Source organism: Tamaricihabitans halophyticus (genome assembly GCF_004340875.1).
In the GTDB taxonomy this organism is placed as follows: Bacteria; Actinomycetota; Actinomycetes; order Mycobacteriales; family Pseudonocardiaceae; genus Tamaricihabitans; species Tamaricihabitans halophyticus.
In genome coordinates, this window is the sequence record NZ_SLXQ01000009.1 from 1 (window position 1) to 56,843 (window position 56,843).

Sequence of the window (56,843 nt, forward strand, 5' to 3'; positions counted from 1 at the left end):
CGGCATCTGGCACAACTGGGCCACGGGCGTCACCAGCAAACGATCACTGACCGCCTACGACCACTAACACCGACCTCACGGAATTAACCATCTAGTGTCCTGAGTCGGGGGTTCGTTAGCGGATTTCGGTGATCCAGGTGGATGCATCGCAAGGCGGAGGTGGGGGTGCCCCCGCCGTGAGGTGGGGGAGAGGTCATAGCAGCGCTATGGCCGACGACGCTCCCCTACTGTGGCCGCCAAGCGTGCCACAGCGGGGGCCCAACGCAGCGAGGCGCCGCCTGGGCCCGAAAGATGCCACTCATACTTCTGGCTCAGGACACTAGCCGCGCAGCTGGTCGTTGATCTCCTGCTGGTAGTTGCTCACCCGGGTGTACACGCCGGGGCTGCCCGGCCGCGCGCAACCCTCGCCCCAGGAGACGATGCCGATCAGCCGGTCGCCGGCGATCAGCGGACCACCGGAGTCACCCTGGCAGGCGTCGATACCACCCTCCGGGTAGCCGGCGCACACCATCGATTCGGCGTCGAAATCGCGGTAGGAGGCCGCGCAGTCCTCGTCGCTGAGCACCGGAACGGTCGCGCTGCGCAGGTAGCGCGATTCCTCGCCGCCTTCCGAGGTGCGCCCCCAGCCGAGCACGGTGGCTTCGGTGCCCTGGGCGTACAGCTCGGCGTCGCGGTCGGTGGCGGCGTCCATGGTGCGGTACGGCAACGAACGGTTCAGGGTGAGTACGCCGATATCGGCGCCACTGTTCGGTCGGGTGAAGTCCGGATGGGTCCACACCTCGGCGACGCTGGCCGTATGGCCGTCCGACGCCTGCTTGTCGTCCCTGCCGCCGACCACGCGCAGCTGGTCCTGGGGCAGCGCCTCGGCGCAGTGCGCGGCGGTGAGCACGCGATCCGGGGCGATCAGCGTGCCGCCACAGAACTGCTGGCCCTGCTCGTCGGCGAGGTAGACCGCGAACGGGTAGGCGCTCACCGAACTCTGCTCGCCACCGACGATGCGCGGTTCGGCGCTCGACGACGGGGTGCTCTCCGGCGGCTCGGACGCGGCGGCGGCCTGGCCAACCGCGGACAGTGCGAACAGGCCGCCCGCGGCCGTAGCGGTGATCGTGCGCAGTACGGGTAGGCGCTTGCCCATCCCGCTCTCCCTTCGGCTGGCTTGCTGGACGTCCACGCGCGGCGCGGGGCGAGTTACTCGCCGGAATGACCCTATGCGGCGAGCACGCCCGCCGGCTGTCGCTGGATCGTGTGCACTTCCCGCCGTTGGGTGTCGCACGGTCGGGTTCGGCACCGTGTCACGCTGGACGGTATGCCTCGCCGGGGATTCGCGCACACCCTGCTCATCGCCGTGTGCATGGTGCTCACCGTCGCGGCCTGCGCCAATCCGGGTCCGCCGGTGTCGCCGAGCGACCCCACCCGAAACGGTGACACACCGCGATCAACGAGCGACACTACGGTAACCACACCGGAACCGAGCCCGAGCTGGCGGGTGGGTGCCAGCCCACTGCCGCGCCGGCCGGACGGTCTTGGCGAGATCCAGCCAACACCGCCTGAGCTGACCGAACGGCGGTTACCCACCAACGACGTACTCGCCCCTCCGGAGGACGGCCGGTACGCGGCGCGCATCCAGCGGGTGCCGGACCAGGTGCTGGCGCGCAGCACCTGGTCGACGGGTTGCCCGGTCGGCCGCGCCCAGCTGCGGTACCTGACGATGTCCTTCTGGGGCTTCGATGGCCGCCCGCACACCGGGGAGATGCTGGTACACGAGCGGGTCGCGAACCAACTGACCGAGGTGTTCCAGCGGTTGTACGCGGCTCGGTTCCCGATCGAGGAGATGCGGGTGGTGCGGGCGTCCGAACTGGATGCGCCACCTACCGGGGATGGCAACAACACCACCGCTTTTGTCTGCCGTCCAACCACCGGCGAGCAGGGTTGGTCGGCGCATGCCTATGGTCTGGCGATCGACCTGAACCCGTTCCAGAATCCGTACACCAGCAGCGATATCGTGCTTCCCGAGCTCGCTTCCTCCTATGTGGACAGAACATGGCGCAGGCCGGGCATGCTGCGAGCTGGTGACGCCGCGGTGTCGGCTTTTCAGCGAATCGCGTGGACATGGGGCGCTATCTGGCGCGATCCACGTGACATCATGCACTTTTCCGCGACAGGGAATTAGCTGCGGCCTCGGCGGGGTTATCGCGATGAGCGAGAATGCGGTATGACGGCGTTACGAACGGGTCCACGGGGCTGATTGGGAGACTGGCTGGATGGGTGAGACGCACGCGGCGAACAACCATTTCGATCTGGTGATCGTCGGCACTGGTTCCGGCAACTCGATTCTGGACGAGCGGTTCGCCGGGCAGCGGGTCGCGATCGTGGAAAAGGGCGTATTCGGCGGGACCTGCCTGAATGTCGGGTGTATTCCGACGAAGATGTTCGTGCACACCGCCGATCTGGCCGCCACCCCGGCTTCGGCTGCCAGGCTGGGTGTGGACGAGACGCTGGACGGGGTGCGGTGGCCGGAGATCAGGGACCGGATTTTCGGCCGGATCGATCCGATCGCCTCGGGTGGCCGCGATTACCGGATCAACCACCCGGACAACGCGCATGTCACGGTTTTCGAAGGACTCGCGAGCTTCACCGGGCACAAAACCCTGTCGATCAGCCCGAACGACGGCGGTCCCGCGACGGAGATCACCGCCGATCAGTTCGTGCTGGCCGCCGGCAGCCGCGCGGTGCTCCCGGATGTCGACGGGCTGGCCGATGTGGATTACCACACCAGCGACACGATCATGCGGCTGGATGAGCTGCCGAACCGGATGATCATTCTGGGCAGCGGGTTCATCGCGGCCGAGTTCGCGCACGTGTTCTCTTCCTTCGGTGTCGACGTGACGCTGATCGCGCGCTCCGGTGCCCTGCTGCGCGGCGAGGACGCCGCGGTCAGCGAACGCTTCACCGAGGTGGCCACGCGGCGCTGGGATGTCCGGTTGAACCGGAATACGGTGCGCGCGGAAAGCGACTCCCGGACGGTCCGCCTGCACCTGGAAGGTCCGGATGGCCCGGAAACGGTGACCGGCGAGGTCCTACTGGTGGCGGTTGGTCGCACGCCGAACGGCGATCTGCTCGATGTCACGAAAACCGACGTGTCCGTTGTGGATGGTGGATACGTCGGTGTGGACGAGTACCAGCGGACGAACGTGCCGGGTATCTGGGCGCTCGGCGATGTCAGCTCGCCGTACGAACTCAAGCATGTGGCCAACCATGAGCAGCGCACGGTGCAGCACAACCTGCTCAACCCGGACGATCTGGTCGCCGCCGATCACCGGTTCGTACCGCATGCGGTGTTCACCGCGCCACAGATCGCGGCGGTGGGGCTGACCGAACGGGAAGCCGTGCGGCGCGGGGTGCGCTATGTGACGGCCACCCAGGATTACGCGGATATCGCCTACGGCTGGGCGATGGAGGACAACACCGGGTTCGTGAAGCTGCTCGCCGATCCGGACACCGGTCTCCTGCTTGGCGCGCATGTGATCGGGCCGCAGGCGCCCACGGTGATCCAGCCGCTGATCCAGGCGATGAGCTTCGATCTGGACGCCAAGCGGATGGCTCGTGGGCAGTACTGGATCCACCCCGCCATGCCGGAGGTCGTGGAGAACGCGCTGCTCAAGCTCGATCTGTAGGCGGTGTAACTCGCACGGCCGGCAGGTTCGGCGGCCGTGTGGCGTCCAGCAGCCGCCAGATGGCGTCGGTATCCAGGTGTTCGGCGACCAGATCGCCGAGTAGGTCCAGCTGGGCGCCGCGGGCCGCCGCGAAATCGGTGTCTGGCGCGCCGGTGTAGCCGTCGCGGCCCGCCGTGTTGGCTGCCCAGGTGAGCAGGGCCCTGCGAAACGCGTTGTTCTCCAGCAGCCCGTGCCAGTGGGTGCCGATGACCCCTCCGGCGACGGCACCTTCGGGCTCGCCGTTGTCCTCGGTCAGCAACGGCTCGAGTGCGTCCGGCCGGCGGGAGACGGTGCCGTGGTGAATCTCGTAGCCATGCACCGGATTCCCCCACGCCATCCCTTGTGGACGGTTGAGCGTTTTCGTCGCGGCGAAGGTGATGTCCAGGTCGAGCAAACCGAGTCCGGGTACCGCGCCGGCGCCGGACTCCACCTCGTCCCAGATCTGGCTGGCGAGCATCTGGTAACCACCGCAGATGCCGACGACCGGCAGGCCACGGTGCGCGTGTCGGGTGATCGCCTCGGCGAGTCCGGTTTCGCGGAGCCAGCGCAGATCCGCCACGGTTGCCTTGGAGCCGGGCAGTACCACCAGATCCGTGTCAGTGAGCCGGGAGGGTTCGGCGACGAACCGGACCGCGACGCCCGGTTCACAGGCCAGCGCTTCCACGTCCGTCGCGTTGGAGATCCGCGGTAGCCTCGGCACGGCGACCCGCAGCCACTGCTCGCCGATCGGCGGCGCGGGGCTACCGATCACCCCGTCCGCCACATAGGACAGTGAGTCCTCCGCGTCCAGCCAGAGCTGGTCTGCCCACGGAAGCACGCCGTACACCGGCCGCCCCGTCATCTCCTTGATACTGTCCAAACCGGAATCCAGCAGCGCCGGGTCACCGCGGAACTTGTTGATCACGAACCCGGAAACCAGCGCCTGATCCGCGGGGTCGAGCAGCGCGAGGGTGCCGAAGAGTTGCGCGAACACGCCGCCCCTGTCGATGTCGCCGACCACGAGTACCGGCAGGCGCGCGGCGCGGGCGAGGCCCATGTTCGCGATATCCCTGGCACGCAGGTTGATCTCCGCCGGTGAGCCGGCGCCCTCGCAGAGCACCACGTCGTAGTCGGCGCGCAGCCCTTGCAGGGTGTCCAGCACGGTGCCGAGCAGCTGGTCCTTGTGCCCGGCGTAGGAGCGCGCGGTGACCTCGCCGGCTACCTTACCGAGCAGGACGAGCTGGGAGCTGCGCTCCCCGCCTGGCTTGAGCAGTACCGGGTTGAACCGCACGCTGGACTCGAGCCCCGCCGCGGCGGCCTGTACCGCCTGCGCCCTGCCGATCTCGCCGCCGTCCGGGGTGACGACCGAGTTGTTCGACATGTTCTGCGCCTTGAACGGCGCGACCCGCACTCCCTGCCGTGCCAGCCACCGGCACATTCCGGTGACCAGCACGCTTTTCCCCGCATCCGAGGTGGTGCCGGCGACAAGCAGCGCGCCACTCACGGCAGGGTCAGGATCTCCGCGCCGTCCTCGGTGACCACCAGGGTGTGCTCGAACTGCGCCGTCCAGCTCTTGTCCTTTGTGGTCACCGTCCAGCCGTCCGACCAGATGTCGTAGTCGATCCCGCCGAGCGTGATCATCGGCTCGATGGTGAACGTCATGCCGGGTTCGATGACCGTGTCCACGTCCGGGTCGTCGTAGTGCAGGATGACTAGTCCATTGTGGAATGATCGGCCGATGCCGTGCCCGGTGAAGTCCCTGACCACGCCGTAGTTGAACCGCTTCGCGTAGGCCTCGATGACCCTGCCGATCACGCTCAACGGCCGGCCCGGTTTGACCGCCTTGATCGCGCGCATCGTTGCCTCGTGAGTGCGCTCGACGAGCAGCCTGGCCGGTTCGCTGACCTCGCCCGCGAGGAAGGTCGCGTTGGTGTCCCCGTGCACGCCACCGAGGTAGGCGGTGACGTCGATGTTCACGATGTCGCCGTCGTCGATCACGGTGGAGTCCGGGATGCCGTGGCAGATCACCTCGTTCAGCGAGGTGCAGCAGGATTTCGGGAAGCCGCGGTAGCCGAGGGTGGAGGGGTAGGCGCCGTGGTCGCAGAGGAACTCGTGGATCACCGCGTCCACCTGGTCGGTGCTCGCCCCTGGCCGCACCGCTTTGCCGCCCTCGGCGAGAGCCTGCGCGGCAATCTTGCCGGAGGTGCGCATCGCCTCGATGATCTCGGGTGGCTGGGTGTACGGGTCGAGGTTGCGGGCGGGCGAGGCCTTGTCCACGTACTCGGGCCGCTCGATCGACGAGGGCACGGCTCGGCGCGGAGTCTGCTCACCTGCTGTGAGTGGGGCACGAACGGGCATGCCCACACACTACGACGCGCCTCCGGTGCGGCGCCGCACCACTAGCGGTGTGGTACCACCCACATGACCCAGTGTTGGCTGGTTAGCGCAGGCCGCGCAGGAAGTCTCCGGAGGTTTTGACCGCGGGCAGCGCGGTCCCGCCACCGACCACGAGTACCGCGAAGGCCAGGTCGTCCTGGTATCCGGCGAACCAGCCGTGTGACTGGCTGCCGTCGCCGAACTGGGCGGTGCCGGTTTTGCCTCGGACCCGAGGGACGTCGGAGAGTTCACCGGCCGTGCCCACGGTGACGACCTCGCGCATCATCTCGCGCAGCGCGGTCACCGTCTTGGTTGGCACCGGCTGGGCTGGCGAGTCGACTTCGGTTTTCTCGTCTGCCAGCAGTTTCGGGATGGGTCGTTCGCCTTCGGCGACGGTGGCCGCGGTGAGTGCCATGCCGAACGGGCTGGTCAGGATAGTGCCCTGGCCGAACCCGTTCTCCGCGCGTTCGACGACCTTCTCGGCGGCTGGTGCCGAGCCGGTGACCGTGGTCGCGCCGCGCAGCACGTAGTCCACGCCGATGCCGAACTGCTTGCCGGTGCGGGTCAGCGCGTCGGCGGTGAGGTCGGCGGAGACCTGCGCGAAGGTGGTGTTGCAGGATTTCGCCAGCGCGGTGTGCAGCGGGACGGTGCCGAGGTCGAACAGGTCGTTGTTCGGGATCCGGCGGTTGTCGATCACGGTGGTACTGGGGCAGTCCACCTGGCTGTTGGCGGTGTAGTCGCCGGACTGGAGCGCGGCCGCGGCGGTGATGATCTTGAACGTGGAGCCTGGTGGGTAGCGGCCGGTCAGCGCGATGGCGCCCTGCTTGTTGGCTGGTTCGTTCTGCGCGACGGCGACGATATCGCCGGTGGATGGCTGGATCGCGACCAGCGCGGCCGGTTCGTCGAGTTTGCCGAGGGCCGCTTCGGCCGCCTGCTGTTCGGGCAGCCCGAGTGTGCTGTGTACGGCTTGGGCCGGGTTGCCTTCGGCGGCGTGCAGCTGGTCTATTTCGGTGCCGGTGTCGTCGACGATGACCACGCGCCAGCCGGGGCTGCCGGTGAGCTCGTCGGCCAGCTCGTCCTGTAGGCCGCCGAGGATCTGTGGGCCGAGGTCGGATGTGGCGGGCAGTAGTTTGCTCTGGGTGCTGAAGCGCAGCCCGGAGAGGTTGTAGATGCGGGGTTTCACCCGCTGGTAGTCGGCTTCGCGCAGGGTCGCGACGAGGTACTCGGAGGTGGCCTCGCGGGCGCCGTCCAGGATGCCCCTGGTGGTGATCTGCGCGTCCAGTGGGTTCAGCGCCTCGGCGAGGCCGGTGGCGGTACCGCGCAGGTCGTTGGTCTTGCGCCGATCGAGCAGTACGGAAACGACCGTTTCCGGGCCGATCAGCACGCGTCCCTCGCGGTCCAGTACGGGGGCGATTTCGGGTGGATCGTCGCGCACCAGGATGCGTTGCTGTTCGCCCAGCCTGGGGTGCACGGTGGAGGGGTTCCACAGCACCCGCCAGTCACCCGAGCCGGCTTGTTGCGGGGTGAACAGGTTGATCGTGCTTTCGTAGTTCCAGACCCGGCCGTCGCCGAGGTTCCAGCTGATGGCGAATTGCACGCGGCCACGGTCGGCGCCGGGGTTGGCGTCGACCCGCTGGATTCTGGTTGTCACCTTTTCCGGGTCCAGCGTGTCCCGCACGCTGTCCATGGTCTGTTTCGCGAATTCAGCCGAATCGGTGAGGTTCGCGGCGGCGCGGGTATCACCTTCGGCGAAGGCGGTCAGGAAATCCGCGGCGATGTCCCTGGCGCTGGGGCCACCGAAGACCCCACAGCCGGCGAGGGTGCCGGCAAGTACGCAGGCGAGTAGCAGCCCGCCGATTCGTCGGTACCGCGATAGCCGCACATCGCGCAGTATGCCCGGTGTCGCGGCCAGGGCCGCGCTGAAACGCCGCGACTGCCGGCTGTCCTTGAAGAACGCGGTCGCCGAGCGTGCGCGGGGCTAGAACAGGATGGTGGCGTAGGAGCCGGCGCGCTGGAAGCCGATCTTCTGGTAGGCGGCGAGCGCGGGCGCGTTGTAGGCGTTCACGTAGAGGCTCGCGGCGCGGTTGAGCCGAACGACCAGGTGGTTGACCACGGCGGCGGTGCCGGCGGTGCCGAGGCCTTGCCCGCGGTGCGCGGGGTGCACCCACACACCCTGGATCTGGCCGACCTTGCTGGACAGTGCGCCGATCTCGGCCTTGAACACCAGTTCGCCGTGTTCGTAGCGCGCGAAGGCGCGCCCGCTAGAGATCAGTTCGGCGACCCGTGCCCGGTAGCCGACACCACCGTCGCCGGCGCAGGGGTCGATGCCGACCTCCTCGATGAACATGGCGATGGCGGCGGGCAGGTAGGCGTCCAGTTCCTCGATCCGGACCTGCCGGACCAGCGAGTCGGCGGGGACTCGCGCACGACGTGTGGTGGCCAGTACCGGCTGCTCGGCCCGTACTTCCCTGGCCGGTCCCCATTCCGGTTCGAGCGCCTCCCACAGGCCGATGACCTGTTCGGCCGGACCAACCAGCGAGGAGCAGATCCGGCGCCGCCGTAGCGCCCGGTCGGCGAAACCGCGAATAACCGTCTGGTTACCGGATAACGGGATCAGGTTCGGCCCGGAAAAGCACAGTCCGGCAACTTTTCCACCGCGGGTGTCGACGCCCCAGAGTTCCCCGCCAAGGCGCGTGGGAGCCAGTCCGGCGGCTTCCACCCTGGCCCCGACCATGCAGGTGCCCACGGGGTCCGCGGCAAGCGCGGCATGCACCGCTGCGGAGTCCCGTTCGTCGAGTAGCCGTGCGCCGGCGAGCCGCAACACGGTAACCAGAGTGCCAGATCGAGGGCGGTTATGCCGAGCCGTAATAGATACCGCACGCTCCGTCGCCGCGTTCTAGCGCTCCCCCATGGCGGCCGCATCCGGCGCTTCTAATATGCTCACGGCCTCCCGAATTACCCCTATGAGGCCACACCGGGCCGATGTGCCAGCAGCGTAGGACTGTTTGTACGCGCCGAACACCTGGTCCGGGTTGACTTCAAGATCGGGCTGGTTGGACGGAGGCGTGCCGGTATCGGCAGGTCCGGCCAGTGTCACTCATTCAGCGCAAGAAAGGACAGGTATCGGTGGCTCAGGCTCTCGATCAGATTCTGCTTTCCGAAAGCAAGCGCCCGGAAGTTGTCACCGACTTTCAGAACTTGATCGACGAGGAGGTTTCCGGAAAGAAGGGTGTTTCCGGGCTCGCCGTCAAGGGTGTCTACGGCACCGTCAAGGCAGTCAAGTCGGGCATGATTCATGACGCGGTGGACAGCCTGCTCGATGATTTCGTGCAGCGGCTGCAGCCGTTCTACGCGGAGTACCAGACCGCTGGCGGTGGCACCCCGCTCAGCGAGTACCTTTCCGGCCGCGGCGATGAGGTTGCCGACGCGCTGCTGGGTGTTACCGATGAGCGCGCCGGTAATTCGCAGCGCAAGAGCGTGAAGAACGGCTACGAGAAGCTGCGTCCGCAGGCGAAGAAGCACGTCGAGGAGGCGGTCCCGCAGATCGGATCGCTCATCGAGAAGCACACCGCTTGATCGCGACCGCGGTGGTGATCCCGCCGCGGGCAGCGCTCTGTGGGGCGGCGTCGGGGTAACCCGATGCCGCCCCATTTTTTTGCGCGCCGGTTTTTGCGCGCCGGCCGCCCAAACGCGTTTAGCGTGCTGAACGCGATCAATCGCCTGGTCAGCGGGTTAAGCGGCCGGTTGGGTTTCGGGTTCGCCCTCTACCGGTCGCAGGTAGGGGCGTTCCTCGGCGAGCCAGATGCCGGGTGCGCAGCCGGCGAGCGAGCGCCATTCGTTGGTCATATGTGCTTGGTCGTGGAAGCCGCAGTCCGCGGCGATATCGGCGAGTACCGGTTGCGGGGCCCGCAACAGCTGGGTGCGGCTGTGTTCGAAGCGCAGCACCCTGGCGAGTTGTTTGGGTGTGAGACCGAAGTGGTCGCGAAAGCGTGCGGCGAAGTGCCGGCGGCTCCAGCCGATCTCGTCGGCGAGCTGGGTGACGGCGAGGACGCCGCGGTGCCGGCGTAGGCGTTGCCATGCCCAGTCGATTTCCGCCGCGGCGGGTCGGCCGCCGCTCGGCCCTGCTTCGACGGCGGCGCGCAGGGTTTCGTCGAGGATCGCGAAGCGGTTCGACCAGTTGGTCGCCGCGGCGAGTCGGTCCGGCAGCGCGCGCATCCAGTTGCCTGGCAGTTCGTTGAGTTCGATCACTGAGCGGGTGAGTTCGGCGGCTGGCAGCCCGAGGAGCTGGTGTGCGGTGAGGGGGTGTAGTTCGAGTTGGACACCGCGCTGTAGCCGGTGCTGTTCAATGAGGACCGGGGTGTGGTGCAGCCCGCCGAGGCAACTGTCGTAGCCGTTGGCCGGTCGGCTGTGGTCCGGCAGGCCGCGGAACCGGATCGGTTCGGCAAGGCTGATGACCAGTGTGAGGTATCTGCTTGGCAGTCCTCTGTGCACGCTCAGCGGAATGTTGTCCTGGTGGTATCCGATGTAGCGGTGCACCAGGTGGCGAAGCGCGGGGTGCGGCGCACGCAGCGCGAACTGCGTGTCTGCTGATGGGTATCCCCCTGCGGCCACGGTTCGACTGTACGCCGCCGGCGGTACTCAGATCAGGTTGTGTTCGCGGAGGAAGTCGTCCGCGATCTCGGCTGGGTTGCGCTTTTCCAGGGTGAACTGGTCGTTGAGCCGGGTGAGTTCGTTGGTGCTGAGCGCGGCCGACACGTCGTTGAGTGCGCGCCGTTCGGCTGGGGTGAGGGCGCCGGCGGCGGCGAGCGGAACGATGTTCTGTGCTGGATACATGTGTTTGGGGTCTTCGAGTTCGACGAAGTTGTTGGCTTCGATCACCGATGAGGTGCTGAACAGGTTGGCTACCTGCACGTCGCCGTCGCGTAGCGCGGCGACGGTGACGGGACCGCCGGTGTCGGTGGTCTGGATCTGCTTGAACTCGCAGCCGTAGAGCTCTTTGATCTGTGCTTCCCAGCGTTCGGCCCATTCGCCGGCGCCGCCGAAGACGAACTCGGCGCAGCGCGGGCCGAGATCGGCGATGGAGCGAATGCCTTGCCGGGCGGTTTCCTGCCGCACTACGAGTACGTCGGTGTTCTGCGCGGGCGATTGGTCGAGTACTTCGAAGCCGTTCGGCAGGGTTTCTTCGAGTTCCGCGTAGACCTCGTCCTGCGTGGTGACGCTGCTGTCCGGGTTGAAGTAGCGCAGCAGGTTGCCGCTGTATTCGGGGACGACGCTCAGCGATTTGTCTCGGAGCGCTTGGGCGACGACTTCCCTGCTGCCGACGGGTGGTGAGACCGTCACGTTGTCCGCTCCGGCGTTGCGCAGCGCGCCCGCGTAGATCTCGGCGAGCAGCAGGTTCTCGCCGACGTCGGAGGCGCCGATGATGATCTCGCCGTCCGGGCCGCCTTCACCGCCGCCCTGTAGTGGGTTTCCGCAGGCGCTGAGCAGCAGTGCGAATGCGGCGAGGAGTGCGGGGATGAACCGTTTCATGGGTGGGTACCTCCGGCGGCCGCGCCACGTGCGGCGACGCGTAGTCCTTGGGGCACCACGATCCTGCTGAGTAGCGCGAAGACCAGGTCGAGCAGGACCGCGAGCAGCGCGGTGAGTAACGCGCCGCCCGCGACGGCGCTGTAGTCGAGGATCTTGAGCCCGTCCAGTAGGAAGCGGCCGAGGCCGTCCAGCCCGACGTAGGCGGCGACGGCGACGGTGGCGACGAGTTGCAGTACCGCGTTGCGGATGCCGCCCATGATCAGTGGGAGCGCGACCGGCACCTCGACTTGCCAGAGCCGTTGCCGGCCGGTCATTCCCATGCCGACGGCCGCGTCCACGACGACGCGGTCCGCTTCGGACACGCCGGCGTAGGTTCCGGCGAGGATGGGCGGGATGGCGAGCACGACGAGGCCGATGATCGCGGCCGCTTCGGCGCCACTGATCAGCAGGAACAGGAAGGTGACCAGGCCGAGGGTGGGCAGCGAGCGGATCGCGTTGCTGGCGCCGACGAGTAGTACGCCGCCGCGTCCACTGTGGCCGACGAACAGCCCGAGTGGGATGGCGATGGCCGCCGCGATGAGTAGCGAGATGAGGGTGAATTCCACATGTGCGAGCAGCTGTGCGGGGATTCCGCCGCTGCCGCGCCAGTTGGCTCCGTCGCCAAACCAGCTGATCAGGTCGCCAAGCACTGTGCCCTGCCTTTCAGATGGCTCCGCCACGACTGTCGGCTGGCTCCGCCGCGGCCGGTTGTCCGCTGGCGCGCTGCCATGGGGTGAGTGCCCGGCGCAGCGCGACGAGCAGTAGGTCGACGACGAAGGCAAGTACCACGGTGAGCACGATGCCGACGATGATCGGCGCGTAGTACTCCCGTTGGAAGCCGTCGGTGAACAGCACGCCGAGCCCGCCGGTTCCGATCAGCGCGCCGACGCTGACCAGGCTGATGTTGCTGACCGAGCCGACTCGGACGCCGGCGGCGAGTACGGGTACCGCGAGTGGCAGTTCGACCGCGACGAACCGGCGGATTGGCCGGTAGCCCATCGCGGTGGCCGCCGCGATCACGTGGCTGGGTACCGCGTCCAGCGCGTCGACGACCGGGCGGACCAGCAGCGCGGTGGTGTAGACGGTGAGCGCGACGATGACGTTCGCGCTGTCCAGGATTTTGGTGCCGATGATGCTTGGCACGAGCAGGAACAGGGCCAGCGAGGGGATGGTGAACAGGAGGTTGGCCAATACCAGTGCGACGGCGCGGACTGGCCGCCAGCGTTGGGCCGCCCAGCCGATGCAGATGGCGAGCACGATGCCGCAGACGAGTGGCACGAGCGCGAGGTAGATGTGGTCGCCGAGCGCGACGAGTACCTGGTCTCGGTTGTAGGGGCTGCCGAGGAAGTCGAGGAGCTCTTGCCACATCAGCCGGCGCTCCCCCGGTTGATGACCTCGAGTACGGTTTCGGCGCTGACTACCCCGAGGTAGGCGCCGGTGTCGTCGACGACGACACCCTGGCCGGCTGGGGAGGACAGCGCGGCGTCCAGCGCGCCGCGTAGTGAGCTGCCGTGCCCGTGTAGTGAGCCGCCGGCGTGCAGGTCGCCTTCGCGTAGTGCGGCGCTCGGCGCGCTGCCTGGGCTTCGCCAGCCGCGCGGCTGGCGTTGCTCGTTGAGGGCGAGCACCCATTCCGAGCCGGTGGCTTCGACTGGTGCGCCGATGGTCACGGTCGGCACCTGGCTCAGCGTCAGTCCGGTGGAGTCCAGGAAGGACAGCCCTCGGTAGCCGCGATCCTTGCCGACGAAGTTGGCGACGAAGTCGTCGGCGGGGTCGCGCAGTACATCGGCTGGCGAACCGTACTGGGCGAGCAGCCCGCCGGTGCGGAACACGGCTACTTTCTCGCCGATCCGGACCGCTTCGTCGATATCGTGGGTGACGAACACGACCGTCTTGTCCAGCTCGTCCTGTAGCCGCAGGAGTTCGTCCTGGAGGCCTTCGCGGACGACTGGGTCGACGGCGCTGAACGGTTCGTCCATCAGCAGGACGGGTGGGTCGGCGGCGAGCGCGCGGGCCACGCCGACGCGTTGTTGTTGCCCGCCGGAGAGCTGTGCCGGATAGCGTTTGCCGAGTTCGGCTGGCAGGCCAACGAGCTCGAGTAGTTCGCCGGCCCTGGCGCGGGCTTTGGCGCGGGTCCAGCCGGAGAGCAGTGGCACGGTGGCGATGTTGTCCAGCAGGTTGCGGTGCGGGAACAGGCCGGCTTGTTGGATGACGTATCCGATGCCGCGGCGCAGTACTGCCGGGTGTGGGGTGCGGATGTCCTCGCCGCCGACCAGGATGGTGCCGGAGCTGGGCTCGACCATCCGGTTGACCATCCGCAGTGAGGTGGTTTTACCGCAGCCGGAGGGCCCGACGAATACGGTGATGGTGCCTTCTTCGACGGACAGGGACAGCTCGTCCACCGCGGTCGTCCCGTCGGGGAACCGCTTCGTCACGGCCTGGAATTCGATCACGCCGGGACCTCCAGCTGACCCGACGGCCACTTGCCGGCCGCCGCACGAGGTCCCGACCCTAGCGTGTGGGTACGACAGGTCGCACCAGTTCTCGAAATCTGGTTTGTCGGTGTTTACGGTGGTACCGCGCGTGAGGTGGTCACGAGGTTGCCGTCGGGCTGGTGCGCGGTTCCCGTGCAGGGTGGCCGGCTGGCGAGTGGCGCACGGACTCTAGGCTGGACGTATTGTGCGCGTAGATGAATCCTCGGAGTCTCCTAGCCAGCGGATGGCTGACTACCTCGCGTTGTTCGGAGTGGACAGTCGGAAACCACGGCGGGTGCTGGAACTGCTGTGTTCTGGGTGGTATTCCATCGATGAGCTGATTGCGGGTACGGCGGTACCGCACCGTACGGTGCGGGAGATCGTGGAGCTGCTTGGTGAGCGGTTGGTGTGGCGCGCCGATCGGTGTCAGCTCGCCGAGCGGTACCGGTCGGATTACCTGTCGCTGTTCGAGGGGCGGGCTGGTGCCGGTTTCGAGCCGGCTGAGCTGCTTGCGCGGTTGACCGAGGCGATCGCGAATGTGCCGGCCGCCTTGGCTGTACTGGATCATGTCCCTGCCACTCCGGAAAGCGTGTTACGCCGGGCGCAGTGGCTTGACCAGCGGTTCGACTTGTCCGGCGCGCGGATCCTGTGTCTCGGCGATCATGATCTGACCTCGGTCGCGTTGCGGATGCTGCGCCCCGATGTGCATCTCACCGTGGTCGATGTGGACGACCGCCTCCTAGGATATTTGGAAGGGATCTTCCCGCGAGGTCAATGGCCCGTTGGTACCGGCGAGCCGATTCGCACGCTGCACGCGGATTTCCGGCTGGGTCTGCCGCCTTCGGTGCTGGCTGATGTGGATCTGGTGTTCACCGATCCGCCGTACACTCCGGACGGTATCGAGCTGTTCCTGCGCCGCGGCATGGAAAGCCTGCGTGATCCACACGCGGGCCGGGTGGTGCTCGCTTACGGCTACAGCGCGCGCACCCCGACGCTCGGCTGGCAGGTGCAGCGCGCGATCGTGGACCTCGGCCTGCTGATCGAGGAGCTGGTGCCGGACTTCGACCGCTACCGGGGCGCGCCGGCGATCGGGAGCGCCAGTGATCTCCACGTGTGCCGGCCAGCCGGAAAGCCCGCGAAACGTGGCAGGGCGAAGCGCGCGATCTACACGCATGGCGCACAGTCCGTGGAGGCCGCGACCGAAGCGCCGACCGAGGTTCGCGCCCGGTTCCGCGAGTTGGTCGACGCGGCGGAACAACTCCGCGGCCCCGACTGGGACCGCGCGCGGCAGGCGACGCCGCTTGCCGTCTACGACCTCACCGCGGACCCCGGCGCCTGGCTGGCCCGCACCCTGTTGGCCAGCAACGCCGAGCGGGTGGCGGTGTTACTGCGCAACGATCATCCCGATCTGGCGACCGGAACGGCGCAGCGGGCGATCGCCGAGCTGCTGGACGGCAAGTACACCCTGCGGCCGCACCGCAGTACTCCGGATGCGCGGCACGCGATCCTGTATGCCGACCGCGTGGCGCACACCGAACTGGCCCCGCAGGAGCGCGTGCTGCGCGAGGTACTGGATCGGGCGCACGGCAAACTCGGCAACACCTGGCCGGAGGCGCTGGCCACGGTATGCGGCCAGCATCGCAAAACCGCGCGCGAAGCTGTTCAACAGGCGATCGCCGAGCGCCACCCGCCCGCGGTACTGGACGCCCGGCTGATCGATCTGTCGATCCCGCGCATCCGGCAGTTGCGCGGGATCATCGCCACGACGGCCAGCACAGCACCCGGTGACCGCGTCCTTTAGGGATCTTGCGGGTCAGGCCGACTCGTCGTGCGCGGCCTTCTCCACGGCTGCGGACACGGCTGGCGCGACACGTGGGTCCAGCGCGCTCGGCACGATCCGCTCCGGATGCAGATCCTCCGCCGCCACCTGGAAAATCGCGTCCGCGGCGGCCAGCTTCATCCGGTCGCTGATCTTTCGCGCGCCAGCGTCCAGTGCACCGCGGAATACTCCGGGGAAGGCAAGCACGTTGTTGATCTGGTTCGGGAAATCACTGCGTCCGGTGGCGACCACCCTGGCGTACCGCGCGGCGACCTCCGGGTGGATCTCCGGGTCCGGATTGGACAGTGCGAACACGATCGCGCCGGAATGCATGGTGGCCAGTTCGGCCTCGGTGATCGTGGAACCAGACAGTCCGATGAAGACATCCGCGCCGGCGAGCGCGTCTTCGAGACCGCCGCGCAGCCCAGAGGCGTTGGTCTCCGCCGCGAGCTGTTCCTTGATCGCGTTCAGGCCGGCGCGGCCCGGGTGGATGATGCCCTTCGAGTCGAGCATGGTCACCTCGCCCACCCCGGCGTTACGCAGAATGCGCGCGCAGGCCACGCCGGCGGCGCCGGCCCCGGAGATCACCACGCGCAGCTGGTTCATCTCCCTGCCTTCCACGGCGAGCGCGCCGCGCAGCGCGGCGAGCACCACGATCGCCGTGCCGTGCTGATCGTCGTGCATCACCGGGCAGTCGAGCGCTTCGATGACCCGCTCCTCCAGCTCGAAGCAGCGCGGCGCCGAGATGTCCTCCAGGTTCACCGCGCCGAACGAGGGGCGCAGCCGAACCAGCGTTTCCACGATCTCGTCCACATCGTTGGTGTTGAGCACCAGTGGAATGGAGTTCAGCCCAGCGAAACTCCGGAACAGCGCGGACTTGCCCTCCATCACCGGAAGTGACGCGCTCGCGCCGATGTCGCCGAGGCCGAGCACCGCGCTACCGTCGCTGACTACCGCAACCACGCGATGCGCCCAGGTGTAGCGCTCGGCGAGCGCCGGCTCGGCCGCGATCGCCCTGCTTACCTTCGCCACGCCCGGGGTGTACGCGATGGACAGATCCCGCTGGTTCGCGATCTGCCGCGGTACCTCGACCGAGAGCTTGCCGCCCTCGTGTCCGCTGAACACATCTTCGTCGGTGACCTGGTTGTTGGCTTCGTTGCTCACGGTAATGATCGTGTCCTCAAGTAGGGCTCGCGGTTCATACGGACATCTCGGCACGGTCCGGCGGGGTCACACCGGGTGCTCGGATGTCGTGGTGACGACGCCGGGCATGATGACTCCGGGCAGTACGTGTCCGCCGTATCGCGGTGGCGGTACCGGCACGGACCAGACTGTTGCCCTTCAGTGTCGCAGGCAACCAACCCCGTGTCTGCGGTGGGGATCACATCACCGGCGACTTCTTCGCAGGTCAACGGCCACTTCTCAAGACGTCCGTCCGGTTTGCTTTGCCTTGTTGCGGTGCGCGTGAGCACGTTCACTAGGGTGCTCGCCGTGCGCACACGACAGCTGGCCATCGAGGGCGTCTTCGAGTTCATCCCGACCGCGTATCCGGATCATCGGGGTTTGTTCGTCGCGCCGTTTCACGAGTCGGCCTTTCGCGAGGCGGTGGGTCACCCGTTGCGGTTAGCGCAAACGAACCACAGTGTCTCCCGCCAAGGCACGATTCGCGGCGTACATTTCGCCGACACTCCGCCAGGGCAGGCCAAGTACGTGTACTGCCCGCGCGGCGCCTTGCTCGATGTGGTTGTCGATATCCGGATCGGTTCGCCGACGTTCGGCGCGTGGGACGCGGTGCGGTTGGATGCCGAAGAGTTCCACGCCGTCTACATCCCGGAGGGGCTCGGGCACGCCTTCATCGCGCTCGAAGACGACACCGCGCTCGCCTATTTCTGTTCGACCAGCTACAACCCGTCGGCCGAACACGGCATCTCTCCACTGGACACCCGGCTCGGCTTGCCCTGGCCGGACGACATCCCGCATATCTTGTCCGAAAAGGACACCAATGCGCCCAGTCTCGCGGAAGCGGAAGCAGCAGGACTGCTGCCCAAATACGTGGACTGCCTCGCCTGGTACGAGCAGCTACGTAACTAGCAGGTCAGTCCACACCAGACGGTGATCACTCGCCTCGGTGAGCCGCGCCAGCTCGTCCTCGGCACGCGGCCAGAACACTCCCGCGCGCTTTGGCAGCAGGGGCAGCGACGGCAGCACGTAGTCGACGCGCAGGTTGCCCGGCTCCTCGTCGCTGAAGTCCGCCGTATCCAGACCCGGGTCACCACGATGCGTCTCGTTCGCCCCACCCTGTAGCTCGCTGGCCTCGGGCCCGCCCGCGCTGCGCGGCCGTGGGTCGATCACCCGGTGCGCACGGAGTACCTGGTTGGCCGCGGCGTCCACACTGTCGCCGTCCAGCGGATCGGCGTTGAGGTCGCCGGCGATCACGAACCTGGCGCCCGGCGGCAGACCGCCACGGTTGCCCACGTCGTCGTAGATGTAGCCACCGCGCGCGGGGTGTACGTAGTCCGCCCAGAAGCGGATCTCGTCGTGATTACGCTTACCGTTGCGGTCCTCGGGACCGTCGAAACTCGGCGGCGTGGGATGCGCGGCGAGCAGGTGCACCGTGCGCTTGCCGAGCTTGATCGGCACGTCCCAGTGCGATTTGGAGGACAGTCGGAGGTCGGCGAGCGCGTCCGGCGAGTACCAGTCCGCCGGCTCCGGCGTGTCCGGGTTATCCGGCAGCAGCGCGCCCGGCATGTCTTGCCAGCGGAACTGCTGGAACGTGCGCACGGCGTCCGTGTCGATCGGGTACTTGGACAACACGACCATGCCGTACTGACCGGGGAACTCGCCAAAGCCGAAGGCGTCGTCCGGGCCGCCGATCACGCCGTCGTTGTTCAGGTCGTGCCCGGATGGCACACCGGTATTGACCGGCGCGGTGTAGTGGTACGGGTATTCGATCGGCGCGGCGTCGTGTTGACCGCGCGCGAGATAGTTGTCGCGGAAACCGTCCAGCGCGGCGCCACTCTGGTCGTAGTCGAACTCGTTGAGCAGCACCACGTCCGGCCGGGTGCGCTGCAGCACTTCGGCGATCATGCTGGCCTGCGCGTTGTCCGGGGTGGCCAGCTCAGCTGCCAGCTGTCCCTGCTCGGCGCGGTTGAGCGAGGTGTTGTAGGTGGCGAACCGGACGCCGCCGGCGCCGCTCGCGGTCTCGGACGCGAACGTCTCGCTGGCCTGGGCGGCCGGCGCGAGGCTGGCTAGCAGCACAAACGCCCCGGCGACGACGGCGATGCGGTGGCCGCGCATGGGTTCCCCTCTCCGTGTTGCGCCGCCAGCCTAGCGGGCACACGGTTGCGCTCGGAGCACGTTCAGCGGGCTAACTGTTGAACTCGACGTGCGTTCAGCGGGCTAACCGTTGATTCTGGAACGCGATCAGCGGGCTAACCGCGGTATTTAGCGTGCACAAGTAATTCGCGATCAGCGGGCTAAACGTTGATATTCAGGACGCGGGTGGCTTTGTGCCCGGGCGAAACCGCCTCGGGGCTGGCCACAGGCGCGCGGGGATGACCGCGAGCACCGTGGCCGGCCCGAGCTCGCGCGAATCGGTGGAGGCGTACGGGTTGTCCCCGTGCACCGTCCACCCGCCCGGCTCCCTAGCTGCCACCCGCTTGACCGACAGCTGGCCGGGCCGGCCTGACCAGCTGACCAGCACCACGCTGCCGGGTCGCGGCGTCAACCACGGACAGGCGAGCACCACATCGCCATCCCGCAGCGCGGGCACCATCGACGGCCCACGGACCACCACCCTGCGCGGGAACCACCGTCCCATCCTGGCCACCGACCACCTCCAGCTGCTTCCGTGATGATCGCAGGGGTAAGGTCGGGCCTGTCGGAGCATTCACAATTTCAGCCAGGGAGGAACGATGCGACTGCTGTCGCGGCTATTCCGTCCGCGCCTGGAAGCCACCGCCCATTGCGACCTTCCGTGCGGCGTGTACGACCCCGCGCAAGCTCGGATCGAGGCCGAGTCGGTCAAGGCGATCCAGCAGAAATACCAGGACAACGAGGACCCCGAGTTCCGCACCCGGGCGATCCTGATCGCCGAACAGCGCTCGGAGCTCGTCAAGCATCACCTCTGGGTGCTGTGGACGGATTACTTCAAGCCGCCGCACTTCGAGAAGTACCCGCAGCTGCACGAGCTGGTGAACAAGGCCACCAAGGCCGCGGGCGCCACCGGCACGAAGGGTTCGATGGACCCGGCGACCGGTCAGCAGCTGCTGGACTACATCGCGGAGATTGACAAGATCTTCTGGGAGACCAAGCAGGGCTGACAGCCAGGCCATACAAGCGGCGCTGACCAGCGGAAACAACTTCCGTTGGCAGCGCCGTACTTGTTTGCGCGGCAACAACGTGGCCGAAACCCCGCACGCCGGTTACCTTTCAACTATGTCGGCCAGCCGAGCCCCGAGGAGCTTACGCACCGACGCGCGACGCAACCGAGACGCGCTGGTAGCGGCCGCACGCGCGGAATTCACCAAACACGGGCTACACGTCACCGACGAACGCATCGCCCGCAGCGCCGGGGTCGGCACAGCCACCCTCCGCCGACACTTCCGCCATCGCGGCGCACTGATCGACGAGATCTACCTTCCCCGGATGGAAGCCGAGATCGAACTACTCGAGCAGAGCCTGCAAGAAACCGACTGGGAGCAGGTCTTCGAGAGGTTCCTAACCGAATGCCTCGACCGCCTGGGCGACGATCCCACCAGCGGTGACCTGCTCGTGACACCGATGCCAACGGCGGTCCGGGTCGAAGCAGCCAAACAGCGCATCCACCGACTACTGGCCCACCAGATCACCAGATACCAGGAGGCGGGCTACTTGCGCGCCGACCTGACGATCGCCGACATCACGCTGCACGCGCTCGCGGTCATGCACGTCGCGGTGCAGACCCACGACATCGCGCCAAACGCACATCGTCGGTATGCCGAGCTGAGCGCGGACGCCTGCCGCGCAACCGATGCACCCGAACTCGACACACCTCCCATGACAATTGAGCAGCTACATCGGGTGCTGACGCGGGAGGGAGACCAGCGATGGCAACGGCGTCGGCTACCGCCGACCGGCGACCCTGGAACAACCGAGCGCCCAAGCAACCACGCGCCGGGAAACATTGCCAGTCGCAACCGGCAAGCCCTACTACTGGCCGCCAAGACCGAGTTCTCGGCAGTGGGACTACGCGCCCCACTCGAGGACATCGCGAAACGGGCTGGCGTGGGCATCGGGACCCTCTACCGGCATTTCCCCACCCGGTTGTCGCTGATCGACGCGCTCTACCTACGCACGCTGGAGGAACGCAACGCCTTCCTGGACGACTCGCTCGCGATGCCCAACGCGCTGGAGGGTCTCAGATCCTACATCGGCCGGTCCATTGAGCAGCTCACGGACGACATCGCTGCCCGCGATCTGATCGCCGCGGACCCACCGCCGGGTACCCGCAGCGCGCACGCGAAGGAGCTGTTCCGGGCGAAGATGACCGAACTACTCGGCAAAGGCCAGCGGCAGGGCTCGATACGCGGAGACTTCACCCTGGGCGATCTGGTCATGTACGGACTTGCCTTCACCCACGTCAGGTGGGAGACACGGGATTGCGCGCCCGATGCCTGGCGCCGATTCAACGACATGCTGATCGAGGCGCTGCGCCCCGAGCGGGCACATGAGCTCACCGGTCCAGTACTGACCAACGAGCAGTCGCTCGAGCTGGCCCAGCACAGAGCCCGCACCGGCTGGAGCGCGCGGACTCATCGCTGAGGCCACGACAGATCGGTGCTCGGTCGACGTGCGCAGCCACGACGTGGCCGAAATCCCGCACGCGGGTTACCTTTCGAATATGCAGGTCAGTGGAGCGCCCAAAGGTTTGCGTACCGATGCGCGGCGCAACCGCGACGCATTACTGACGGCCGCACGCGCCGAGTTCGCCAAGCACGGGCTGTGGATCAGCGACGAGCGCATTGCCCGCAGCGCGGGCGTCGGCACAGCCACCCTGCGCCGGCACTTCCCCGACCGTGGCGCGCTGTTCGACGAGGTCTATCTCCCGGCTATGGAGGCCGAAGTCGACCTGCTCGAGCGCTCCCTGTGTGGGACGGGCCGGAAGGAAGACTTCAGTTGGTTTTTTGCGAACAGTCTCGATCGATTGACTGACAATCAGGTCAATGGTGACCTGCTGTTTACGCCGATGCCAACGGCCGTCCGGGTCGAAGCAGCCAAGAAACGCCTCCACCAGCTAATGGCTACCTACCTCAGGAGATGCCGGGACGCCGGCTACTTTCGCGCCGGCTTGACGATTCCCGACGTCGCCCTGTGCACGCTCGCGCATCGGCACGTCGTGGCGCAGACCAACGCTATCGCGCCGAACACCCACCGGAGATTTGCTCAGCTGATCATGGACGCATGCCGAGCGACCAGTGCGCCCGCGCTCGACACCCCACCCATGAACGACGAGCAGCTACGCCAGGTACTGATGCGGCGCGCCAAACAACGTTGGCAACTGCGTAAACAACCGTCCGCTGGCACCACCCGCTCCACCGAGCGGGCGAACAACCGAGAACACCGGGCCACCCGCAATCTGGCCAGCCGCAACCGGCAGGCGCTGTTGCTGGCAGCCAAAGCCGAATTCTCCGCGGTGGGTTTCCGGGCCTCGCTGGAGACCATCGCGAAACGAGCCGGCGTCGGCATCGGCACGCTCTACCGACACTTCCCCACCCGGGCAGATCTGATCGACGCGCTCTACCTGCGCACGTTGGAGGAGCGCAGCACCATGGTCGAGGAAGCTCTGGCGCTGCCCAACGCGATGGAAGGCCTCGCCTGGTACTTCATCCGGTCAAACGAACAACTCGCGGACGACATCTCGTCCCGCGACCTGGTCATCACCCAACTACCGGCAGGCACCGCCAGCGCCGAAGCCAAACAGCGACTCCGGCCGAAGGTGATCGAACTGCTCAGCAAGGGCCAGCGGGAAGGTTCGATTCGCGCTGACTTCACCCCTGGCGATGTGGCGTTGTACGGGCTCGGCATCACGCATGTGATGTGGGAGACCCGCGAGGCCGCGCCAGCTGCCTGGCGGCGCTTCTGCGCCATCATGATGGACGCGCTTCGCCCGGAACACGCGCATGAGCTCACCGGCCCCGCGATGACCTACGAGCAGCTGATCGAGCTGTCCGTACATCGCGCGCACAACTTCTGAAGCGCGGTCAGCGCTTCTTGGGCGTGACCCAGATGGTGATCTCGGCGCGAACCACCACGTTGTCCGCGGTATCCAGCAACCGCACCGGGACAACCAGTTCGGCTGGCTCGTCGAACTCGGGGATCTCATCCAGCTCGGCGAAGGCACGCAGCCGGGTTTTCGCCTTGGCCACATAGGACACCCGCATGCCCTTGGGCAGCCAACGATGCGTGCTGGGCACGGTCGCCTCGGCAAGCATGCCCATCGCGAGCTCCGCGAGATTGCAGGCGGCGATCGCGTGAAAGGTGCCGATGTGGTTGTGCACGCCCCACCACTTTGCTGCCCGCACCGCGCAGTACCCCGGCCGCAGCTCGGTGACCGTGGGCAACACGGAGCCGAAATAGGGCGCGCGCAGGCATACCGCGGCCGAGAACAGTCGCCGGCCGAACGGCAGCGACGTCAACCGCTGCCACATGGCCAACGTGCGGGTGGTGGTCATTCGGGCACCTCCAAGCCGTAGTTACTCACGAGTAGCGTACGGCATCCGGCGGTGTGACAGGATGCTCGCATGCCCGATTCCCGTATCCGTCCGGCGCGCCCGGATGACGTGCCCGCCGTGGTCGAACTCGTACACGCACTCGCCGATTACCAGGGCGCGGCGCATAAATGTCAGCTGACCGTGGAGCAGTTGAACGCCGCGTTGTTTGGCCCGAAGCCAGCCCTGTTCGGGTTCGTCGCGGTGGCGGATGATCAGGTCGCCGGAATGGCGCTGTGGTTCCTGAACTTCTCGACCTGGACGGGGACGCACGGGGTATATCTCGAGGATCTGTACGTACGCGATGATCATCGCGGTAGCGGGTTGGGCAAGGCACTGCTGGCTACGCTGGCCGAGGAATGCGTGCGCAATGGTTACCAGCGCATGGAGTGGTCGGTACTGGAGTGGAACACCCCGGCGATCAACGTGTACGACGCACTCGGGGCCGCGCCGGCCGAGGAAACGCTGCTCTATCGGCTCAGCGGCGACGCACTGTCTACCCTCGCTGGGAGCATCGCCCCCGCACTGCCCTGATCCGGAGCAGGCCGGCGATGGCCGAAGCCTCGCCGGCCACCCCAACTACTTCGGCTCGAGGACGAAAACCGGGATCTCCCGGTCGGTCTTCTCCTGGTACTCGGCATAGGACGGGTAGGCCGCGACGGCACGGTCCCACCATTGCGCGCGTTCCTCGCCGGCTACCTCACGTGCCACGTAGTCCTTGGTGACGGTGCCGTCCTGCAGCGCGAACTCGGGGTGCGCCTTGATGTTGTGATACCAGCTCGGGTTCTCCGGGGTGCCACCCTTGGAGGCAACCACCGCGTACCGGCCATCGTGTTCCACCCGCATCACCGGGGTGTAGCGCAGTTTGCCGGATTTCGCGCCGCGCAGCGTCAGTAGCACGATCGGCGAACCGAGCACCTGGATGCCTTCGGTGGTGCCGGTTTCGAGAATCCGCTTTGTCTGGTCCTGTACCCAGTCCACCGGGCTGAGTTCTGCCGTGTTTTCTGCCATGTGCTGGTACAACACACCACCCGCCGTGCGCATTCCCTAGCGCATCGCGATATCCCTCAGGAACGCGATCCAGGCGGGGCGGCTCAGCCGCAGCTGCCCGCCAGACCGGTTCTTGGTGTCCCGCACGCCGATATCCGCGACCCCCAGTCCAATCTCGACACACTCTTGATGGTTCGCGCTGTAACTGGACTTACGCCACCGATACGTCTCCGCCATTACCCTTTCTCCAATTTCGCTAGTACCGACCGAATGAACTCGGCGGAATCCGCCGGACTCAACGCTTCCTCGCCCACCACCCGAGCCGCCTGCCCGTACTCCGCGACATCCTCGTCGTTGTAGACGAAGGCTCCGGACCGATGGTGTTCCAAGTGGACGATGGTGTCGGCATCCGGGAACTCGTAGATGATGAACGGCCCCGCCAAGCCCGGATGCCAGCCGGTGCCGATCGGCACGATCCGCACGGTCACGTTCGCCGCTGGCCTGGTGAGGCTGCGCAACTGCTCGACCATCACCTGGGGACCGCCGATCACCTGGCGCAGCGCGGGTTCGCCGAGTAGCGCGGTGAACCGGACCCGGGACAGCACGTCCCGCCGCGCCAACCGCAGCGTCAGTTTGCCCTCCACCGCGCCGTAATCGGTGATTCCAGCGCCAATCACCGCACGCGCGTAGTCCGTGGTCTGCAACAAGCCCGGCACCAACCACGGCGACCAGTCGGTGATCGCGTTCGCGGTGCGCTCGCACTCCATCACGCCCGCGAGCTGCTGCGTCGCGCCCCGCACCCCGGCCACCAGCCAATCGGATTCCGAGGCCCGCCTGGCCAGCTCCAGAATCCGCTCCCGCTCCTCGTTGCGCACCCCGAGCACGGCAAGCAGCGAAGCCACGTCCTCGGTGTTCGGCGCGCGACGCCCGGTCTCCCAATGCGAGATGGTCGTGTACTGCACGTCGAGCTTGCTCGCGACATCGCGCTGGGTCAGCGAACTGCGCTCTCTGGCGGTGCGGAGCGCGGCGGACAGGGCCCGCGCTCGCGGCGAGATACCCGTGTTTACAGGCATGCGACAAACCTACCTCACGTAAACGTTCTGTGGCCATTGCTATACACAAAGTAAAGGCTCACCGTGTTCACGCAATACGAATCGAGTTACTCAATCGGAGGTATCGCGATGGCGCGCAAAAGCACCGCCGAGGAGATCGACCGCTGGCGGAAAGAGACCATCGCCTGGCTCGACCGCGACGGGCCCGACCTGGCCTTCTCCGTACGCATCGGGGTGATCTCGCTACGCATGGCCGCACTGGAACTGGCCGGCCGGTGGCACTGGAGGGTGGACGGGGCCGAGCAACATCGCCCGAAGTCCCCGCCGCCGGAGCTGCCTACTGGTCTTCGCTCATCTCTCCCTCAGTGATGCCCAACGACCAGGCTCGGCCAGCGGCGTTGAACACCAGGTACAGCACGACCCCGCAGAACGCCGCAAGCGGAAGGCCGTACTCCGGCTGACCGGACGGCCCGGTCGCGTACCAGGCGACGCCGCCAAGCAGGATCTGCACGACGACCGTTGGCGAGCGCGCGCCCCGCTTACCGAGCAGCAGACCGATGCCGCAGGCCAGCACGCCAGCGGTGAGCACCGCGAAGTAACCGGCTTCGCCGTAGACGTTGGTCCCCGGCCCACTCACCCCGCCGACCAGCAGCGCGATCACGAAAACCAGCCCAGCAAGCCCCTGCAAACTGACCAGAGCCCCGGCCAGTCGCACCGTACGAGGGGCGTCATCCACCTTGAGCACGCGAGCAATGACCTTTCTGGTGCGAGGACCGACCCGGCGGGAACTCTTGACTTTCGCGGTTGCGCACCGAGCGTGAATCGTCCCGATCGTATGCCACCCGGTCGGCCGGTTGTGTGTCGCCGGCTATGCCGGAGGATCAGTCTTGTCGTCGATGAGATCGGGCGGTCGTCCGGGGTGCACTCGTCACGGCCAGCGGCAGCATCCGGCAGTGTCTGATGAAGGGAGCGCGATCGGCGGTTAGCGAGCAAGCCAGAAGCGGCACGCGTCATACCCGTACAAGCGTTCGGCATGGCACCGTAGAGGGGTGACCTACTCTGCGGTAACGCGAGCTGCGGTAAGGCGGGCGGTGCTGGTGGTGAACCCACAAGCCACTGCGACCACTCCGGCTGGCCGGGACATTCTGGCCTATGCGCTGTCCAGCGAGCTGAAGCTGGAAGTGGTGGAGACCGATTACCGTGGGCACGCCATGGACGCGGCCGCACGAGCGGCACTGGAGAACGTGGACCTGGTCGTCGCGCATGGCGGGGACGGCACGGTCAACGAAGTGGTGAACGGCCTACGCAGCGCGCCACACGGTGCTCGGGCGCCGATGCTCGGGGTAGTGCCGGGCGGCTCGGCCAATGTGTTCGCGCGTGCCATCGGGATCCCGCGCGACCCGGTGGAGGCGACCCACCAGCTGCTCGGCGCGCTCGCCGAAGGCCGCGCGCGCGATGTCGCGCTCGGCAGGGCAGCTGACCGCTGGTTCACCTTCAACGCCGGCCTCGGCTGGGATGCCGATGTGGTGGCCGGAGTCGAGCGCAAACGCAGCAAGCAGGCCAGCCCCGGGCTCTACGCGCGCAAGGCCGTCGCCGCCTATCTGCGCCCGCCGCACGGGCGCGCGGAGCTCACCCTGACGATGCCCGGCCAGGAACCGATCGACGGAATCCGCACGGTGTTCCTGTCGAATACCGACCCGTGGAGTTATCTCGGCAGCCGTCCGCTGCACCTCAACCCCGGTTGTTCCCTGAACGGGGGACTCGGAGTGTTCGCTCTGCGTAGTCTTTCCTTGCCAACCGTGGTCAAACACCTGGTGCAGGCACTCCGCAAGAACGGCAAACAGCGTGGTCGACGCCTCATTCGCGAAGACAATCTGGAAAAACTGAGCATAACGGCGACACAACCGGTAAACTTGCAGGTGGACGGCGACTTGCTGGGGCAGCGCACGGCCGTGGAGTTCAGCTGTACTCCGCGCGCGCTCCGCGTGGTTGCGTGATCCACCCCGGCTACGACGATTGGCTTAGTAGCTGTCCGAAAGCGCTGGTCAATAGACGTAGATCGTTCGGGTGAGTTCACCCACCTCGCTGGATAGACCCTTGACATTCACGCTGTTCGTGAAAGTATTCACAAGCACCCCAAAGACCGCATGTATCGATGACGGCGCGATGAGCCGCGCCGAAGCACTTAGAGGAGCACCAAACAATGGACTGGCGCGATCGCGCAGCCTGCCGTGACGAGGACCCTGAGCTGTTCTTCCCCGTGGGGACTAGCGGTCCTGCGCTCTTGCAGGTTGCCGAAGCGAAAGCCGTCTGCCACCGCTGCACCGTTGCTTCCGACTGCCTTTCCTGGGCGCTGAGCAGCGGGCAGGACTCCGGCGTATGGGGCGGTATGAGTGAAGATGAGCGTCGCGCGTTGAAGCGGCGCAACGTGGCGCTGCGGACGCGCAGCAACGTCTGACAACTAGATACCCGAGAACATTTCAGGGCCGGCACCGAATTCTGGTGCCGGCCCTGAAATCTGTGTGCTGAGTTACCGCGCTTCGCGAGCAAAGCCGTTCAGCGACGCGGGTTGAGCGGCACCCGCAGCTCCGCCTCAGTCCCTTGTGGACTCCGCGGGCGCAGCGACAGCGAGCCGCGCAACTCCGAATCGACCAGGGTGCGCACGATCTGCAGACCAAGCCCCTCGGTGCGCTCCAAGGAAAATCCCGGTGGCAGTCCCTTGCCGTCGTCCGAGATCACCACGTCCAACCACTTCGCGGAACGCTCCGCGCGCAGCGAGACATGGCCATCGCCACCGTCCGAATAGGCGTGTTGGTGGGCGTTCTGCACCAGTTCGGTGAGCACCATCACCAGTGGCGTTGCCAACGCGGCGGAGACCACCCCGAAGCTTCCCTCGGTGGCCAGCCGCACCTGGTTCTCCGAACCACTCATCTCGCCGACCATCGGCAACACCTTGCCGAGTAACTCGTCCAGATCCACCCGCTCGTCCACCGAAATCGACAGTGCCTCGTGCACCATCGCGATGGACGCGACCCTGCGCACCGATTCGCCAAGAGCTTCCTTCGCGTCCGGGCTCGCCGTGCGGCGGAACTGTAGCCGCAGCAACGCGGCCACGGTCTGCAAGTTGTTCTTCACCCGGTGATGGATCTCGCGGATGGTGGCGTCCTTGGAAAGCAGCGCCCGGTCCCGCCGTTTCACCTCGGTCACATCGCGCACCAGAACGAGCGCACCGGCCGCCTTGCCCTTCGGGCGCAGCGGGAGCGCACGAAACAGCGCCGAAGCGCCACGCCGCGACTCGGCCTCGATCCGCGCCCCCGGCGTACCCTCCAGCGCACCGAGAATGCAGTGCGCCACTTCCGTGGCGTCAAACGGATCCGCGATCAGCGACCGGGTCAGTGGCGCGAGCCGTTCACTCCCGAGATCGGCGGCCAGCCCCATCCGATGATAGGCGGACAGCGCGTTCGGGCTCGCGAAGGCCACCGCGCCGGTCGGGTCCAGCCGGATGAACCCGTCGCCGACCCTGGGGCTGGTGTGCACGTCGGTGCTCGGGGCGGGAACGGGGAAACTGCCGTCGGTGATCATCTGGCAGAGATCCGCGGCGCTGCCCAGATAGGCGATCTCCAACGGGCTCGGCACCCTGGCGGTGGCGAGGTTCGTTTCCCTGGACAGCACGGCGATCACCGTTCCGGCGAGCACGACGGGGATGGACTCGCGGCGCATCGGGGTGTCCTGGTGCCAGTGCGGGTCCTCCTCCCGGCAGATCCGCGTTTCCCGGTACGCGCGGTAAAGCTGCGGATGTTCCGCGGCGCTGACCCTGCGGCCCACCGAATCCTCGGCGTGTACGGTCGTCGCGGTGGTCGGCCGGGCCTGCGCCACGCACACGTAGTCGTCGTCCTCGTCGTCGCGTACCCACATCAGGAAGTCCGCGAAGGACAGATCGGCGAGTAACTGCCACTCGGCTACCACGGTCTGCAGGTGCTGCACCTGTTTACCGGAGAGCTGGGTGTGCTCGGCGAGTAGGTCAGAAAGCGTGGTCACGGCGCGCCCGGTACCCCAATCCAGCTCAGATGAACGTCTCCGGCAACATTAACCTTAAAGAACGCTGTCACACTTGAAGACGTGAGGAGATTCCATGGCGAAGCGAGCGCGGAAGCGTCGCGACCGGCGCAAGCGGGGCGCAAACCACGGTAAGCGCCCGAACAGCTGACCAGACGCGAAAGGCCCCGGCTCGTCCACCAGGACGGGACCGGGGCCATTTCGGTTCGGCGGGCTGCTCAACCGTGCTGCGCGGTCGGGCCATCCTGCGCGGTACTCGCCCGGTACTCGATCACGGTCTGTCGGATCGTCGCGCGCAGTCGATCCTTGAACTCGTCCGGCGCATGCTCCCCACCGCATTTGCGCGCCAGCAGCAGCTTCAGATGTTCATGGATGCCGTACTGCTCGAGGCACGGCTCGCACTCATCCAGATGATGCTGCAAGGTCGAACGGCGCGGCTGGTTGCATTCGTCGTCGAGCAACAGCCAGACCTCGGCCAGCACCTCGGAGCAAGGCGTCTCATGGGGCTTTCCGCAGCTCATGAATTCGCCACCTCCTGCTGTTTGCCACGCAGGAAGCCACGCTCGGAAGCGACCCCGGTCAGCAGGTCCCGCAGCTGCCTGCGGCCCCGGTGCAGCCGGGACATCACGGTGCCGATCGGCGTCTCCATGATGTCGGCGATCTCCTTGTACGGGAAACCCTCAACGTCGGCGAGGTACACCGCCAGCCGGAAATCCTCCGGCAGCTGCTGAAGCGCTTCCTTGACGTCCGTGTCCGGCAGCCGGTCCATCGCTTCGACCTCGGCCGAACGCAGCCCGCTCGAGGTGTGGCTTTCGGCCTGGGCGATCTGCCAGTCGGTGATCTCCTCGGTCGGCTCCTGCCGCGGCTGCCGCTGCTTCTTCCGGTAGGAGTTGATGTAGGTGTTGGTGAGGATCCGGTACAGCCACGCCTTCAGGTTCGTCCCCCTGGTGAAGGAGTGAAACGCGCCATAGGCCTTGAGGTAGGTCTCCTGCACCAGGTCCTCGGCGTCCGCGGGATTGCGCGTCATCCGCATCGCGGCAGAGTACAGCTGGTCGAGCAACGGCATCGCATCGCGTTCGAACCGCTCGGTGCGTTCCGCCGCGGTCTCTGCAACGTCGGGCCGGGTGTTCTCGGTAACGGTGTCCGTGGTCGATGCGGTTGTGGTGTGCGACTCGACCCTCTCCTTCGGTTCCGCTGTCGCCTGTTCAGCCAACTGCGCTTGTCCAGTTGACTGGGCCTGTTCCGTGCGGCCGGATTCGCCGGGCTCCCGCCCCTCCGCCGGCCGGTGTGTGCTCGGCAACACATCCCCTTCAAGCCGTACGCCGGCACGGTCGGTCCCCTGCTGACCCGTTCCGGCGATCGTGTGAGCCGCTTTCGAGGATACGCGGTGCGTGCCCGGTCGGCAGTGCGTCGGCCCCTGGGCAGCGGCGGGTCCGGACTTGGCTGGACCCGTGCTTGGCGGGGACACTCGGCGACTCGCGCGCGACCGCGGGGTGGTTAGCTGTGGCACGTCCGGCACAACGCGAAGCCCCGGCGAAACATTCCCGCGAAGGTTCTACTGGCCCAGCCCTATTGGCCCAGGGGCCGAAGTTCCCTGCCCAACCAGTCGGCGACGGCGCGGGAGATCGCGTCCGGTTCGCGGTCCAGTGCATGGGTGCCCCGCAGGTAAACCACCTCACGTTTGCGGGCGGCCTCAGGCTGGCCGAACGGATCGGCTTCCCCCTGCACGATCAACGTGGGCACCGGGACGGCCTCCAGTTCGGGCAGCCGGGTTTTCTCCGGCTTGCCCGGCGGGTGCAACGGGAAGGCCAGGCAGAGCACGGCGACCGCGCCACCGTCGGCCGCGGTGCGGCACGCCACCCGCGCGCCAGAGGATCGGCCGCCGAAGACGACCGGCACCCCGTCGAACCAGTGCTCGCTCAGCTCCTCGACGACGGCGAGCCAGCTGGCGTCCAGTTGCTTCGCGGGAGCCGGTGCCCGCCGGCCGGCAACCCGGTATGGCTGTTCGACCAGCGCCACGTGCACACCAGCCTCGCTGGCACCGCGCGCCGCGGCCACCAGATCGGTCGCGCCGATCCCGCCGCCCGCGCCGTGTCCGAGCAGCAACGCCGCCTTGCCTTCGGGGGCACAGTGCAGCTCGGCACGAGCGGTGCCGTGCGGCGTCTCGATCTCCACGGTGGTCATCGCGCCCGGGTTCCCGAGGTCTCGCTGACCCGCGCTTCGCCGCCCGCGTCGAACAGGGTCGGCGAGTCACCACCGACCGCGCCGAGGTCGACAGCCGGCTCGACCCGGTCGAGCAGTTCGGGCCCGTTGTTCCGGACGCTGTTCACCGCGCTGGACACCGGGCGCAGCTCCAGGCCGTCCACCACGTCCAGGCCGGGCGGTTCAAGGAGATCCGTGGCATCGGCCACGTCTGGGTCCAGCCAGCGTGCCCAGTTGTCCGGCTGCATCAGCAGCGGCATCCGGTCGTGCACCTCGGTCAGCTGACCGATCGCGGCCGTGGTGAGCACCGTGCAGGTCACCAGCGGAGGGGTGTCTGGTTCGGCGTCCTTGGCCCGCCAGGTCTCCCAGAGACCGGCGAACGCGAGGCTGGCTCCGCTTGGATCGGTCATATAGAACGGCTGCTTGCCTTCGGGATCCCTGCGCCATTCGAACCAGCCGTCCGCGGGAATCAGGCAACGCCGTTTCTTCATCGCCGCGCGAAACGCCGGTTTGCTCGACGCCGTCTCCGACCGGGCGTTGATCATGCGAGCGCCGCCGGCCGAATCCTTTGCCCAGAACGGTACGAGCCCCCAGCGCATCAGCCGCAGGGTGCGTTCGGTGCGCTGCTGGTCTGGTTCGCCATCGTCGTTCCGTGGATGCCGCTGCACCACGGTCGGCACCGTTTTCGTCGGCGCCACGTTGTGGTTCGGCTTCGGCGCCTGGCCCTCGGTCGCGTCCGTCGCGCCGAACTCCTCGACGAGCTTGGCCGGATTCTTGGTGACCGCATACCGTCCACACACGGCAACCACCTCCCTGTACATGCATCGTGGCATGCCCGTCCGACAACGGCGAGCGAAGCCGACAATACGGGTGCGCGCCAATGGCGCACTGGTTTCGCGGAGATCCATGCAACGATGGATCCGAACACGCCGCGCGACAGAGGGACGAGACTATCCGGTGAGCCGCAGGGATTGGCGCAAGCTCGACGAGAGCGATGTACGGGTGCGGCCCGGTAAGGGCTCGCGACCGCGCAGCAAGCGTCGACCCGAGCACTCGGACGCGGTGTCGGCCATGGTGACCGGGGTGGACCGGGGGCGATGGACCTGCGCACTCGAAGCGACGCACGGTCGCGAGGTGATCGCGATGCGTGCACGCGAGCTCGGCCGGACGCCGATCGTGGTTGGCGATCAGGTCGATCTGGTCGGCGATACCAGCGGCCGACCGGACTCGCTGGCCAGGATCGTGCGCGTGCACCCACGGACGAGCGTGCTGCGGCGCACCGCCGACGATGATGACCCCTACGAGCGCGTCGTGGTGGCGAACGCGGAACGGCTGCTGATCGTCACCGCGCTGGCCGATCCGCCGCCACGCACCGGCTTCGTGGACCGTTGCCTGGTCGCTGCCTATGCCGGTGGCCTCGAACCGGTGTTGTGCTTCACCAAATCCGACCTGGCCGACGCCGAGGAGCTGATCGCCAGGTACGCCGAACTCGAACTACCGATCGAGATCACCCGGTTCGACCAGGAACCGGCCTCGCTGGCAGGCGAGCTCGCCGGCAGGGTTACCGCGCTCGTCGGGCATTCCGGCGTTGGAAAGTCCACTTTGGTCAATCGGCTGGTGCCGGATGCGGTGCTGGCCACCGGAGAGGTCAGCGCGGTCGGCAAGGGACGGCACACCTCGGTCGCCGCCGTCGCGTTGCCACTGCCAGCGGGGGGATGGGTGATCGACACCCCCGGTATCCGCTCGTTCGGGCTCGCGCACGTGACGCCGGACGATATCGTCTCGGCCTTCCCGGAATTCGCCGAAGCCGCCGAGGAATGTCCCTCCGGCTGCGGGCATCTCGGCGAACCGGCCGATCCGGACTGCGCGCTGGACGAGCTCGCCGGCACCGGCGGGGCGACAGCGGGCCGGCTGACCTCGTTGCGCCGGCTCCTCGCGTCCCGCGCCGGCCTGGACGAGCACGCCGATCGCTGACCCGCGCGACGCTAGAGCAGTTCGAGCAGGAACGGCAGCTCCTGGGTGGCGTACCAGGACAGCTCGTGATCCTCGGCATCGCCAAGGGTGAACTCCGCGTCCGGGTCGCCGAGGTCGGCCGCGTCCACCACCTTCGCGGCGGCCCGCACGTGATCCTCCGCATCCGGGGTATCCACGTGCAGCGCGGCGATCATGCTCAGCGCGACCGGCCCGGGCAGCCGGACCACCGCATGGTCCAGATCGGGGCGCGGCTTGGCATCCGGCACATCGGCACTGACCACGACTCGCCGCGCCGGTTCGGCGTCGTCCGCCCCCAGCAAGCGCAACGAGGCGCGCGCCGCTTCGAGCAACGCCGCGTACTCCAGTTCCTCGGCCGAACCGGTCGTATACGACTCGCGCAGCGCGGGGGTGAGTGCGAAAGCGGTACCGCTCAACGCACGCAGCTCGCCGTTGTCGAGTAGCTGACGCAACATCGCGATCGTCGCTGGAATGTAGACCCTCACCGCGCGGTATCCCTCAATTCGTCCACGGACTCTTCCACCATCCTAGCCAGATTGGCCACATCAGACACCGCATCGCGATCGGCGTTGAATCCAAAATAGATACCGCCGTCATAGGAGGAGACGCCGATCGCCAACGCTTGGTTATGCGCAAGTGGGATCACCGGGTACATCTCCGCCAGCTGCGCCTGCCCGGCGTAGAGCGGGTGCTGCGGCCCGGGCGAGTTGGTGACCACCAGGTTGAAGATCCGACTGCTCAGCGCGCTCGCGGCTCGCGCGCCAAGCGAATGCAGCGTGGCCGGCGCGAATCCACTCACTGTGGACAGCGCGCTGGCGGCAACCGACCTGCCGGAGTCGATATGCCCGGACATCGCATGGCTGACGTGCCGCAGCCGCAGCACCGGATTCGGCTCACCCACCGGTAGATCCACCAGATACGCGGCGACCTCGTTGCCGACCAGACCCGAGAAGAACGCGCCGGTGTCCGGGTCGCGCACCGCCATCGGCGCAAGGGCGCGCACCGTCGTCGAAGCCGAAACCGTTGCGCCGCGGGACAACAGCCATTCGCGCAGCGCGCCACTGATCGCGGCGAGCACCACATCGTTGACCGTGCCGCCATGTCGCAGCCGCACCGCCCGCAGGTCCGCGAGCCTGGCCTGGGCGCCCGCGTACCTGCGCTGCTTGGACACCGGCGCGTTCAGCGGGCTCACCGTCGGCGGGGCGATCGCGGTGCGCAGCGCGGTCGTCAGTTCGCCGACAGCACCGACGACCTTGCTCGCCGTACTCGCCGCGTCCTTGGCCGCCAACCGCACGTTGTCCACCAGCTCACTCGGCTGCCGGATCGCCTCGGTGACCGCGTCCAGTACCAGCTGCGGGCGGGTTGGCTCGCGGCGCGGAATCCACCCTTCGTCCTGGTGTTCGCGCGGTTCCGGCTGGGTATCCATGATCAGCTGACCGATCTCGATGGTGCTGATGCCATCCACGACGGCCTGGTGGGTTTTGGTGATGAGGGCGAACCGGTCGTCGGCGAGCCCCTCGACGATATAGGCCTCCCACAGTGGCCGCTGGCGATCCAGCGGCCGCGACATCAGCCTGGCTACCAGCTCAAACAGCTGCTCATCGCTGCCTGGCGCGGGCAGCGCGGAGCGCCGCACGTGGTAGCTGAGGTCGAACTCGGTGTCGTCCACCCACACGGGTCGCGCCAAGCCACCTGGTACCGGGATCACCCGCTGCCGGTATCGCGGCAGGAAAGCGAGCCGCTGGCTGAACAGCGCGAGCAACCACTCGTAGTCGAACCCGGCACGTGGGCGCGTGAACACCGCGACCCCGCCGACGTGCATCGGCGTCGCCTCGCCCTCGAGGTACAGAAACGACGCGTCCAGCGCCGACAGGCGTTCCGGCATACGCGAATACTGACACACCCGGCGGCGCGTCAGCTCGGCCGTGCGATGCTGCCTGGTATGCCCGCAGCCACCGAGCAACCCTCGCCCAAGGACCGGTTTCTCACCGTGTATGGCCGCAAACCGGTACTCGAGGCGCTCGCTGATCCGACGCTCACGGTGGACAAGGTGCTGCTGGCCGAAGGCATGCGGGGCGCGGGACCGCGCGAGATCATCCAGGCCGCGCGGGTGAAGGGCGTGCCGGTGAACCGGGTGAGCGCGCACCGGGTGAAGGTGCTCGCCGGCAACGGGAAGCAGGACCAGGGCGTACTCGCCGATGTGGTGGCGCCACGGATGCGCCCGCTGGCCGCCGCGCTGCGGTCGAAGGCCGCGCCGAAGGTGATCCTGCTGCTGGACGGGATCACCACGCCGGCGAACGTGGGCATGATCCTGCGGACCGCGACGGCGGCGGGGATCGGCGGGATCGTGGTGCCCCGTAAAGGGGTGGCCGCGCTCGACCCGCTGGTGGTGAAGGCCTCTGCCGGGGTGGCGTTCCGGGCCCCGGTGCTGCGCTGTGGCACGGCGGCCGAGGCGGCCGAGGAGCTGCGCGCGGCAGGGTATCCGCTGTTCGCGCTCGGCTCCGATGGGGCGCGCGGGCTGTTCGACGGTGAACTGCCGGAGCGGGCCGGCTACGTGCTTGGTGGGGAGACGTCGGGGGTGTCGGTCGAGGTGGCCAGGCTGGTGGCCGACCAGGTGGCGATCCCGATGCCGGGCGAGGTCGAATCGCTGAATGTGGCCAGCGCGGCAGCCGTGCTGTGTTTCGAACTGGTTCGGCGCTCGCTTGCCGGGTAGCCTGCTGGGTAACCAGTGCGCCACTCGCTCCGGACCATTCCGCGGTGAAGGTGCCGTTTGCGCTCGTGGTGCGGCGAGTCCGCCCGAGTGGCGTGCCCATCGCCAGCTGGGCTTACCGATTCCCCGATAGCCGCGCGGCGGGCTCATCACGGGCGAATCGGGCAGCCACACCCTTACTGGTGATTTTGCCCGTATTCGGTTGATTTGCCGGGACACCTCCTCGGCGAGTACCAGTTGTGCTGCCGAACGATCCGAGGGGGAATCCGCTGTGGCCGAGCACCAGGAAACCGGCCAGCCGGCACGGATCCGGCTGCGACCGGTCCCCAGCTACCTGCCAGGCTGGGTACCGGCCCAGCGGGCGGCCTGCCGGCGGCACGCGCGGCCGTCCGAAACGCCGGAACACTGGGACCCGCGTGCGCCCACGGCCGACTCGGAACCGCCGCGGGTGCTGCGGGCACTGCTGACCACCTACCGCGAGGTGCTCAACCAGCGGCGGCCAGCCAGCCAGCTTGCCGCCGTACTACCCGCGGACGCGCTGCACGAACTCCGCTACAGAGCTCGGCGCGAGGCGTTGCGCGGGCGCCGCTACCGCGGCGGCCGAGTGCACTGGTGTCAGCCGAACGCGCAGCTCGTCGAGGCGGCCGCCACCATGCATGTCTTCGCCGCGCCGGGGCGGCTACCCCAGCGCACGCTAGCCATCGCCATCCGGCTCGAATGGTGGCACGGCCAATGGCGCTGCACCGTGCTCACCGTCCTCTAAAACCTCGCTAACCCTCAAGAACGCGACCACGGAGTGGCACGGCGGGTCAGCGCTTGGCGCCCTTCTTGTTCTTCTTTGCCTGTGCCCGCTGGGCCGCGCGGCGCTCCCTGCGGGTGCCACTCTGGCCCTCGCCGTCCGAGTCGCCGTTGCCGTTACCCCGGGAGGACACCCCGCCGCCTTCGGCTGGGCCGCTGAACGTCAACGAGCGCTGCTGCTCGCCGTCCAGCCCCTTGCCGCGCAGCGCCGCCGGCACGGCCTGCTGGTCCGCGGCCGGTTCGTCATCGTCATCGCGCGCATGCCGACCGCGATCCGACTGCCCGTTCCCGGTGGCCGCCGGTTGGGCCGGCGCCTTGCTCGGCTCGCTCGCGGCCGACTGCTCGGTCTCCACCTGCAGGTTGAACAGGAAGCCGACGACCTCCTCCTTCAGGTTGTCCAACATGCCGTTGAACATGTCGAAACCCTCGCGCTGATACTCGATCAGCGGGTCCCGCTGGGCCATCGCCCGCAGGCCGATGCCCTCCTTGAGGTAGTCCATCTCGTAGAGGTGCTCGCGCCATTTGCGGTCAAGCACGGAAAGCACCACGCGGCGCTCCAGCTCCCGCATCGCGCCCTCGCCGACCTTCTCGTTCAGCTCGGCCTCGCGAGCGGTGTAGGCCTGGTGCGCGTCCTCCAGGATCGCCTTGTGCAGCCGCTCGCTGGTGAGGTCCTGCTCATCGTCCTCGGCGAGTTCAGCCCAGGTCACCGAAACCGGGTAGAGCTGGCCGAGCGCGGTCCACAGCTTCTTGTGATCCCAGTCCTCGGCGTAGCCCTCCTTGGTGGCCTCCGTGACGTAGTCCCCGATGACGGAGTCCAGCATGTTCTGCACGTAGGTGCTGAGGTCCTCGCCCTCGAGGATCCGGCGGCGCTCCGCGTAGACGACCTTGCGCTGCTGGTTCATCACCTCGTCGTACTTCAGCACGTTCTTGCGGATCTCGAAGTTCTGCTGCTCGACCTGGGTCTGCGCGCTCTTGATCGCCTTGGAGACCATCTTCGCCTCGATCGGCACGTCATCCGGCACCTTCATGGTGGTCATCACGCGTTCCACCATGGCCGCGTTGAACCGGCGCATCAGCTCATCGCCGAGCGAGAGGTAGAACCGCGACTCACCGGGGTTGCCCTGCCGGCCCGACCGACCACGCAGCTGGTTGTCGATCCGGCGTGACTCGTGCCGCTCGGTGCCGAGCACGTAGAGCCCGCCAGCCTCGATCACTTCCTCGGCCTCGGCCTCGGACTCCTTAGCCACCTGCTCCAGCGCCTCCGGCCAGGCTTCCTCGTACTCGGCCTGGTTCTCCACCGGATCAAGGCCACGCTCGCGCAGCACCTCGTCAGCGATGAAGTCCGGGTTGCCGCCAAGCACCACGTCGGTACCGCGACCGGCCATATTCGTCGCGACCGTGACCGCGCCCTTACGGCCGGCGCGCGCGATGATCGAGGCTTCCCGGTGGTTGTGCTTCGCGTTCAGCACCTCATGCGGAACGTTGCGCTTGACCAGCAGCTTGGACAGGTACTCGGAGCGTTCCACGCTGGTGGTACCAACCAGCACCGGCTGACCGTTCTCGTGCCGTTCGGCGATGTCCTCGGCGACCGCGTAGAACTTGGCCTCCTCGGTCTTGTAGATCAGGTCGGCCTCGTCCTTACGGATCATCGGCTTGTTCGTCGGGATGGGCGTCACACCCAGCTTGTAGGTCTGGTGGAACTCCGCCGCCTCGGTCTCGGCGGTACCGGTCATCCCGGCAAGCTTGTCGTAGAGGCGGAAGTAGTTCTGCAGAGTGATCGTGGCGAGCGTCTGGTTCTCCGCCTTGATCTCCACGCCTTCCTTGGCCTCGATGGCCTGGTGCATACCCTCGTTGAAGCGGCGGCCGGCGAGCACTCGGCCGGTGAACTCGTCCACGATGAGCACCTCGCCGTTGCGGACGATGTACTCCTTGTCCTTGGTGTAGAGCTCCTTGGCCTTGATGGCGTTGTTCAGGTAGCCGACCAGTGGGGTGTTCGCCGCCTCGTACAGATTCTCGATACCGAGCTGGTCCTCGACCAGGCTCACGCCCACCTCGCTGACACCGATGGTGCGCTTGCGCTCGTCCACCTCGTAGTGGGTGTCCCGTTTCATCATCGGCGACAGCCGGGCGAACTCGGTGTACCAGCGGGAGGACTGGTCGGCGGGACCGGAAATGATCAGCGGGGTTCGCGCCTCGTCGATGAGGATGGAGTCGACCTCGTCGACGATGGCGAAGTTGTGCCCGCGCTGCACGCAGTCGTCGAGGCTCCAGGCCATGTTGTCCCGGAGGTAGTCGAAACCGAACTCGTTGTTGGTGCCGTAGGTGACGTCGGCCTTGTACGCCTCGCGCCGCTGCGCGGGCGACATCTCGGACAGGATCGCGCTGACCTCGAGCCCGAGGAAGCGGTGCACACGTCCCATCCACTCGGAGTCACGTTTGGCCAGGTAGTCGTTCGTCGTCACGACATGCACGCCGGCGCCGGTGAGCGCGTTCAGATAGACCGGCAGTACCGAGGTAAGGGTCTTGCCCTCACCGGTTTTCATCTCGGCGACCTGACCGAAATGCAGCGCAGCGCCCCCCATGACCTGCACGTCGAACGGCCGCTGGCCGAGAACCCGGTTGGCCCCTTCCCTGCCGACCGCGAAGGCCATCGGCAGCATGTCGTCGAGCGTCTGCGCCTTCGCCGAGTCCTTCGCGTCCTGATACTTCGACCGCAGCTCCGCGGTTTTGGCGCGCAACTCAGCGTCGGTGAGGTCTTGCACGTCCTTTTCCAGCGAGTTGATGTGCGCGGCTATCTGGCGCAGCCGCTTGACCATCTTTCCCTCGCCCGCGCGGAGCAGCCGGGACAACACCATGCTTCGTCGACCTCACTCGCTGTTCGGGTGCGCCACGCATACCCGCGACGCCTTGCACCCATCGTAGGGATTCACTCACCTGCGCATGCACAGGATGGGCAGTCCCTACCCTTCTTCGCTGCGAGCATACGGACCACCCGTCAAGTACGAGTGTGCTCGTCGCGGGTCGGCGAGGACAACAACCTGGTACGAACCCCGCACACAGCGCTGACCCCGGCGCGCGCGGCGGCCGGGGTCAGCGGTTACCAAGTTCCTTGTTCGATGTTCCCTGTTCGACTCAGGTCAGGCGGATCACGCCGTAATCGAATCCCTTTCTGCGGTACACCACGCTCGGGCGCCCGCTGTCCACATCAGCGAAGAGATAGAAGTCGTGACCGACCAGCTCCATCTCGTAGAGGGCCTGGTCAACCGACATCGGGCCGGCGGAGTGTTCCTTCTCGCGAACCACCCGGCCCGGGGTGCGTTCAGCAAAGCCGTCGTCCCAGCGTTGTTGCTCGGGCACCACTGCCTCGGCCAGCTCGGGGACGTCATCGACGAGCGGCTGGCTTTCCGGTGCGGCGAGTACCGCCGTCTGCGCGGCCGCGACCTGGCCGTTCGCCGCGCCTCCTGGCGGGCTGACCAGCTGCGGGTTGGCCACTGAGGTGGCTTCGGCGACCGATTCCGGGCTTCGCCTGCCGTGGTGCACCTTGCGACGGTCATGCATGCGGCGAAGGCGGTTCTCCAGTTTGCTCACCGCCGCGTCGAGCGCGGCATAGAAATCGCCCGCGGCGGCTTCCGCGCGAATGGGCGCGCCCTTGCCTTTCCCGGTGATCTCCACCCGCTGACAGTTCTTTGCCTGCCGTCGGTTAGGTTCGTGGAACAACTCGACTTCGAACCGGATCACCTTCCGGTCGTAGCGTTCCAGTCGAGCCATTTTCTCGGAAACGTGCGTCCGGTAATGATCAGGAACCGCAACGTTCCGACCCTTGATGACGATGTCCATACACGACCTCCCTCGCTGCTGCGAGCTCGTTGTTGTGGATCAACAAAGCACCGGGATACTTCGCCGGTCTGCGTTGGCGAAGTGCTCAGCTGAGCGACATTGACGGCCACCCGCTGGATTCCAGTCGCCCCGGGGTTCCGGCCGAGGGCTCTAGCTGAATTCCGGCGCCAGGTGCATGGGCTTTTCGCCTCCTTCCCCGTCTGCCGGGATCGCTGATAGCGCAGCACGTTAGCCGGGCAACGCCATTCACAACAGCCCCCGAGCCGGGGGACGTTAAACATCCGGCATTTGTTACTGAGCGCAATCCAATTATGGCCTCGCTCCGACGGGAATCATCGAAAATGTCCACCCGAAAGTGTGAGTAGTCATCCTGTCGGCGCAAGGTCACTACCGCGGTCGGTCCGTTCCCGCCGCGGTTGAGATCCGCCCATGACAGCAGCTCGCGCGACAAAGTCACCGAGGGTTTCCCACGGACGAGCGATCTCATACCCAACCAACGTGGACGGGCCGGTTTTCGGTTCCCCGCGCGGTTTTCCGCTTCACGCCAAGCTCACGGCCGGCGGCTGGTCGCGTCCCGACCGGTGGCCGCGACGGCCAGCACGAGACGCGGCGCGAGCCCCTCGGCGGCCAGCGCGGCGGCGCAGGATGCGGCGGTGGCACCCGTAGTAATCACGTCGTCCAGCAATATCATCCGAATTGATGAGTGCGTGACGTTCCGTAGGCAGTGCGCGCGGACGGTCACGCGACCGGCAAGGTTGGCCATCCGCGCGGTCCGGTCCAGGCCAACCGCGTCTCGCACGCCGCGACCGAGCGCGAGCAGCCTGGTCGCGCTCGCTGGCACGCCGGCGCTGGTCAGCGCGGCCGCGCAGGCAGCGGCCACTCTGGTCATATGCGCTCCGCCGCGCATCCTCGCCGCGCAGCGCCGGGACGGCGCGGGCACCAGCAGCCATTGGGCCGCACCAAACTCGGCACGATCCGGCGCGCGCGGCTGGCCCGGCAGCTTCAGCAACGCGCGAGCGAGCAGGTGGCCGAGCACCGCGCCGAGGTCGCGCCGCCCGCGCTCCTTGTAGGCCAGGATGAGTCGCCGGGTGGCACCGCGATACTCGCCGAGCGCGAACGCGGGGATCGGCAGTACGGCGCGCGAAACGGGGCGGGCGGAGCGCAACGGGCCAGCGCAGGCCGCGCAACAGTCGGTACCTGGCGCGCCGCATCCCGCGCAGCGCGGTGGGAACAGGACGCTCAGCGGGTTGACGTGGGTATCGGGCATTCCCCCACGCTGCCCGATACCCACGACGGTTCCGCGTCGTCCGCCGAACGAATGGGCCACACTAACTAACCGGGATAGAACGGGATGGCTTCCGCGCCCATATCGTAGGAGTGCGGGCGCCACACCTCACCGGTATCCGAGGCCATCGACATCCCGCCCGCGTCCACCGCGACCACCGGCCGGCCAGGCGCGGCGGTGATGCCGCGCATCGGCGGCGTCAGGTTGGACGAATCGAAGGTATCCAGACGAAGCCCATCCACCGGCAGCTTCACCACCGGCATACTGTTCAGACTGGTCGCGGCGACCAGCGTGTCCTGTCGCAGCCAGTCCGCGCCAACCACATGCGACAGCTTCTCCGGCTGCAACTGTCGAGGCGAACCCAGGTTGACCGCGCCCTGGTCATCGCGGTCCACCCCGGCGACTACCAACTTGCCGCCGGCCACCGCCGCCACCCTGGTGCCGTCCGGGGACAGCCGCAGCTCGGTGATCGGCCCGAACGCGTTCAGATCGGTGGCGTTCACCAGCGAGGTTCCCCATACGCCGTTCGGCTGCTCGCGCGCCCGGACGACCTGCTTGCCGTCCACCACGGTCCACACCTCGGTACTCGCCTCGCCGGATCCGAGGGTGGGTCGCCACGTCGGCCTGGTCATCGAGCGAGCACGCAGGTCCACCATGGACAGCTGCCCTTCGAGCGGCCCGATCCGCAACCGCGCGCCGTTACCCACCCGTTCCACGATGGCCAGCCGGTTCCCGTCGGCCGACTGCGCGGCACTGGTCATCGGGTACGCGCCCTCGCCTGCCGGCCCAGGAACCACCTCGCCGGTACTCAGCGAGGTCAGCTGGCGATCGACGAGCGCGAGGCCCGGCAGATCCGCCGCGGGGGCGGCACTGCTCGGCACCTGCACATCACCCGGGCGCCAGTCCTGCTTGCCCTCGACAAGCGGCGCACCATCGGAAAGCAGCCGGATCCGGCTGGGCGTCACCGGCTGCAGGGTGAGCACCACCTGCGCGGCAAGTAATCGCTTGGTTTCCTCGGGCAGCTCGCCCAACCCGGACAGCGGGACAACCAGCGCGCCGTCCTGGCTGTCGGTCACCGTGGTGCTCGTGGTGGCGCCGTCCGGGAGCATCGAGCGAACCGCACCGTTCATCGCGTTCGACGGACCATCGAGCAGCAGATCGATCACCCGCCGCGGCCGGTCCACCGTGGGTTCGCTGATCACATAGCGCAGGTCCGGCACCAGCACGTTGATATCCGGATCGTAGAAGTACAGCCGGATATTGAAGTAGTTCGAATTGAACTTGCTCAGCGTCGTGACGGTCTCCTCGGGCGGGTCGACCATCCGCCACTGACCGTCCTGTTGGCGGCGCAGGGTTACCGGTTCCTCGTAGGAGCCGACGCGCGGGGTAAACGCGCCATCGGCGCCAAGTTTGCCGACGTTGGTCCCGCGCAACATGATGATCTGCTCGTTGGGATCACTCGGCTGGTCCTCGTCGACCGCGGGCACCGTGCTGAAGGTGTCCTCGATGATCACCGGCCCGCTGCCCGCGCGCCATTCGCTGCCGGCCCGCTCGGACAGGTACACGCGCGCGGCCGCGTGGTTGTTGTTCGGTGCGCCGCTCGCCTCCACGAACCCGCGCACGATGTCCCGTGCCGGCAGGTCCTCCTTGGGTTGGTCCACCGGATCCGGTTCGGTGCGTGCCGCCGAATCGGCGTTGCCGACCGGTTGCGGCAGCGACTCGTCCGGAATCGTGGAACACGCCGTGCTGGCGAACAGCACGCCACCGAGCAACACGGCCAGCAGCCGCCGAGGGACACGGGTCCAGCGCACGGGCCGATTCGGGTTCGGCCGAGTCATCGAGCCTCCTCCCGCACGTCCTGCTCGGCTGCCAGCTCATCCGATCCGGCCGCATCCGGGTCGGCCGCATTGCGTTCGCCCCCATCGGGTTCGACCCCTTCTGGTTCGACCCCTTCTGGGACCAGCTCGCCGGCAACCACTTGCCCGTTCGTACCAGGGCCGAGCAGCCGGGGGCCGTCTGCCGGGCGCGCGCCGTCCGGGGGCAACTCGAGTGGGCTTTCCGTCATCTCCACGCCTACCACGCGCGGCAGCACCAACCGGAAGCACGCCCCCTCGCCGGGAGCTCCCCACGCCTCCAGTTTGCCGCCATGCAGCCGGGCGTCCTCGGCGCTGATCGCCAGCCCGAGGCCGGTACCACCGGTATGCCGGTTACGCGAGGGGTCGGCCCGCCAGAACCGGTTGAACACCAGCTCGGCTTCACCCGAACGCAATCCGACGCCGTAGTCGCGCACCGTGAACGCGATCGTGTGCTCGTTGTAGCCGAGCCGCAGCCGCACCGGACGCCCCTCGCCGTGGTCCACCGCGTTGCCGAGCAGGTTACGCAGGATTCGCTCCACCCTTCGCGCGTCGATCTCGGCGTTCACCTCGACGTCCGGCATCTCGAGCAGCAACTCGCTGCCCGCCGAGCCGGCGATGACGCTGACCTGCTCGGCGGCGCGCTCGGCGATCGGCCGCACATCGGTGGTCTCCGCGGCGAGCTCCTCGACACCCGCGTCCAGCCTGCTGATCTCCAGCAGGTCCCCGAGCAGCGTTTCGAACCGGTCCAACTCGTCCACCAGCAGTTCGGTCGAGCGAGCCAACCCGTCGGGGAACTGTTCCCTGGACGCGTGCAGCACATCGGCCGCCATCCGCACGGTGGTCAGTGGGGTGCGCAACTCGTGCGAAACGTCCGAGGTGAACCGGCGCTGCAACTGGCCAAACTCCTCCAGCTGCCGGATCTGCCGCTGAATGCTCTCGGCCATCTCGTTGTAGGACTGCCCGAGCCGCGCCACATCGTCCTCACCGACCACGCGCAATCGCTCATCCAGGTCACCGTCGGCGAAACGCTGCGCGGCCGCCGCGGCCTTGCGCACCGGCTGCACCACCTGGCGGGTCACCAGGTTGGTGATGCCGCCGAGGAGCAGCAGCAACGCCAGACCGCCGACGAGCAGCGTGTTCTGTACGACCGTGACGGTCGCCTGCTCGCCGGCGAGTGGGAACAGCAGGTACAGCTGAAGCGGGCGCATCGTGCTGGTGACCGGGGCGCCGACGACCAGGTAGGTCTTGCTGTTGTTCTCCGGACCCACGGTGTGCACCTGGGTGGTCATCTGCCCGGAGGCGACGAACCGGTGCAGATCATTGGATACCTGGTCGAACGGTCCCTGCCAGGAACGCTCCCCCGCGGGCACGTTCGGCCCGGCGTCGGCGAGCACCGGCTCGAAGGCACCGGCGGCCGATACCGCGGTGGTGTCCTCGGCCGCGGTGCTGCTTGTGATCTGGTTCAGCGTGCTGCGCAGCCGGTTGTCGATCGAATCGGTGCCCGGATCCATGCCGCTGAGTTCCCGCTCGGCGGTGGTCACGGCGTCGCGGGTCTGCGCGATCGCCGCGTTGCGCTTGGCATCCACCAGCCGTTCGGTGATCTGGCTCTGCAGCAGCATGCCGAGCACGAACACCACCGCGGAGGACAGCGCGAGGGTGGAGACGGTGACCCGGAACTGCACCGACCGCCGCCACACCAGGCCGACGGCAGCCCAATGCCGCCGGACGAAGGCGGCGAATCGCCCGGCAACCCGGACCGCGAAGCGGCCGGAGCGCGCGAGCACGTTACTCATGCCGACCCGCGTGTTCCCAGCCGTCGAACGGCCTCGCGGGGCCCGGTCACGGCGGTCCGGCCTTGTACCCGACGCCGCGTACGGTGAGTACTACCTCCGGATGCTCCGGGTCGCGTTCTACTTTGGAACGCAGGCGCTGGACGTGCACGTTCACCAGCCGGGTGTCCGCGGCGTGCCGGTAACCCCAGACCTGTTCGAGCAGCACCTCGCGGGTGAACACCTGGCGGGGTTTGCGGGCAAGCGCGACGAGCAGGTCGAACTCCAACGGGGTGAGCGCGATGGGCTCACCTTCCCTGGTTACCTCGTGGCCCGGCACGTCGATGGCGAGGTCGCCGATGGTCAGCGATTCGGCGGGTTCGGACTCGGTCCGGCGTAGCCGGGCACGCACCCTGGCCACCAGTTCCTTGGGCTTGAACGGTTTGACCACGTAGTCGTCCGCGCCGGACTCCAAGCCGAGCACGATGTCCACGGTGTCGCTCTTCGCGGTGAGCATGACGACCGGAATACCGGATTCCGCCCGGATCGCTTTGCACACGTCGATGCCGTTCATCCCGGGCAGCATCAGATCGAGCAGCACCAGGTCGGGCTTGAGTTCTCGCATCGCTGGCAACGCCCTCGTCCCGTCCGAGACAACAGCCGTTTCGAAGCCTTCACCACGCAATACGATCGTGAGCATCTCTGCGAGAGCGGGATCGTCGTCCACCACCAGAACACGCGCCTTCATACGAACATCGTTGCACTGGTCACCTACCGAATGCACAGCACCCGGGATATCCGCGCGCCGCGGGGTGCCTCGCTGGGCCACTCGGACCCCGTCACCCGGACGGGTAGCACAGCATCAACGCTGGATTCGAGCGTGCACGGTCGCGACGAGCCCACCCACGCCAACCTTAAAGATCGCGATCACGGAACGTAGCCACAAGATTCCCCAAGAACGCGGCTCGGTGGGCACCGGGGCAGCCGGTCAGAGCAGCAACAGGGCGGTTGTCGCCAGCGCGAGAAGCAACACCGCGAGTACGACCAGCAATATCAACAGCTCCCGCCGCGATCGCCGCGGCGGCCGATACAGGTATCTGCCCACGTGCCCAAGTCGCATTAGCGCGCTCCTCGACCGATCAGCAGATGTTACATCCATAATCAAAATGTCACTACGATGGAGCATAACCCGCTGGCGATCTTGTCGGGGGAGCTTCGCGAAAATCAGTATCCGGCGCGCTGGCCAAGCACTTCGGCGGCCAGCGTGGACACATCCGGTTCGATGGCGCCATCCACCACGTGCCAGGGGGCCAACCACCGCGCCTCGGCGAGCTCGTCGTAAACCCGCGCGCATCGCGCCTGCAGCTCGGCGTTCGATTCGTAGGCATCCCGGCTGCGTGCCGCGTCCGCGCGCTCACGCTGGCGGGCGCGCTGCCCGGCCACCTCCGGCGGCACCCGCAGCAGGACGTGCAGATCTGGCGCGGGCAGACCAAACCGCGCCACCTCGAGCTCATACAGCCAACTGACGAACGGGCCATCCGCCGGCTCGCCGAGCCGGGCGGCGCAGTATGCCGCGTTCGAGGCAACGTAGCGATCGAGCAGCAGCACGTCGTGTGTCGCGAGGGCATCCTGGATCTCGCCGATCGCATCGCGCCGGTCCAGCGCGAACAGCAAGGCCATCCCGTACACCGATTCGCTCAGGTCACCGAGCCGACCATGCAGTGCATCGGCGACCAGATCGGCATGTACCCCCGTTCCGTACCGGGGAAACGCGATCCGCGCGATGGTGGCACCCCGTTCGCGCAACGTCTCGGTGAGCTTGCCGGTGAGCGTGTTCTTGCCCGCTCCATCCAGCCCTTCCACGACTACCAACCGTCCCACGAGAGTGCACTGTAGTTCGCCGCCACACACGCTCGGTTGACCAGGCACGCCGCACGGGTGTTCCTCCGAACGTGGCAGACCAGCGGCAACTACCGTTGGCGGGTCGACGCGGACGAACTCCGCGCCGCGCGGGCAGCCGTCCATGGGTTAAGGAGCGAGGCGAGTGCAACTTCCGGGAGCCGACACACGGGTGGTGGAACTCCGGGTGCCCGGCGTCCGCGGGATGAGCGGGAACACGCTACTCGACGCCGTGGCTTCGGTCGAGGTCGGCGGCGACGGGCTCGGCAAGATCGTGCGTCCCGCGGATCGACTGCGCCGCCCCGCACCCGGTCCAACCCTGCAGGCCGAGGGCCGCACCATGCCGCGGACCCTGGAGGGTTACCAGTGGAACGCGATGACCAGTGGCGGCATCGGCAAAGCCACCTGGGCGCTGCTCTTCCCGTTCTCCCTGGCGAACATCGTGCACTGGATGCTGCCGCCAGTACCCGAAGGCAGCCGCGCGGCCCGAGGTTTCGCGGTGGTGTGCCGCGGTTTGCTGCGGCTGGCCGGACTGCTGCTGACCATGCTGTTCTCCGCCCAGCTGGCGGTGGTCAGTTTGAACATGCTCGCCGCGCAGTGCCTCGCCGCGGACACCGGTTGCCTGACCGCTGTCCCGGACTGGGTACGGCAGAGCGCACCGCTGCGCGCCGCGCTCGGCCTGCTGCCCCTGTTGCTAGTCGTTGGCTACCTGCACCGGGTCGCGAAGGTGAGCTGGCCGGTGCGGGACGTGGCGGACACCAGAGCCGACGCTCCCCGTGCCACTCGCTCCGGACCGGCCGCTCGACTGCCTGGCGACAACCTGACCGCTGACCCGGACACGCCAACGTTGCGCGGCCTGCACACCATGGCGGCGCTGGCGGTCATCACGCTGCTCACCGTCGGTGGTCCGCTGCGGATCCCGGAGACCCCCAGTGGCATGGCGCTCTGGTACGCGGCGGCGGTCATCCTGGTCGTGGCCGTACTCGGCACCGCGCTCCTTGACGATCCACGCAGCCTGCCGCCGCGTGGCGCCAGCCGGGTGCTGCGGGCGGTGCTGAACAAACCGATCAGGCGCACCCTGCTGACTCTCGCGGCCCTTTCGGCGCTCACGACGCCCGCGCTGCCGGACCCGCTGACCCTGACGCCTCGCGGCAGCAATGCCACGGTCGAGGTGATCGCGGCGGCGCTACTCGGCACCTGCGCGTTGTTCGCGATCGCGCTCATCCCGGCCGCCGTGCTCGGTAAGGCCAGCTGGGCTGGGTTACCGAGGCAGCTACGCGCGTGGGTAGGCGGGTGGGCAGCCGCACCGATGTTGGCACTGGCCGGCCTGCTCGGCGGTGGTTTCGGTGCGGGACTGGCGATCGCGCTGCGCCAGCTGATCGGCACCGATCAGCTGCGGCTGCCGGATGGCTACCAGACAATGACCCTGTTGTGGGGGCTCGGCGCCGCACTCGGCGTATTGATCGGCGGGGTACTCGCGCTGGCTACGCTGCTCATCCGCTGGCGGCGCCAGCGGACCGGCCGGGGTGCCGCCGAAGTACGGCTGCTGCACGAGGAAGCGCCCGTCGAGCTGCCGCAGGCTACGCGCGCCTGGCGCCAAGCTGGTTGGGAACGCCGGCATGCGCACCAGGTGGTGCTCGGCATCTCGATCGGGCTGAGTATCGGCGTCGGGATCGCCCTGGCGATGCGGTTGCGCGGGATAGCGACGCCGGCATGGGCGGATCCACTCGCCGCGTTTGGCGTCGCCGCGCTCGGTTTCCTCGCGGCCGGCTTGTTGCGTTCGGTCTATGTCGCGGCGACGAACCCGCGCAGCGCCCCGCATCTGCGCATCCTCGCTGATCTGGTGGGATTCTGGCCGCGGCAGGCGCATCCGATCGCGCCGCCGTGCTATGCGCTGAAGGTGATCCCGGAGCTCGCCGCGCGGGCGCGGGAACATCTCCGTGAGCCGAACACTCGGGTGGTGCTGGTTGGCGACAGCCTCGGTGGCGTTCTCGCGGTGATCGCGGCGGCACGTCTGGTGCGTGGGCTTCCCGAGGAGCAGCGCGAACGGCTCGGGGTGGTGACCGCGGGCGCGCCGCTGCAATGGGCATACAGCAGGGCGTTTCCTTCGGTCGTCCCGCCAACGGCGATGGCCGCCCTGTACGGCGCGCTGGACGGCCGGTTACACGCGCTCTGCCGGGGCAGTGATCCGTTCGGTGGGGCGGTGACCAGCTGGCAGCGCCAGGTCGTCGCGAACAAACTGCTCGGGTTCGGGTACCGGCGGGACGGCACGGTCGGCCCGCTGCCCGCCGGCGTGCGCGGCGCGCACGGCGCGCTGATCATCGGTGGTGATCACTGGCTGCCCGATCCGCAGCCAGCGCCGGTAGCCGGGCGACGCTGGGCGCCAGGAGTGTTGCGGCACACCGATTACAGTTCCGACCCGGAATGGGACGACGCGGTCGCGATGGCCGCGGGGTTGCGGCCGGCGGTGCCGGAGAACTCCCCGACCGGCGAGCAAACCCAGCTGTTCGGCCTGGGCGCCGCCCACCGCGGCCTGTTCCGCTGACCGCAAGATCCCTAAGGAACGCGGTCACGGGGTGTGGCCAGCTCGCCAAGCAGCCGGTCGGCAGCGGCCGGCAGGCCGCTATCCGCGAGCAAGCCCGCCGGCGCCAACACGTAGCGGCGATCCACCACCACCCGCGCCCCGCGCAACTGCGGGCGCAGCACCGGATCCTGCCGCAACATCGACTCGACCTCGGCAAGTTGAGCGGCACCGGCATGCCGGAACACCCCGCCGGAGAGCACGAGCACGGCCGCGCCGTGCGGACCGAGCCGACCATCGATCAACCGGAGATGCCGCCGCACGGCGAGAATCGTGGCCAGCCCAGCCATCCGCGCCTCTCTCGCCCGTTCCGCTTCCCCGACCAGACCGTCCACATCGCTCGCTCGGACCGCAGCGGCTTCGTGCAGCGCGGGATCCTCCTCGATCAGTCCTTCCGCGACGGCCTCGGCGACCAGTCCGGGCGCGGAGAACCGCATCCCGATATCACCCTCCACCGTCCGCCGGTCATCCGGCAACCGCACGCTCCTCGGCTGGGCGTCCACCTCGGCCGAACCAACCGCGGAGTACACGTCGGTGGTCGCCCCACCCACGTCCACCACAAGCACCGCGCCCTGCTCTGCCGCGTCCGGATTCGCCTGACCAAGCACGGAACCAAGCCTGGCGACCCCGGAAAGCACCGCGTCCGGCGTGACCGTACGCACCATCCGGCGGAACCGAGGATTGCCGGAAAGTCCCTTGCCGCCAATCACATGCCGCAGGAAAACCGCCCGGATCGCCTCGCGCGCCGGCGCCGGTTCGAGCTCACCGATATCCGGCAGCACGTTCGCGCAACCGAAAACCGTGCGGCCACGCAACAACTCCTCGGCCCGTTCCCGCGCGGCGATATTGCCGGCAAGCACGATCGGCACCCGCAACCGGTTCCGGGCGATGCGCGCGGCGTTGTGCAGCAACACTTTCTCGTCGCCATCATCGGTGCCACCGGTCAGCAGCAGGACATCCGGCTCGGCTGCCCGCAGCGCGGTGAGTGCGGGCCCGTCCAGCTCGCCCGCCGCGATGTGCACCACCTTGGCGCCCGCGGCGAGCGCGACGCGATGGCCGGCCTCGGCGCTGATCAACCGCTCCTGGCCAACAACCGCGAGACGCAGTCCACCACCGGCCGAGGAGCACGCCAGCGTCTCCGCGTCAGCGGCTGCCAACTCCTCGGTCACCGCTTGGACGCCGGCCAGCACATCGGGTCTGCTCGTCGGATGCTGCGCGCCGCCAAGGTAGTCGCCGGCTTCGTCGAGCAGCGCGGCCTTCGTCCACGTCGAACCGATATCCAGACACAGCCAACGCATCACGACGACTTGTCGGCACCGCTCGACTCGGCCTGCTCGGCCGCCTGCCGCTTGCCGAGCAACGAATGCCGCCGGCTGTAGGCGAAGTAGATGATGACCCCGAGCGCCATCCAGCCGAGGAAACGGACCCAGGTCAATGCGGTGAGGTTGAGCATCAGCCAGACACAGGCGATGATCGCCAGGATCGGGATCAACGGCATCATCGGCACCCGGAAGGTACGCGGCAGGTCGGGACGCCGCTTGCGCAGCAGCATGACACCCGCGGCCACCAAGGCAAAGGCGAACAGCGTGCCGATGTTGACCATTTCTTCCAACCGGTCCGCGGGGAAGAAGGTGGCGGCGAAGGCGATCATCGCGCCGATCACCATGTTGATCCGCCACGGTGTGCCCAGCTTGTTCGTCTTGGCCAGCCTGGTCGGCAACAACCCGTCCCTGGACATGGCGTAGAGCACCCGGACGAGACCGAGCAGTAGCACCATCACCACGGTGGTGAGCCCGGCCAGTGCGCCAATCGAGATGATATTGGCCGCCCAGTCCACATTGTGCAGTGCGAAGGCGGTCGCGAGCGTCTTGTGCTCGCCGTCGTCGCCAGTGGACAGGTCGGAGTAGTTCACCATTCCGGTCACGACGACCGATACCGCCACGTAGAGGACCGTGACGATCGCCAGCGTGCCGAGAATTCCCCGTGGCACCGACCGCTGCGGGTTCTTGGTCTCCTCGGCCGTGGTGGCGATGATGTCGAAACCGATGAAGGCGAAGAACACCAAGGATGCGCCGGCGAGCAGCCCGAACCAGCCGAACGTGCTGCTTTCCCCGCCGACAAGCAGCGAGAACAGCGACTGCTCCAGTGCCGCGCCGCCACCTTCGGACGCGCCTTCCGCTGGCGGAACGAAGGGCGAGTAGTTGTCCGCGCTGATGTAGTTGATACCGAGCACGACGATGAACAGGATGACCGCGACCTTGATCGCGGTGATCACCAAGCTCACTCTGGACGACAGTTTGGTGCCCAGGGTCAGCAGCACGACGAGTACGGCTACCAGCAGCAGCGCGCCCCAGTCCGCGGTCAGGCCGCCGAGTTGCACGGTAGTGCTCACTCCGTCGCCGAGGATCGCGGCCAGGCTGTCCTGCAGGTAGAGCGACCACCCCTTGGATACCGCGGCCGCGGCCACGGCGAACTCGAGGACCAGGTCCCAACCGACGATCCAGGCGAGGAATTCGCCGAAGGTGGCGTAGGAGTAGGTGTAAGCGCTCCCGGCGACGGGCACGGTGGAGGCGAACTCGGCGTAGCACAGCGCGGCGAGCCCACAGGCGACCGCGGCGAGTACGAACGCGACCGATACCGAAGGGCCGGTGAAGTCACCCGCGGTGCGCGCGGTCAGCGTGAAGATCCCTGCCCCGATCACGACCGCGACGCCGAACACGATCAGGTCCGCCGTGCTTAGATTTCGCCGCAGCTTCGTGGTTGGTTCGTCCGTGTCCCGAATCGACTGTTCGACCGACTTAGTACGCCACAAACCCGTTCCGGGCACCGTGCACCTCCTTGTGTCACCGGCGCGGGTAGCCGGCGGCGACACGGTAACCGGTCAGCCGGATTGTCACCACCCAATCCGGCAAAGTCCCCGAACACACCTCCCGGTAACCGCGATTTTCAAGGTTAGTGCGGTTACCGGGAGTGGTCGGTCGTTTCGGTCTCGCTCCGGTCCAGATCTGGTTCCAGATAGATCAACCTGGCGTCCGGCACGCTACCGCGCACCCGTTGCTCCGCTTCGTCGATCTCCTGGGCGACTTCGGCCACCGGAAGCCCGGGGCGCAGCGCGATCTTCGCCGCGATCAGCAGCTCATCCGGGCCGAGGTACTGGGTGCGCAGATGGATGATCCGCCGCACCCTGCCACCAACCAGCTGGGTGTTGATCACCTCGAGCACCGATTCGGTCGCGCCCTCACCGATCAGCAGGCTCTTCATCTCGATGATCAGGACGATCGCGATCACCCCGAGCAGCGCACCGATCATGATCGTGCCAACCGCGTCCCAGACCGGATCCCCGGTCGCCACGGTGAGACCGACACCGAACAGCGCGAAGATCAGGCCGAACAACGCGCCCGCGTCCTCGAGCAGCACCACGGGCAGTTCCGGCTGCTTCGACTGGCGAATGAACTGCCACCAGCTGGCACCGCCCTTGATCCGCGCGGATTCCACGATCGCGGTGCGGAAACTGAAGATCTCCAGCCCGATCGCGATCACCAGGATCACCACGGCGACCAGTGGTGACTTGAGCTCCTCCGGTTCGGCGAGCTTGTGGATCCCTTCGTACAGCGCGAAAACCGAGCCCAGGGAGAACAGCATCAGCGCGACCACGAACGAGTAGAAGTAGCGATCTCGGCCATACCCGAACGGATGGGTGCTGCTTGCCTTGCGTCGCGCGGTCCGCTTACCGAGCAACAACAATCCCTGGTTCGACGTGTCCGCCACGGAATGCACGCCCTCGGCGAGCATCGCGGACGAGCCGGTAATGGCAAACCCGACGAACTTCGCTATCGCGATTCCGGCATTTGCCGCCAAAGCGGCGAGAATGGCTTTAGTACCGCCTTCTGCGGACACGTCATCTCCTCGAACCCAATGAATAGGACCGCGCAAAGATTAGACCGAAAACGTCCGCGCCACCCGGCGGGTCACAATTCTGGTACCCGGAAAAGCTCAGCCGGTCGCGGCGAGCCCATCGGTCGCCCGGAAGACCTGTGTTGGCGCCGAACCAAACGGGCGCAACACGACACTGGGGTCGCTTGCCGCCAGCCACATCGACTGTCCTCTCCGGAGCACCAGCTCGCGGTTCCTGGCGGAAACCCGTACGGCACCTTCGGTGCACAGCAGAATCTGTGGTGTGCCAGCGGCAATCGGCACCTCGGGCCCGGTGCGGGACTGGCTGCCGTTACCTTCGGCATGCGCGGCCGAGAATTCCGCGGCCGGCCAGGACATCCGGGACAGCTCGAACTCCGGCGTAGCCGTGCGGTACACCCGCAGCCCGTCCGTCGCACACGGCTCGCCGCGCAGAATCGGCATATCGCCACACCGGAAATCCAGCACCCGCAACAGTTCCGGAACATCCACGTGTTTTGGCGTCAGGCCACCACGAAGAATATTGTCCGAATTCGCCAGAATCTCGACCGCGGTACCGCGTAAATAAGTGTGCAGGTTTCCCGCCGGCAGGTGAATCGCCTCGCCGGGACCGAGCACCAAGCGGTTCAACAACAGCGCCGCGAGGACCCCGGCGTCGCCAGGGTGTAGTTCACCGAGTTCCAGTACGGTCCGGCACTCCAGACCGAACTCGCCACCGTCCTTGATGTGTTGCACGCAGGCATCCAGCAGCTCGGGAAGCAGCTCGTCCAGCGCCGGCTGCGGCAGGGTGATCCAGGTGGTGAACAGGGCGCGCATCCCGTCCGCGTCCGGTTGATCGGCGAGCAGCGCGATATGCGGCGCGAGGCCCGGCGTCTGTACCGCCCTGAGCAGCTCCACGGTGCGGCCGGGGTCACGGAATCCGGCCAGCGCGTGGAATTCGGTCAGCGCGCAGAGCAGTTCCGGTTTCGCGGTGGGGTCCGGATAGTTGCGGTTCTTCGCATCGCGCGGGATCCCGGCCGCGTCCTCCCTGGCGAATCCCTCGGCCGCCTGTTCCGCGGACGGATGCGCCTGCATGCTCAGTGGCTCATCGGCGGCAAGGATCTTCAGCAGGAAGGGCAGCCGGTCGCCCCACCGCTCGGCGCACTGGCTGCCGAGTTGCCGCACGGGATCGGCCTCGACCAGTTCGAGCAGCGAACGTTCGGTGCCATCCGAGGCGATCAGCTGGGAGGGATCGCCGGGATGCGCCCCCATCCACAGTTCGGCCTCCGGATGCGGCGCGGGCACGGGCCGGCCGAGCAGTTCGGAGATAGTCGTGCGCGAACCCCAGGCATAGGGGCGCACGGCACCTCGCAACAACTCCACTTCGTCTCCAGTCCCCTCCCGGATCAGCGCTGGCCAGACGGCAGCCCAGCACCGACGTTACCGGTCGCCAGCCCCAGGTAGAGCGCGGCCAGTTCGAACCGCAGCGCGAGCACCGCGGCACAGGTTGCCTCGTCGGCGGCCAGCTCGGTGGCCACTTCCGCCGATGGTGCCAGCACATCGGCGGACGGCAGCGCGTCGCTGGCCAGCACCCGCAGCGCGGCCGTGGCCTCGTCGGAGCGTGCGGTGAGCAACAGCACGCGCAGCCGGGAATCGGGCCCGTCCAGGTCGGGGTCGGCGAACAGGCTCTCCGGGGAACCACCGCGTACCGCGCCACGGTGCAGCGCGGTTCGAGCACGCGCCTGCGGATAGTCGGAAACGTCACAGACCGTCTCGGTGAACTCGCCGAGCACGTAGGCCGCGTGCCGGGCGGTCGCGGTGGCCACCGCGTCCAGTCCCCACAACAGCGGGGTGTGTTCGGCCAACCGCAGGGTAAGCGATTTCGCTGGGTTCACGAAGGACTCATGCGCGAGATGGTCGCGCTCGGCTTCGCGGTCCAGCTCGTCGGCAAGCGCGGCGACGTCGGTGCGCAGCAGTCCAAGGGCGTTCAGGGTCAGCAGGCCGGAGGTGAGCACCCGGGCAGCGCCGAGCCCCGCCGGCACGTCGACGACCGGGGGCAGCAACAGCGCCCCGCCAGCGGCCGCGGCGGCCACCGGACCTTCCTGCGGCGCGGTGAGCACCACCGTGGCGCCGTACCGTACGGCCCTGTCGATGAAGATCGCGAGCTCGCGATCGCCCTCGTCGTCCGCATGTGCGAGCACGACGTCCAGCGGACCGATCCAGCTGGGCAGCACATCGGTGCACACCACGG

The 56,843-nt window shown here is 67.5% G+C and carries 55 protein-coding genes (1 of these 55 running past the window's edge); 17 read left to right on the top strand and 38 right to left on the bottom strand.

The window, feature by feature from the left end:
* Positions 1-319: 319 nt before the first annotated feature.
* Positions 320-1,135: a S1 family peptidase gene (locus EV191_RS19130; RefSeq protein WP_132878495.1), complete on the bottom strand. Its 816-nt coding sequence runs from the start codon at positions 1,133-1,135 to the stop codon at positions 320-322.
* Positions 1,136-1,306: 171 nt separating this feature from the next.
* On the opposite strand from EV191_RS19130, the gene EV191_RS19135 reads away from it, so the two are divergent.
* Together EV191_RS19135 and EV191_RS19140 are read left to right on the top strand one after the other, a co-directional pair.
* Positions 1,307-2,170 carry a M15 family metallopeptidase gene (locus EV191_RS19135; RefSeq protein ID WP_243659063.1) on the top strand — a complete coding sequence of 288 codons (864 nt, stop codon included), beginning with the start codon at positions 1,307-1,309 and terminating at the stop codon, positions 2,168-2,170.
* Positions 2,171-2,261: 91 nt separating this feature from the next.
* Positions 2,262-3,674 carry a mycothione reductase gene (locus EV191_RS19140; RefSeq protein ID WP_132878496.1) on the top strand — a complete coding sequence of 471 codons (1,413 nt, stop codon included), beginning with the start codon at positions 2,262-2,264 and terminating at the stop codon, positions 3,672-3,674.
* On the opposite strand, the gene EV191_RS19145 is transcribed toward EV191_RS19140, so the two are convergent.
* The 4 genes from EV191_RS19145 to EV191_RS19160 all read right to left on the bottom strand — a co-directional run bounded on the left by EV191_RS19145 (position 3,658) and on the right by EV191_RS19160 (position 8,892).
* Positions 3,658-5,130: a cobyric acid synthase gene (locus tag EV191_RS19145; RefSeq protein WP_243659080.1), complete on the bottom strand. Its 1,473-nt coding sequence runs from the start codon at positions 5,128-5,130 to the stop codon at positions 3,658-3,660. The two genes, EV191_RS19140 and EV191_RS19145, sit on opposite strands and share 17 nt — an antisense overlap.
* A 62-nt stretch (positions 5,131-5,192) precedes the next feature.
* Positions 5,193-6,050: a type I methionyl aminopeptidase gene (gene map, locus EV191_RS19150; RefSeq protein WP_132878498.1), complete on the bottom strand. Its 858-nt coding sequence runs from the start codon at positions 6,048-6,050 to the stop codon at positions 5,193-5,195.
* Positions 6,051-6,132: 82 nt separating this feature from the next.
* A complete protein-coding gene (locus tag EV191_RS19155) occupies positions 6,133-7,950 on the bottom strand; it encodes a penicillin-binding transpeptidase domain-containing protein (protein ID WP_243659064.1) in 1,818 nt (605 codons plus the stop codon).
* 96 nt (positions 7,951-8,046) lie between these two features.
* Complete coding sequence (locus tag EV191_RS19160; RefSeq protein WP_132878499.1) at positions 8,047-8,892, bottom strand: GNAT family N-acetyltransferase; 846 nt, start codon at positions 8,890-8,892, stop codon at positions 8,047-8,049.
* 302 nt (positions 8,893-9,194) lie between these two features.
* Here EV191_RS19160 and EV191_RS19165 point away from each other — a divergent pair, with 302 nt between their 5' ends.
* Positions 9,195-9,644, top strand: coding sequence for a DUF6918 family protein (locus EV191_RS19165; protein ID WP_132878500.1), 450 nt, complete (start codon positions 9,195-9,197; stop codon positions 9,642-9,644).
* Between the two features lie 156 nt (positions 9,645-9,800).
* Here EV191_RS19165 and EV191_RS19170 read toward each other — a convergent pair whose 3' ends face one another.
* From EV191_RS19170 to EV191_RS19190, 5 genes are read right to left on the bottom strand one after another with little or no spacing between them, the layout of a single operon-like run.
* On the bottom strand, positions 9,801-10,679 hold the full coding sequence (locus EV191_RS19170) for an AraC family transcriptional regulator (RefSeq protein ID WP_132878501.1): 879 nt from the start codon (positions 10,677-10,679) through the stop codon (positions 9,801-9,803).
* 27 nt (positions 10,680-10,706) lie between these two features.
* Positions 10,707-11,597 (bottom strand): ABC transporter substrate-binding protein, encoded by an 891-nt coding sequence (locus EV191_RS19175; protein WP_132878502.1) that lies wholly within the window; start codon positions 11,595-11,597, stop codon positions 10,707-10,709.
* Positions 11,594-12,286, bottom strand: coding sequence for an ABC transporter permease (locus tag EV191_RS19180; protein ID WP_132878704.1), 693 nt, complete (start codon positions 12,284-12,286; stop codon positions 11,594-11,596). The genes EV191_RS19175 and EV191_RS19180 overlap by 4 nt, the downstream gene beginning before the upstream one ends.
* A 13-nt stretch (positions 12,287-12,299) precedes the next feature.
* On the bottom strand, positions 12,300-13,004 hold the full coding sequence (locus tag EV191_RS19185) for an ABC transporter permease (protein ID WP_132878503.1): 705 nt from the start codon (positions 13,002-13,004) through the stop codon (positions 12,300-12,302).
* Complete coding sequence (locus tag EV191_RS19190; protein ID WP_132878504.1) at positions 13,004-14,086, bottom strand: ABC transporter ATP-binding protein; 1,083 nt, start codon at positions 14,084-14,086, stop codon at positions 13,004-13,006. Before EV191_RS19190 ends, EV191_RS19185 begins: the two co-directional genes overlap by 1 nt.
* Before the next feature lie 265 nt (positions 14,087-14,351).
* Between EV191_RS19190 and EV191_RS19195 the strand changes: the two genes are divergently transcribed.
* Positions 14,352-15,908, top strand: a complete 1,557-nt coding sequence (locus tag EV191_RS19195) for a bis-aminopropyl spermidine synthase family protein (protein ID WP_132878505.1) — start codon at positions 14,352-14,354, stop codon at positions 15,906-15,908.
* A 12-nt stretch (positions 15,909-15,920) separates the two neighbouring features.
* Here EV191_RS19195 and EV191_RS19200 read toward each other — a convergent pair whose 3' ends face one another.
* On the bottom strand, positions 15,921-17,096 hold the full coding sequence (locus EV191_RS19200) for an NAD(P)-dependent malic enzyme (RefSeq protein ID WP_132878705.1): 1,176 nt from the start codon (positions 17,094-17,096) through the stop codon (positions 15,921-15,923).
* Positions 17,097-17,417: 321 nt separating this feature from the next.
* Between EV191_RS19200 and EV191_RS19205 the strand changes: the two genes are divergently transcribed.
* Positions 17,418-18,017: a dTDP-4-dehydrorhamnose 3,5-epimerase family protein gene (locus EV191_RS19205; RefSeq protein WP_132878506.1), complete on the top strand. Its 600-nt coding sequence runs from the start codon at positions 17,418-17,420 to the stop codon at positions 18,015-18,017.
* On the opposite strand, the gene EV191_RS19210 is transcribed toward EV191_RS19205, so the two are convergent.
* Both EV191_RS19210 and EV191_RS19215 read right to left on the bottom strand, forming a co-directional pair.
* On the bottom strand, positions 18,006-19,223 hold the full coding sequence (locus tag EV191_RS19210) for an endonuclease/exonuclease/phosphatase family protein (RefSeq protein ID WP_132878507.1): 1,218 nt from the start codon (positions 19,221-19,223) through the stop codon (positions 18,006-18,008). The genes EV191_RS19205 and EV191_RS19210 overlap by 12 nt on opposite strands.
* 193 nt (positions 19,224-19,416) lie before the next feature.
* Entirely contained in the window at positions 19,417-19,746 is a 330-nt protein-coding gene (locus EV191_RS19215) for a S24 family peptidase (protein WP_243659065.1), read from the bottom strand.
* A gap of 94 nt (positions 19,747-19,840) precedes the next feature.
* Between EV191_RS19215 and sodN the strand changes: the two genes are divergently transcribed.
* The 3 genes from sodN (at position 19,841) to EV191_RS19230 (ending at position 23,160) form a co-directional block, all read left to right on the top strand.
* Complete coding sequence (gene sodN / locus EV191_RS19220) at positions 19,841-20,248, top strand: superoxide dismutase, Ni (RefSeq protein WP_132878509.1); 408 nt, start codon at positions 19,841-19,843, stop codon at positions 20,246-20,248.
* A 115-nt stretch (positions 20,249-20,363) separates the two neighbouring features.
* A complete protein-coding gene (locus EV191_RS19225; protein WP_132878510.1) occupies positions 20,364-21,728 on the top strand; it encodes a TetR/AcrR family transcriptional regulator in 1,365 nt (454 codons plus the stop codon).
* A gap of 79 nt (positions 21,729-21,807) precedes the next feature.
* Positions 21,808-23,160 carry a TetR/AcrR family transcriptional regulator gene (locus tag EV191_RS19230; RefSeq protein WP_132878511.1) on the top strand — a complete coding sequence of 451 codons (1,353 nt, stop codon included), beginning with the start codon at positions 21,808-21,810 and terminating at the stop codon, positions 23,158-23,160.
* 7 nt (positions 23,161-23,167) lie between these two features.
* Here EV191_RS19230 and EV191_RS19235 read toward each other — a convergent pair whose 3' ends face one another.
* Entirely contained in the window at positions 23,168-23,638 is a 471-nt protein-coding gene (locus tag EV191_RS19235) for a hotdog fold domain-containing protein (RefSeq protein ID WP_132878512.1), read from the bottom strand.
* A 69-nt stretch (positions 23,639-23,707) separates the two neighbouring features.
* Between EV191_RS19235 and EV191_RS19240 the strand changes: the two genes are divergently transcribed.
* The gene (locus tag EV191_RS19240) at positions 23,708-24,208 is read left to right on the top strand and encodes a GNAT family N-acetyltransferase (protein ID WP_132878513.1); all 501 of its coding nucleotides are present in this window, start codon (positions 23,708-23,710) and stop codon (positions 24,206-24,208) included.
* Positions 24,209-24,253: 45 nt separating this feature from the next.
* Here EV191_RS19240 and EV191_RS19245 read toward each other — a convergent pair whose 3' ends face one another.
* Genes EV191_RS19245 through EV191_RS19255 form a run of 3 tightly spaced genes read right to left on the bottom strand, consistent with a single transcriptional unit; the run spans position 24,254 to position 25,737 of the window.
* Entirely contained in the window at positions 24,254-24,685 is a 432-nt protein-coding gene (locus EV191_RS19245) for a nitroreductase family deazaflavin-dependent oxidoreductase (protein ID WP_132878514.1), read from the bottom strand.
* A gap of 36 nt (positions 24,686-24,721) precedes the next feature.
* Positions 24,722-24,901, bottom strand: a complete 180-nt coding sequence (locus EV191_RS19250; protein WP_132878515.1) for a DUF397 domain-containing protein — start codon at positions 24,899-24,901, stop codon at positions 24,722-24,724.
* Complete coding sequence (locus tag EV191_RS19255; protein WP_132878516.1) at positions 24,901-25,737, bottom strand: helix-turn-helix domain-containing protein; 837 nt, start codon at positions 25,735-25,737, stop codon at positions 24,901-24,903. Before EV191_RS19255 ends, EV191_RS19250 begins: the two co-directional genes overlap by 1 nt.
* 108 nt (positions 25,738-25,845) lie before the next feature.
* Here EV191_RS19255 and EV191_RS19260 point away from each other — a divergent pair, with 108 nt between their 5' ends.
* Positions 25,846-26,085: a hypothetical protein gene (locus EV191_RS19260; RefSeq protein ID WP_132878517.1), complete on the top strand. Its 240-nt coding sequence runs from the start codon at positions 25,846-25,848 to the stop codon at positions 26,083-26,085.
* Here EV191_RS19260 and EV191_RS19265 read toward each other — a convergent pair.
* Positions 26,054-26,452, bottom strand: coding sequence for a hypothetical protein (locus EV191_RS19265; RefSeq protein ID WP_243659066.1), 399 nt, complete (start codon positions 26,450-26,452; stop codon positions 26,054-26,056). The genes EV191_RS19260 and EV191_RS19265 overlap by 32 nt on opposite strands.
* A 313-nt stretch (positions 26,453-26,765) precedes the next feature.
* Between EV191_RS19265 and EV191_RS19270 the strand changes: the two genes are divergently transcribed.
* Both EV191_RS19270 and EV191_RS19275 read left to right on the top strand, forming a co-directional pair.
* On the top strand, positions 26,766-27,713 hold the full coding sequence (locus EV191_RS19270; protein WP_132878519.1) for a diacylglycerol/lipid kinase family protein: 948 nt from the start codon (positions 26,766-26,768) through the stop codon (positions 27,711-27,713).
* Between the two features lie 206 nt (positions 27,714-27,919).
* Complete coding sequence (locus EV191_RS19275; protein WP_132878520.1) at positions 27,920-28,174, top strand: WhiB family transcriptional regulator; 255 nt, start codon at positions 27,920-27,922, stop codon at positions 28,172-28,174.
* Positions 28,175-28,272: 98 nt separating this feature from the next.
* Here the strand turns inward: EV191_RS19275 and EV191_RS19280 are convergent, their stop codons facing one another.
* A complete protein-coding gene (locus EV191_RS19280; RefSeq protein ID WP_132878521.1) occupies positions 28,273-29,754 on the bottom strand; it encodes a sensor histidine kinase in 1,482 nt (493 codons plus the stop codon).
* Positions 29,755-29,848: 94 nt separating this feature from the next.
* On the opposite strand from EV191_RS19280, the gene EV191_RS30980 reads away from it, so the two are divergent.
* On the top strand, positions 29,849-29,923 hold the full coding sequence (locus tag EV191_RS30980; RefSeq protein ID WP_424565486.1) for a 50S ribosomal protein bL37: 75 nt from the start codon (positions 29,849-29,851) through the stop codon (positions 29,921-29,923).
* A 67-nt stretch (positions 29,924-29,990) separates the two neighbouring features.
* Here EV191_RS30980 and rsrA read toward each other — a convergent pair whose 3' ends face one another.
* From rsrA to EV191_RS19300, 4 genes are all read right to left on the bottom strand, one after another.
* Positions 29,991-30,293 carry a mycothiol system anti-sigma-R factor gene (gene rsrA, locus EV191_RS19285; RefSeq protein WP_132878522.1) on the bottom strand — a complete coding sequence of 101 codons (303 nt, stop codon included), beginning with the start codon at positions 30,291-30,293 and terminating at the stop codon, positions 29,991-29,993.
* Entirely contained in the window at positions 30,290-31,072 is a 783-nt protein-coding gene (locus tag EV191_RS19290; RefSeq protein WP_243659067.1) for a sigma-70 family RNA polymerase sigma factor, read from the bottom strand. The genes rsrA and EV191_RS19290 overlap by 4 nt, the downstream gene beginning before the upstream one ends.
* Before the next feature lie 269 nt (positions 31,073-31,341).
* Positions 31,342-31,956, bottom strand: coding sequence for an alpha/beta hydrolase family protein (locus EV191_RS19295; protein ID WP_132878523.1), 615 nt, complete (start codon positions 31,954-31,956; stop codon positions 31,342-31,344).
* Entirely contained in the window at positions 31,953-32,774 is an 822-nt protein-coding gene (locus EV191_RS19300; protein ID WP_132878524.1) for an SOS response-associated peptidase, read from the bottom strand. The genes EV191_RS19295 and EV191_RS19300 overlap by 4 nt, the downstream gene beginning before the upstream one ends.
* Positions 32,775-32,931: 157 nt before the next feature.
* On the opposite strand from EV191_RS19300, the gene rsgA reads away from it, so the two are divergent.
* Positions 32,932-33,948 carry a ribosome small subunit-dependent GTPase A gene (gene rsgA / locus EV191_RS19305; protein WP_132878525.1) on the top strand — a complete coding sequence of 339 codons (1,017 nt, stop codon included), beginning with the start codon at positions 32,932-32,934 and terminating at the stop codon, positions 33,946-33,948.
* Positions 33,949-33,959: 11 nt separating this feature from the next.
* Here rsgA and EV191_RS19310 read toward each other — a convergent pair whose 3' ends face one another.
* On the bottom strand, positions 33,960-34,451 hold the full coding sequence (locus EV191_RS19310) for a DUF6912 family protein (protein ID WP_132878526.1): 492 nt from the start codon (positions 34,449-34,451) through the stop codon (positions 33,960-33,962).
* Positions 34,448-35,851, bottom strand: coding sequence for a WS/DGAT/MGAT family O-acyltransferase (locus EV191_RS19315; protein ID WP_132878527.1), 1,404 nt, complete (start codon positions 35,849-35,851; stop codon positions 34,448-34,450). The genes EV191_RS19310 and EV191_RS19315 overlap by 4 nt, the downstream gene beginning before the upstream one ends.
* A gap of 57 nt (positions 35,852-35,908) precedes the next feature.
* Here EV191_RS19315 and EV191_RS19320 point away from each other — a divergent pair, with 57 nt between their 5' ends.
* Positions 35,909-36,679 carry a TrmH family RNA methyltransferase gene (locus EV191_RS19320; RefSeq protein WP_132878528.1) on the top strand — a complete coding sequence of 257 codons (771 nt, stop codon included), beginning with the start codon at positions 35,909-35,911 and terminating at the stop codon, positions 36,677-36,679.
* Between the two features lie 268 nt (positions 36,680-36,947).
* Entirely contained in the window at positions 36,948-37,439 is a 492-nt protein-coding gene (locus EV191_RS19325; protein WP_132878529.1) for an Rv3235 family protein, read from the top strand.
* A gap of 46 nt (positions 37,440-37,485) precedes the next feature.
* Here EV191_RS19325 and secA read toward each other — a convergent pair whose 3' ends face one another.
* From secA to EV191_RS19360, 8 genes are all read right to left on the bottom strand, one after another.
* On the bottom strand, positions 37,486-40,329 hold the full coding sequence (gene secA, locus EV191_RS19330) for a preprotein translocase subunit SecA (protein WP_132878530.1): 2,844 nt from the start codon (positions 40,327-40,329) through the stop codon (positions 37,486-37,488).
* Positions 40,330-40,606: 277 nt separating this feature from the next.
* Positions 40,607-41,311: a ribosome hibernation-promoting factor, HPF/YfiA family gene (hpf, locus tag EV191_RS19335; RefSeq protein WP_132878531.1), complete on the bottom strand. Its 705-nt coding sequence runs from the start codon at positions 41,309-41,311 to the stop codon at positions 40,607-40,609.
* A 550-nt stretch (positions 41,312-41,861) separates the two neighbouring features.
* Positions 41,862-42,578: a ComF family protein gene (locus EV191_RS19340; protein ID WP_132878532.1), complete on the bottom strand. Its 717-nt coding sequence runs from the start codon at positions 42,576-42,578 to the stop codon at positions 41,862-41,864.
* 65 nt (positions 42,579-42,643) lie between these two features.
* Positions 42,644-44,434, bottom strand: a complete 1,791-nt coding sequence (locus EV191_RS19345; RefSeq protein ID WP_132878533.1) for an LpqB family beta-propeller domain-containing protein — start codon at positions 44,432-44,434, stop codon at positions 42,644-42,646.
* Positions 44,431-46,245, bottom strand: coding sequence for an MtrAB system histidine kinase MtrB (gene mtrB / locus EV191_RS19350; RefSeq protein ID WP_132878534.1), 1,815 nt, complete (start codon positions 46,243-46,245; stop codon positions 44,431-44,433). The genes EV191_RS19345 and mtrB overlap by 4 nt, the downstream gene beginning before the upstream one ends.
* Positions 46,246-46,291: 46 nt before the next feature.
* Positions 46,292-46,969, bottom strand: coding sequence for an MtrAB system response regulator MtrA (gene mtrA, locus EV191_RS19355; RefSeq protein WP_132878535.1), 678 nt, complete (start codon positions 46,967-46,969; stop codon positions 46,292-46,294).
* Positions 46,970-47,209: 240 nt separating this feature from the next.
* Positions 47,210-47,341 carry a hypothetical protein gene (locus EV191_RS30840; protein WP_279388445.1) on the bottom strand — a complete coding sequence of 44 codons (132 nt, stop codon included), beginning with the start codon at positions 47,339-47,341 and terminating at the stop codon, positions 47,210-47,212.
* 104 nt (positions 47,342-47,445) lie between these two features.
* Positions 47,446-48,102: a dTMP kinase gene (locus EV191_RS19360; RefSeq protein ID WP_132878536.1), complete on the bottom strand. Its 657-nt coding sequence runs from the start codon at positions 48,100-48,102 to the stop codon at positions 47,446-47,448.
* A gap of 163 nt (positions 48,103-48,265) precedes the next feature.
* Here EV191_RS19360 and EV191_RS19365 point away from each other — a divergent pair, with 163 nt between their 5' ends.
* Positions 48,266-50,665, top strand: a complete 2,400-nt coding sequence (locus EV191_RS19365; protein WP_132878537.1) for a lipase family protein — start codon at positions 48,266-48,268, stop codon at positions 50,663-50,665.
* 11 nt (positions 50,666-50,676) lie between these two features.
* On the opposite strand, the gene EV191_RS19370 is transcribed toward EV191_RS19365, so the two are convergent.
* The 5 genes from EV191_RS19370 to EV191_RS19390 all read right to left on the bottom strand — a co-directional run.
* Entirely contained in the window at positions 50,677-51,999 is a 1,323-nt protein-coding gene (locus EV191_RS19370; protein WP_132878538.1) for a glutamate mutase L, read from the bottom strand.
* A complete protein-coding gene (locus EV191_RS19375; RefSeq protein ID WP_132878539.1) occupies positions 51,999-53,528 on the bottom strand; it encodes an amino acid permease in 1,530 nt (509 codons plus the stop codon). The genes EV191_RS19370 and EV191_RS19375 overlap by 1 nt, the downstream gene beginning before the upstream one ends.
* 134 nt (positions 53,529-53,662) lie before the next feature.
* Complete coding sequence (locus tag EV191_RS19380; RefSeq protein ID WP_132878540.1) at positions 53,663-54,598, bottom strand: cation diffusion facilitator family transporter; 936 nt, start codon at positions 54,596-54,598, stop codon at positions 53,663-53,665.
* Between the two features lie 96 nt (positions 54,599-54,694).
* Positions 54,695-55,975, bottom strand: a complete 1,281-nt coding sequence (gene manA / locus EV191_RS19385; protein ID WP_132878541.1) for a mannose-6-phosphate isomerase, class I — start codon at positions 55,973-55,975, stop codon at positions 54,695-54,697.
* 23 nt (positions 55,976-55,998) lie between these two features.
* Positions 55,999-56,843 carry the 3' portion of an SIS domain-containing protein gene (locus EV191_RS19390; protein ID WP_132878707.1) on the bottom strand. 247 nt of this gene lie beyond the right edge of the window, so the window shows 845 of its 1,092 coding nt (coding positions 248-1,092); its start codon lies off the right edge, out of view; its stop codon occupies positions 55,999-56,001.

Excerpts from the sequence above, each read along its gene's own strand:
- EV191_RS19130 (WP_132878495.1), bottom strand. The coding sequence starts at position 1,135 with ATGGGCAAGCGCCTACCCGTACTGCGCACGATCACCGCTACGGCCGCG.
- EV191_RS19135 (WP_243659063.1), top strand. The coding sequence starts at position 1,307 with ATGCCTCGCCGGGGATTCGCGCACACCCTGCTCATCGCCGTGTGCATG.
- EV191_RS19140 (WP_132878496.1), top strand. The coding sequence starts at position 2,262 with ATGGGTGAGACGCACGCGGCGAACAACCATTTCGATCTGGTGATCGTC.
- EV191_RS19145 (WP_243659080.1), bottom strand. The coding sequence starts at position 5,130 with ATGTGCCGGTGGCTGGCACGGCAGGGAGTGCGGGTCGCGCCGTTCAAG.
- map (WP_132878498.1), bottom strand. The coding sequence starts at position 6,050 with ATGCCCGTTCGTGCCCCACTCACAGCAGGTGAGCAGACTCCGCGCCGA.
- EV191_RS19175 (WP_132878502.1), bottom strand. The coding sequence starts at position 11,597 with ATGAAACGGTTCATCCCCGCACTCCTCGCCGCATTCGCACTGCTGCTC.
- EV191_RS19185 (WP_132878503.1), bottom strand. The coding sequence starts at position 13,004 with ATGTGGCAAGAGCTCCTCGACTTCCTCGGCAGCCCCTACAACCGAGAC.
- EV191_RS19195 (WP_132878505.1), top strand. The coding sequence starts at position 14,352 with ATGGCTGACTACCTCGCGTTGTTCGGAGTGGACAGTCGGAAACCACGG.
- EV191_RS19210 (WP_132878507.1), bottom strand. The coding sequence starts at position 19,223 with ATGCGCGGCCACCGCATCGCCGTCGTCGCCGGGGCGTTTGTGCTGCTA.
- EV191_RS19215 (WP_243659065.1), bottom strand. The coding sequence starts at position 19,746 with ATGGGACGGTGGTTCCCGCGCAGGGTGGTGGTCCGTGGGCCGTCGATG.
- sodN (WP_132878509.1), top strand. The coding sequence starts at position 19,841 with ATGCGACTGCTGTCGCGGCTATTCCGTCCGCGCCTGGAAGCCACCGCC.
- EV191_RS19225 (WP_132878510.1), top strand. The coding sequence starts at position 20,364 with ATGTCGGCCAGCCGAGCCCCGAGGAGCTTACGCACCGACGCGCGACGC.
- EV191_RS19230 (WP_132878511.1), top strand. The coding sequence starts at position 21,808 with ATGCAGGTCAGTGGAGCGCCCAAAGGTTTGCGTACCGATGCGCGGCGC.
- EV191_RS19235 (WP_132878512.1), bottom strand. The coding sequence starts at position 23,638 with ATGACCACCACCCGCACGTTGGCCATGTGGCAGCGGTTGACGTCGCTG.
- EV191_RS19240 (WP_132878513.1), top strand. The coding sequence starts at position 23,708 with ATGCCCGATTCCCGTATCCGTCCGGCGCGCCCGGATGACGTGCCCGCC.
- EV191_RS19245 (WP_132878514.1), bottom strand. The coding sequence starts at position 24,685 with ATGGCAGAAAACACGGCAGAACTCAGCCCGGTGGACTGGGTACAGGAC.
- EV191_RS19250 (WP_132878515.1), bottom strand. The coding sequence starts at position 24,901 with ATGGCGGAGACGTATCGGTGGCGTAAGTCCAGTTACAGCGCGAACCAT.
- EV191_RS19255 (WP_132878516.1), bottom strand. The coding sequence starts at position 25,737 with ATGCCTGTAAACACGGGTATCTCGCCGCGAGCGCGGGCCCTGTCCGCC.
- EV191_RS19260 (WP_132878517.1), top strand. The coding sequence starts at position 25,846 with ATGGCGCGCAAAAGCACCGCCGAGGAGATCGACCGCTGGCGGAAAGAG.
- EV191_RS19275 (WP_132878520.1), top strand. The coding sequence starts at position 27,920 with ATGGACTGGCGCGATCGCGCAGCCTGCCGTGACGAGGACCCTGAGCTG.
- rsrA (WP_132878522.1), bottom strand. The coding sequence starts at position 30,293 with ATGAGCTGCGGAAAGCCCCATGAGACGCCTTGCTCCGAGGTGCTGGCC.
- EV191_RS19295 (WP_132878523.1), bottom strand. The coding sequence starts at position 31,956 with ATGACCACCGTGGAGATCGAGACGCCGCACGGCACCGCTCGTGCCGAG.
- EV191_RS19315 (WP_132878527.1), bottom strand. The coding sequence starts at position 35,851 with ATGCCGGAACGCCTGTCGGCGCTGGACGCGTCGTTTCTGTACCTCGAG.
- EV191_RS19320 (WP_132878528.1), top strand. The coding sequence starts at position 35,909 with ATGCCCGCAGCCACCGAGCAACCCTCGCCCAAGGACCGGTTTCTCACC.
- secA (WP_132878530.1), bottom strand. The coding sequence starts at position 40,329 with ATGGTGTTGTCCCGGCTGCTCCGCGCGGGCGAGGGAAAGATGGTCAAG.
- hpf (WP_132878531.1), bottom strand. The coding sequence starts at position 41,311 with ATGGACATCGTCATCAAGGGTCGGAACGTTGCGGTTCCTGATCATTAC.
- EV191_RS19340 (WP_132878532.1), bottom strand. The coding sequence starts at position 42,578 with ATGCCCGATACCCACGTCAACCCGCTGAGCGTCCTGTTCCCACCGCGC.
- EV191_RS19345 (WP_132878533.1), bottom strand. The coding sequence starts at position 44,434 with ATGACTCGGCCGAACCCGAATCGGCCCGTGCGCTGGACCCGTGTCCCT.
- mtrB (WP_132878534.1), bottom strand. The coding sequence starts at position 46,245 with ATGAGTAACGTGCTCGCGCGCTCCGGCCGCTTCGCGGTCCGGGTTGCC.
- mtrA (WP_132878535.1), bottom strand. The coding sequence starts at position 46,969 with ATGAAGGCGCGTGTTCTGGTGGTGGACGACGATCCCGCTCTCGCAGAG.
- EV191_RS30840 (WP_279388445.1), bottom strand. The coding sequence starts at position 47,341 with ATGCGACTTGGGCACGTGGGCAGATACCTGTATCGGCCGCCGCGGCGA.
- EV191_RS19370 (WP_132878538.1), bottom strand. The coding sequence starts at position 51,999 with ATGCGTTGGCTGTGTCTGGATATCGGTTCGACGTGGACGAAGGCCGCG.